Below are 56,610 nucleotides of genomic sequence, written 5' to 3' on the forward strand. Positions count from 1 at the left end.
CGCCCGCCCCGGTCGTGGTCCCCCCTCCACCAGCCGAACCGGAAGTGGTGGATCAAACCTTCAACCTCAGTTCCGATGTGCTGTTCGCCTTTGGCCAAGCAGATCTCAAGCAGGAGGGGATGAGTGCGCTGGAAGATCTCTACCAGCAGATCGTCGACGTACAACCCAAGGATGGCAGTGCGGTCGTGATGGGTTATAGCGACCGTATCGGTTCAGCGGCCAACAATCAGGCACTGTCGGAGGCGCGGGCAACCACGGTGGCCAACTTCCTGATCAGCAAAGGGCTGCCCGCCGACAAGGTGAGCATCCAGGGCAATGGCGCGAGTAATCCGGTCACCGGCAACCAGTGTGATGCCATCAAGGCGAAGGCGGCGCTCATCGACTGCCTTGGGCCGGATCGCCGGGTAGAGGTGCGTGTCACCGGTGTACAGGGCGGCAGCGAGTAGTTGATCTTGAGGCGATAACCATGTCAGACGTGCAGTAAAAAGGGATGCCGAGGCATCCCTTTTGCTTTGCCACTTCCCGCAGAAATCAGAACGAGGTGCGACGATAGCGGCGATATTCCGGATGCCAGAAGTTGGCGTCGATGGCCTGATCGATCACCTCGTCCGGAGTCTGCACCGCCTTGCCCTGCAGCATGGCGGTCTTGGCCACCATCTTGGCGATGTAGCGGGAGACCTCGTGAATATCTGCCAGATCCGGCAGCAGAGAGCCTTCCGCACCTTTTACCAGCGGCGAGCACTCCGCCAGCGCACGGCTGGCCGACATCAGCATGGCATCGGTCACCCGGGTGGCGCCGGAGGCGATAACGCCCAGACCAATCCCCGGGAAGATAAAGGAGTTGTTGCACTGGGCGATGACGTAGCGCTTGCCCTTGTGCTCCACCGGCGCAAACGGGCTACCGGTTGCCACCAGCGCCTGACCGTCGGTCCAGCGGATGAGATCTGCCGGCGTCGCTTCAACCCGGGAGGTGGGGTTGGAGAGCGGGAAGATGATGGGACGGGCACAGTGCTTGTGCATGGTCTTGACCACCTCTTCGGTAAACAGCCCCGGCTGGCCGGATACCCCGATCAAAATGTCCGGATGAGCGTGCTCCATCACCTCCAGCAAAGAGATGTTGTCCCCCACCGGCCAGTCGGCAATGCGCTCCACCGGCTGAGAGAGACGGCGCTGGAAGTCGAGCTGGTTGGGGATCTTGTCGGTGATAAGACCAAAACGGTCCACCATAAAGACCCGGCTCCGGGCCTGTGCATCGGTCAGCCCCTCGGCCTTCATCTGCGCCACTATCTGCTCGGCAATACCGCAGCCCGCGCTGCCCGCACCGAGGAAGGCGACCCGCTTCTCGGAAAGCTTGGCTCCAGAGGCCTTGCAGGCGGCGATCAGGCTGCCCAGGGTCACTGCGGCTGTGCCCTGAATATCGTCGTTGAAGCAGCAGAGCTCGTTCTTGTAGCGGTTGAGCAGCGGCATGGCGTTGTTCTGGGCGAAATCCTCGAACTGCAGCAGGATATCGGGCCAGCGGCGCTTGACCGCCTGAATGAAGGCATCGACAAACTCCGCATACTCTTCACCTGAGATGCGCGGATTGCGCCAGCCCATATAGAAGGGGTCATTGAGCAGTTGCTGGTTGTTGGTGCCCGCATCCAGCACCACCGGCAGGCAGTAGGCTGGCGAGATACCGCCACAGGCGGTGTAGAGCGACAGCTTGCCGATGGGGATGCCCATGCCGCCAATCCCCTGGTCACCCAGACCCAGGATCCGCTCGCCATCGGTGACCACGATCACTTTGACGTTCTGCTTGGTGGCGTTTTGCAGCATGTCATCGATCCGGTCCATATCCGGATAGGAGATAAACAGGCCACGGGCGCGGCGGTAAATGTTGGAGAACTCCTCGCACGCCTTACCGACAGTCGGGGTATAGATGATCGGCAACATCTCGGTCAGGTGGTTGTGCAACAGACGGTAGAACAGCGTCTCGTTGGTGTCCTGAATGTTGCGCAGATAGATGTGCTTGTCCATGTCGTTACCAAACGCCATAAACTGGCGATAGGCGCGCTCGGCCTGCTCTTCGATGGTCTCGATATTTTGCGGCAGTAACCCTTCGAGATTAAAGTGGCCGCGCTCTTCACTGGTGAAGGCGCTGCCCTTGTTGAGCAGTGGGGTCTCCAGCAGGGCGGGACCGGCGTAGGGAATGTAGAGGGGGCGTTTCTTATTATCTTCAAACATGGATCTTGATACCTAAACGATTAGCGGAACGTAGGAGCCCGCCGATCCTAGGGACTTGTGCCATGAATTTCAAAGAGTTTGCACATCTGTTGCAAAAGGTTTGCGACTCAGTCGACGAAAAGCACCCGGCGTCTGCCCTGTCAGGCGGCGAAAGCGGTTGGCAAAGTTGGCCCCATCACTGTAACCAACCCGGAGCGCCAGCTCACCGAGTGACCAGTTGGTATAGAGCAACAACTGGCGCGCCTTGCTCATTCTGAGCTCGGTCACCCTCGCCATCGGCCCCATGCCAAATACTTGCTGACAGAGGCGATGCAGATGGGGCACCGAGCAGGCCATCTGGTCAGCCAGCAGGGCCACACTCCAGGGTTCGTCAAGGCGCGCCTCCACCCGGCGAAACAGCGCCTGTAACCGCAGCTCCGGGGTGCCCCGCACCTCACCTTGCAGGGTGCGCTCCAACAGTGCCAGCAGCAGACTGAGTAGTTGAGGCTGCAACGGTGAGCGCACGCCTTCTACCTGCATCAGGCTGAGCAGATGGTAGAGCTGATCGCCGCCATCCCCTTGCCAGATGCGATGACCAAGCCGGTGCAGGTGCTGCCAGCGCGGCACGTCATCGAGCAAAATCCAGCTGATCTGCCAGCTCTCCCCAACCAGCTTGAGACCACCAGGCTGTGCGGCAGGCAGAAAGATGAGCGACCCGGCCGGAATGGCTTGCTCCCCCTCGGTGGTGAGCAGCACCCCACCCTCATCGTGGCTCACCATCAAGATGTGGAACTCAGGCCGGTTGCGGCGGATCAGGTAGTGATCCCGCACCCGGGAGAGGCCGGTCAGAAGGATGCCCGCCTCACCGAGCAGAGGCAGCCCTTCACGCCCCAGCATCCACTCTTCGCAGGCCGGCGCTATCTCCAGACACTCGCTGATAAATGGCATAACACCTCAACAGGATAGTTTTGCACAAGAAAATCGAGAGGTCTCCACAGTGGGGAAACCTCGACATCCACCTATCATACCCCTGACAAACCTTGCTTTTCTCACCCCAGGTTAACAACTATGAATTATTGGCAAGCGATTTTAAAACAAACCACCGATCGTGAGTTCATGACCCGACTGTGGCGGCTGGCGCTGCCTGTCTCGCTGCAGTCCATGATGTTCTCCCTGCTCGGCCTCATCGATATCATGATGGTGAGTCAGCTTGGCACCACGGCGGTAGCGGCGGTCGGCTTGGGTAACCGGGTCGTGTTTTTCAATATGCTGGTAATAGGGGGCCTCTCGGGCGGGGTCTCGGTATTGTCAGCGCAATACTTCGGGCGCGGCGAGCTGGCGGGAGTGCGCCGCTCCCTGGCGCTGGCGCTGGTGGGGGCCCTGCTGATTACCCTGCCGTTTGCCTTTCTCTATGTGTTATCGCCGGGTAGCGTGCTGGGCTTTGCCAGCCAGGATCCGGCACTGCGCCTGCTGGCGGATCAATTCCTGATGATCACCGGCGCCACCATCCTCTGCACCGCCATCGTGTTGCCGCTGGAGTCAGCGCTGCGCTCGGTGGGCAATGCCGCAGCCCCGACCCGCATCGGCATTATCGCCATCATCGCCAACGTCATCCTCAATTATGCCCTCATCTTCGGTCACTTCGGCTGCGAGGCGATGGGGGTGGCCGGGTCGGCCTGGGGCACCACCATTTCGCGCCTGCTACAAACGGCCTTGCTGCTGATCTATGTGAAGCGTTATGAGTCACGGCTGATCCCGCGCGCACCAGACTGGCTGGCCGCCTTCAAACGCAAGGAGGTGGTGCGCTTCACCCTGATCGCCCTGCCGCTCTTGTTCCACGACGGGCTCTGGGCCTTTGGCATGCTAATTTACGGCTTTCTCTACGCCCATCTCGGCACCGATTCGCTGGCCATCATGACCACCCTCGGCACGCTGGAGAGCATTCTTATCTCCCTCTTCGTCGGGCTGGCAGTGGCCTGCTCTACCCTGCTCGGCCACCGGCTCGGGGCCGAGCAGTACGACATCGCCTGGCAACACTCCCAGCTGTTCCTGCTGCTGGCACCGATTGGTGCGCTATTGGTGGGGATCGCGGTCTGGTTGCTGCAAGCCAATCTGCTGCAGTGGGTCGGCAACCTCCCCCCCGAGCTGATGAGTGAGGCGGGACAAGTACTCGGCATCATGTGTCTGGGGATGCTGCTCAAGGTGTTCAATATGGTGGGGATCATCGGCGTACTGCGCTCTGGCGGCGATGTGAACTACAGCATTTTCATCGATATCGTCGGCATGTGGTGCATCGGCATCCCGCTCGCCTGGGTGGCCGTCAGTGTGCTCGGCTGGCCCCTCTCCTGGGTGGTAGCAGTGGTGTTGCTGGAGGAGCTCTGCAAGGTGCTGCTGGTGCAACGCCGCATTCGCCAGCGGCGCTGGCTCAAAAACCTGGTGATAGGATAAACAGCACGGATCGGGGTCATATCAATGACAGTAAAAACCCGTTTGCAGTATGCTAGTCGCCTCTCAATTCAGAGGCAGGGCGCCGCCATATGCCGCAACGCCGCTGCCTCGTAGTCGTTTAAGGAGCCGAGCATGCAACCCGAAAAAGAGCTGATAACCGAAAGTGCCTTGCTGGAGATGGCCAATACCATCATCAAGAACCACGAGGATTTCATCCACGGCATGCGTGCCGATTCGGTGGAGCAAAAGAGCGACATTCTGGTATTCAAAGGGGAGTTCTTCCTGGCCGAAGATGGCACCCCGACCGGCAAAACCATGGCGGTGTTCAACATGTTCAAGCTGCTGGCCCAGCAGCTCTCCGGCAAGTACCGGCTGAGCTAAGTTCGACACTTCGCCAACAAGATGCCGCCCTCAGGCGGCATCTGTTTTTTCACCCGGCTGATGCTCAACCACCACGCAGTTGCGACCCGCCATCTTGGCCTGATAGAGACACTCGTCGGCACGGTTGATCAGAATATCAATGGTGTCATCGGTGCGGGCCATGGCAATCCCGATACTCACCGTCACCTCCAGCAACTCATCAGCGGTGGGGCTTTTCACCAGCCGCGCCTCGACCGCAATACGCAGCCGCTCGGCCACTTTGCTTGCCTGCGCCGGGTCAGCACAGTTGTGGATCAAAATGGCAAACTCTTCGCCGCCATAGCGCCCCAACACCATCCCTGAGTCCAGTTGTTCATTCAAGGTCGCCGCGACATCTTTGAGCACCGCATCCCCCGCCAGATGACCATAGATGTCATTGATCCGCTTGAAGCGGTCCAGATCCAGCAGCAACACAGCAAACGATCTCTTCTTGGCTAACAGCCTGACACGGGCTTGCTCCAGCTCTTTCATCAACAAGCGGCGATTCATCATGCCGGTCAGCTCGTCGGTGGTCGATTCCCGATAGAGCCGCAGCAACATGTTGAGCTGACCACACTGCACCCAGCAGCTGGCCAGTGTGAACATGCCGAGCACCCACACCTGATTCAGGGTGGCCTGACTCCAGATGCTCTGGCCCACCAGCAGCCAGTGGCCCAGCAGCATGGTCAGCAGCACCACCCCCGCCAGTTGTAACCCGAGGGAAAGAGGAATAGGAAAGATGGCAAACAGGGTGATCAGCAGATAGGGAAAGGCGACATAGCCCGCTTGCAACTGCTGTTCCGTGCCAAAGCTATGGAGGCAAAAGAGCGAGAAAAGCATCATCACCGCCATCAAATAGCCGAGTGCCAGCTTCATCCGCTCACGACGAAAGTGGATGAGATAGGAGAGCGGGATCAGGGGGGAGAGCGCCAGCGTGCAGAAGATCCTGGCCTGAAACAGTTGCTCGAAATGACCCGCAGGCAAGGTAGCCCAATCGATCACCGCCCACACCGGCAAGCCCGCCATCAGCAGGCAGGTGAGCAGGCGCAAACGCACTGTCATAAAGCCCATGCGGGTACGGGTAAAATCTTCGGAGTGAGCCTTGGCACTCCAGAACTCCGCCAATTTCAGCATCTGGATGCTCCACATAACTAAAGAGGGCTCATTCTACACCGAGTCTGGGGGGGGCAAGGGGAAATTAAACCGTGATAAGGGTCACACAAACCGACAGATGATAACCGCAGCGCGCAAACGTTTCAATGCATCGAAAAATAAACCTTTTTCCGCATAATTAGCGCTGGTCAGCACAGTTTCAATCACTACAATAGCGCCCAATTTTCTCCCCCTCCCCACACCATTCGAGGTACTTATGGAACAGGCTGCCGCCGCCCCCATCACCCCTGAGGCACATCCACCCCGACGAGCGCACAGCGAACTGGTCTACGGCATAGATGATGTCCCTCCACTGCCCCAGACCCTGTTCGCCGCCCTGCAGCATATGCTCGCCATGTTTGTCGCCATCATCACTCCCACTCTCATCATCGCCAATGCCCTCGGGCTCCCTGCTGCCGACACCCGTTATATCGTCTCCATGTCACTGGTCATGTCCGGCATCGCCTCCTTCATCCAGACCCGCCGCTTCGGCCCTGTCGGTTCCGGTCTGTTATCGGTACAGGGCACCAGCTTCAACTTCCTCGGCCCTATCATCGCCTCGGGCCTCGCGCTGCAACAAGCCGCCATGCCGACGGAAGATATGCTCGGCACCCTGTTCGGCACCATGATGGTGGCGGCACTCACCATGGTGATCCTGAGTCGCTTTCTGCATCTGGTACAAAAGGTGATCACCCCGCTGGTGACCGGCATAGTGGTGTTGCTGATCGGCCTGACCCTGATCAAGGTGGGTCTGATCAGCATGGGCGGTGGCTACGGTGCCCTTGCGGATGGCAGCTTTGCCAGCCACAGCAACCTGTTGCTTTCCCTGCTGGTGCTCGGTCTTATCGTGCTGCTGCAGCGCAGCCGCAACCCCTGGCTGCGCCTCTCGGCCATCATGATCGCCATGCTGACCGGCTATGCCGTGGCGCTGCTGCTGGGCAAGGTGACACCACCAACCTTTGACGGCCCCATGGTGATGGTGCCGATCCCCTTGCGCTATGGCCTTGGCTTTGACTGGCAGCTGTTTGTGCCACTGGCCATCATCTTTGTGGTCACCGCACTGGAGGCCATTGGTGATATGACCGCCACGTCGGATGTCTCTGGCGAACCGGTGAGCGGCAAGATCTATATGAAACGGATTAAAGGTGGGGTGCTGGCTGATGGTTGCAACTCGATCATGGCGGCGCTCTTCTCCACCTTCCCCATGTCTACCTTCAGCCAGAACAATGGTGTGATCCAGCTGACCGGGGTGGCCAGCCGCTATGTCGGCCTGTTTATCGCCGGCATGCTGGCGCTACTCGGCCTGTTCCCCGCGGTCGCCAGCCTGGTACAACAGATCCCGGAACCCGTACTGGGAGGGGCCACCATAGTGATGTTCGGCACCATTGCTGCCGCAGGTGTCCGCATTATTTCCCGCGAGGAGCTGGATAGACGGGCCCTGATGATCCTGGCAGTCTCGATTGCGATGGGGCTGGGCGTCGCCCAGGTGCCCGAGGTCTTGCAACATATGCCGGAACTCGTCAAGAGCGTGCTCTCCTACGGCGTCGCCACCGGTGGTATCACTGCTATCTTGATGAACCTGTTGCTACCCAAGCGCGAAAAGCCCCACGTCTGAGTCATCACTACCCGATAGCGGATTTCAGTGTGGCGATGCCCGGTTTTTCCGGGGAGGTGACGGGTAGTGACAAGGCTCGCCGGGCGCCAAACAGGATCATCGATTGACTCATCGCCATTTCTGTCAAGATAATAGGTAAATCAACAATATGAAGCGAAGTGGCCCTGATCCAAATCAGGGCCACTTCGCGCTTGGCAGGTTACTATCCCGCTCTCGTCTCGTTCAAAGGTTTCACCTCTCTCATGCTGATGGATCTCTCTGGCCTGCTGCGCGGACTGCTGACCGACAGTCGCATCGATTTCACTTCGCTCAAGGGGGGGATCTAGCATGCCCATGGACTTCTCCAGTCTGTTACGCCGACTGCTCACCGATAGCCACATCTACTTCGCCCTCAAGGTGCTGCTGACCATTCTCGGTCTGCTCGCCTTCACCCTGGCCACCGGCAATATCCAGCTCACCGTGCTGCTCTCTCTCGGGGTAGTGGCAGGCGCCATCGCCGAGACCGACGACAGCCTGTGGGGACGGCTCAAGAACCTCGCCATGACACTCATCTGCTTCATGTTTGCGTCGCTGTGCGTGCAGTATCTCTACCCCACCCCCTGGCTATTCGCCATCGGGCTGGCCAGCTCTACCTTTATCTTCGTGATGGTGGGGGCGCTCGGCGCCCGCTACGCCACCATCAGCTTTGGCTCGCTGCTGATCGCTATCTACACCATGCTGGGGGCCGCCAAGGCGCCGGATCTCTTCTATCAGCCGCTGGCGCTCGGCGCCGGTGCCCTCTGGTACGGGCTGGTCTCTTTCATCTGGCTCTGGCTGCTGCCCTACAAGACCCTGCACGAGCAACTGGCCCAGAGCTACTTCGCCCTTGGCCGTTATCTGCTGGAAAAATCCCGCTTCTTCCCGGCAGATGAGCACGGCGCCCAGGCCATTCGCCACAATCTGGCCCAGCTCAATATCAATCTGGTGAGCGCGCTGACCCTCACCAAGTCGGCCCTCAACGCCCGCCTCAGCCGCCGCCATCCAGCCAGCCCGGAGCTTGCCAGCCTGCTGCGCCTCTACCTGCTGGCGCTGGAAATTCACGAGCGCGCCACCTCCAGCCACTACCCCTACAGCCGACTGGAAGCTGAGCTCAAACAGGGCATAGTACTGGAAGGATTTCAGGAGGTGTTCCTGCAACTCTCCGAGGCGTGTCAGCGGCTCGGTTACGCCATTCTGGTACACAAACCTTACGCCCATAACAAGCGCATTCACTGGACGCTGCAGGCCCTTGGCGATCAGCTGGAGTTCACCCACCTCAAGCAGCACTACCCGAAAACCCTGCTGACGCCGATGAAGTTCCTGCGCCGCAATCTGGCCAACATCAACCAACTGCTGGGCAGCGCCGAGGGGCTGCAAAACCCCGATCAGGCGCCGCAAAACCTGCCCGCGCTGGCGCGCCCGCCCCGCTTGCCGCTGCTGACCCAGCTCAAGCAGCACCTCACCCTGCACTCCATGGTGTTTCGCCATGCATTGCGCTTGTCGCTCGGGCTGGTGATTGGCTACGGCATACTGCAAGCCTTTGATCTGGAAAAGGGTTACTGGATATTGCTCACAGTGCTGTTTGTCTGCCAACCCAGCTACAGCGCCACCCGCCGCCGACTGGTGCAGCGGATGCTCGGCACCTTTGTCGGGATACTGGTGGGTATTCCGGTGCTCTGGCTGTTCCCCGAGCTGCACGTCCAGCTGGTAGTGATGGGGCTGGCCGCCTTCCTCTTCTTCACCCAGGTGCGCAACAACTACAGCGCCGCGGTCTGCTTTATCACCCTCTATGTGCTGATGGCGTTCAACCTGCTCGATGGCATCGGCTTTGCTATTCTGGGGCCGCGCTTGCTCGATACCCTGCTCGGCTGCCTGATCTCCTACGGGCTGGTGGCCTGGCTCTGGCCGGACTGGCAATACAAGCGGCTACCGACCCTGATCGCCAATTCCCTGTCGGCCAACGCCCGCTACCTCTCGGCGGTGCTGGCGAGCCTCACCCAGCAGCGGGATGAGTCCATCGACTATCGGGTGGCGCGCAAGAGCGCCCATCTGGCGGATAGCGAGCTGGCCACCGCCTGGCAGAGCATGCTGGTGGAGCCGCAAAAGCGCCGCCGTTTCCTCGATCTCTGCTTTACCCTCACCTGGCGCAACCACGCCCTGCTCTCCTATATCTCGGCGCTGGGGGCCCATCGCGACAAGCTGGAGGCAGTAAACGGGCTGGAGGAGCTGCGCCACCATATCTGCCACACCCTGGAGCAGGCTGCCGGCCATCTGGCGGGTAACCCCTCCAGCTCCATCGGCAACAAGAACCTGCTGATCACCCCAGATGGCGACCAAGAGTACAGCGAGGAGCAGCTGATGCTGACCCAGCAGCTCAACCTCATCAGCGAGCTGGCGGATCAGTTGCTGCATCTGGCCAACGAGAGCCGGTTGCTCACCGGGGGTCAAGGCGCTACCATGCCCGCCCAATCCTGATAGCCCCATTAGCGAGGAGCCCCATGTCTGCGTCCGAACAACATCAGCTGGAATTGAACGGCCAACTCATAAAGACCGATGCCAAGGGCTACCTGCTCAACAGCAGCGACTGGAGCGAGGAGCTGGCGCTGGTGCTGGCTGCGCAGGAGGGGATCGAGCTGGAGGAGCCGCACTGGGAAGTGGTGCGCTTTGTGCGCGCCTTCTATCTGGAGTTCAACACCTCCCCCGCCATCCGCGCGCTGGTCAAGGCGATGGAGAAGCAGTACGGCCCCGAGAAGGGCAACAGCCGCTACCTCTACAAACTGTTCCCGGAAGGGCCCGCCAAGCAGGCGACCAAGATTGGCGGCCTGCCCAAGCCGGTGAAATGCATCTGATCCCATAAAACGGGGGCCGCAACTGCGGCCCCCGTTGTTTCTGGTGCGCCTTGCTCACGCACCTTCCATTCATATTCCTCGCACTGACTCAGCCAGCCTTATCCCCGCTGTTCAGCCTGTGCCACCAACTGTTCCGCCAACCGATGACCGTGCAGGTAGGAGGCGATCAGCTCGCTATCGGCCTTGCCCGATCCAATTTGCTGATACCAGTGTTCCAGCATGGCGGCAAAGCCGCGCTGGGCCAGCACCGGCTGCCAGTCGTTGGGGGCCAGCGTCTGCGCCTGCTTGTCGCGGGCTATGATGCCGCGAGTGCAATTCTCAAGGTGCAGGGAGAGATTGTCGCCGTAGGCGTCGATGCGCTCCTCGGTGATCCCGGCGCTGCGATTCATGCTGCCGCTGATGGCGCGATCGCCGCTCTGCCAGCTGACACTCACCCCTGCCAGCAAGCGCTGGTCCTGGGCACCTGGCCGCAGCACCGCCTGAAAATCCCCCTGTGGCGCGCCGCCATAAAAACAGAGGCTGTCGAGCACATGGATAAAGTCATCGAACATAAAATCCCGTGCCCGCCCGGGCAGGGCAAAGCGGTGTTTTTGCCAGTTGAGTTCGGTGAGCGGCTGGGCACGGGCGGCATCCATGGCGGGCAGATAACGGCGGTTAAAGCCGACAAACAGCGCACAATCCTGCGCCATGGCGAGGTTGGCAAGCTCCTCGGCCTCGGCCAGATTGTCACACAGCGGCTTGTCGACAAAGGTGGGGATCCCTGCGCGCAGGCACTGCTCGGCAATCTGGCTGTGGACGGCGGTGGCGGCGTGGATCATCACGGCGTCGGGGCGACTGGCCAGCAGCGCATTAACATCGGTGTACGACTCGGGGATCCGGTACTGACGGGCGAGCTTCTCCAGCACCGCTGGATTGCGGGTGCAGAGCAGCGGGGTGACCCGCTCATCGCTCGTCAGCAGCGGCAGATAGGCTTTTTGGGCGATATCCCCCAGACCAATCATGGCAATGCGCATCTCAACTCCTTTTCACTCGATAACGGGGCAAGCGGATAACTGCCCGCACCATCGCAGGATTTCCCCCGCAGATCCAGCCTGCCGTTACCGCGCTGCTGACGCTGGCCTTGCTCGGCAAGTGGCTGCGTTATCTGGGCGTGGCAAGGGCGCTGACCGACTTAATCACCTCGGCCAGCCACTCGATAGCCAGATTGCCCTGACTTTTTCTGTGCCTGCCGACCACCACCTCGAACGGCTGCGGCGCCCCGGCCAGCTCCAGCAAGCGAAAATCCCCGAGGGCGGCGATGGCCGACGGAATGCAAGCTGCCACGTCATTGACCGACATAAAGGCTTGCAACGAGGTGTAACAGGGGAGCGTCGCCACCGCCGAGCGGGTGACCTGCTGCGGGCTCATTTGTCCTTCAAAATTGCCGACGCTGTTGGCGAACTGCACAAAGGGGATGGCCGCCATATCCTGCAGCTGGGTATTATCCGGAAGATATCGGGAGTCCTGGCGCAGCACGCAGCAGTAGTGATCCCGGCGCAAGGTGGCGCGCAGCAACCCCGGGTCGATGTAGGCATCAAAGCCAATCACCAGATCCGTCTCGCCGCTGGCCAGCGCGTCCAGATGCAGTTCAGCCTGAAAGTCCACCACATCGAGCCGGATGGAGGGTGCCTGACGTCGCAGAGCGCTCGCCAGCCTTGGGATAATGGCGAGCTGGGCATACTCGTTGGCCATCACCCTGAAGGTGTGCTGGCTGCTGGCCGGAACGAAGGGGGCAGCCACAAAGACCCCGTCGATGTCGGCCAGGATCTGCTCAAACTTGTCGGCCAGCTCGCAGGCGTAGTCAGTCGGCTGCAATCCGGCGCTCTGGCGGATAAACAGCTCGGCGGGAAAGGCGTCGCGCAGCTTTTTCAGATGACTGCTCACCCCCTGCTGGGAGATCTCCAGCAGCTCGGCCACCCGCGACACACTCTTGTGTCTGACCAGCAACACCAGCACCCGCATCTGCCTGATATCGATCTTCTCCACCGTCACCTCACCATTTTAAGTTGTATCACATACAAATTACCCATGATTTACATTGTATCAGTGACTCTCTAACCTTGCAGCTCTTCCAGCAAAGCGAGGTTAACGATGAAAACTGTCATTCTGATTGGTGCTCAGGGGAAAATGGGGCAAGCCGCCCTCAGTGGTCTGGGCAAGCACAAGGTGATCACCGCCAGCCGCTCCGGCGAGGGGTGTGATTTTCAGGTGGATATCACCAGCAGGGAGTCTATCGAGCGGCTCTACCAGCAGGTCGGCACCTTCGATGCGGTGGTCAATACCGCCGGCTATTGCGAATACGCCCCCTTTGGCGAGATGAGCGACGAGCAGTGGCAAACCACCATCCAGAGCAAGCTGATGGGCCAGATCAATCTGGTCAATGTCGGCCTCAACTACATCAACCAGGGCGGCTCCTTCACCCTGATCTCCGGCATCCTCAATATCAAGCCGATCCCGCTGGCCATTGCCGATGCCACCACCAGTGGCGCCATCGATACCTTTGTCCAGTGCGTGGCCCACGAGCTGCCCCGCGGCATCCGCATCAATGTGGTCAACCCGACCGTACTGGAAGAGGCGTGGGACGTATATGGCGAGATGATGCCCGGCTTCCAGCCGGTGCCGGGCGCCCTGGTCGGCAAGGCGTTTGAGCGCTCCGTCGATGGCTTTATTACCGGCCAGGTGCTCTATGTCGATGCCTGATCCGGTTCAGGTGTGAACCCACTGCCTTTGTAATTCCTTGTCGATGTTTTTCCTCTTCCCCGAAAGCGCCTGCTCTCGGGGCTTTTTGTATTTGGATCGCCAAGCCTGTCACAGAATGGGTTTCGTATTGAACCCTTTTTGGCTAACATGCCGCACTTCACGAAGCGACAAGGGCAAGGAAGCGATGAGCAACAAGACAGTTCAATCCCTCTTTCACTACAAGCGGTGGGCCGATGGCGAGCTGCTGGATGCGATCGCCACACTCGATGCGCAGCAATATGGCGAGGCCCACCACACCTGCCTTAGGATCTTCAACCATATCCATGTGGTCGATGCCATCTTCAAAGCGAATCTACTGGGTAAAACCCACGGCTTTGCCGCCACCAATACCCCGGAGACACCAACGTTGACCGCCCTTCGCAACGCAGTCACCGAGCTGGATAACTGGCTGGTGGATTACGTCGCGGCCATCAGCCCGCAGGAGGGGGCAACCCCGCTCTCATTTCGCTTTGTCGATGGTGACAAGGGGCAGATGAGCCGCGACGAAATGTTGCTCCATCTGGTGACTCACGGCGGCTATCACAGGGGGGCTATCGGGCGGATTCTGGTGCAATGCAGCATCACGCCGCCGCGCGATACCCTGACCACCTTCCTGCATCGCAGCGAGCCAGCACGGCAACGATGACCCTCTCGTGGCCCGGGCCGTGACGAGATGATCCTGCGCTAAGCCGCACGTCTCATCGTCAAACAAAAACCGGCATCACATGGATGCCAGTTTTTTATGGCTGCCGTTTACCCTTGTGCCATAAGACAACCAAAAGGCTCAAATAACGTATCTAATGGCATTATAATGAGCCGTTATGCAACAATATAATGCCCTCCCCTCGCTAAAGTGATCCCGTTACCACACGAGGAGTCACCCCCATGAAATTGCTCAAACCTGCCGCCCTGCTGCCCCTGCTCTGTATGGCGGCCCTGCCCACCTCTGCCATGACCTTGCGCAGTGGCGATATTCACGAAGGCCAGCTGATGGACAAGCAGTTCAGCTTCAACAGCTTTGGCTGCAGCGGCGATAACCGCTCGCCCCAGCTGAGCTGGCAGGATCTGCCCGCTGGCACCCAGCGCGTCGCCATCACCGCCTACGACCCCGATGCCCCCACCGGCAGCGGCTGGTGGCACTGGCTGGTGGTGAACCTGCCTGCCACCCAGAGCGAGCTGGCCAGGAATGCCTCCGGCAAGCTCAAGCAGGGATTAGAGATACGCACCGACTTTGGCAACCAGGGTTACGGCGGCCCCTGCCCGCCCGCTGGCCACGGCATGCACCGCTATCAGTTCACCGCTTGGGCCCTGCCCCATGATCTCGAGGTGAAGACCGATACCCCGCCCGCTATGGTAGGCTACATGCTCAACAGCATAGCGCTCGGCAAGGCCACCCTGACCGCCACATTCGTCACCCCCTAGGAGCCAACCGGATGAGCACTCCCCTGCTGCAACAGAGCCACTATCTCGGGATCCGCCAGCAGCCCCTGCACCGGGTGCTCATCTATGCCCCGACCCTCATCTGGGTCACTCAGGGGAGCAAGCAACTGTGGTGGCGAGAGCGGCGTCTGTCATTTGACAGGGAGCGTTGGCTGCTGATCCCGGCAGGCCACCAGCTCACCTTCGTCAATCAGCCGGAGCAGGGCAAATTTCGCTCCCACGCCATCACATTGCTCACCCCGCCGCCGCAGGAATGGCTGGCCGCGTCAGCCCCTTCCCATACCGATCTGGATGAGCCCAGCGTCAAAATCACGCCCGGGCTCGCCTTCTGCTTTGAGCTGATCAGCACCATGGCCGAACGGGGTCTGAGCGAGACGACCCAAGCCGAGCTGCTGCGCGGATTCTATGCCGAGCTACGGGCCGAAAATGCCCTCGGGTTGCTCTTCCCCGCCAGCACCATGACCCTCGGCGAGCGGCTGGCCCGCTACCTGGCGGTCGAGCCCGGCATAGACCACACCCTGGAGGCGGTAGCCCCCCACTTCGCCATGAGTCGCGCCTCCATGGTGCGCAAGCTGGCCGCCGAAGGTCGCAGCTTTCGCCAGTTGCTGGCTCAGGTGCGCATGAGCCACGCCCTTAACCTGTTGCAACAGGGCCTGCCCCCGCTGGAGGTCGCCCTCGCTTGCGGTTATGACTCCCCCAGCCGTTTTGCAGCCCGCTTCAAACAGGAGTTCGGCCTGACTCCCCACCAATATCTGCACACCTGTCCATCCACCCCGCTCAGTCACGCCAGATAGTCGATAAGTAATGCTCCAAAGAGAGTTACTGCCAGCAGTTGTCTGTCCTTGGGCTGCGCAATGGATGGCAACACCCATGATGCAAAAGGCCTCCGGATGGAGGCCTTTCTGTTTTCACTTAAGTTGCACTCACGCGGTACCCGCCGCGCTGCAGATACGCCCGCCTCTTAGCCGGTCGTGAGCGGCAGCGAGAGTCGTTTGGCCAGCGCCTGAAAGTGCTGGCTCACCTCGGCCCCGAACAGGGGATCGCCAATGGCACGGTTCTGCCAGTTTTGCTCCAGCTGGCGCCAGTCATCCTCGGTCAGGGCGTTACGCAGATGGGGGAAGATCTCCCCCTCTTCGTAGTTCATGTGCGCCTCTTGCAGCGCCACAAATTGCTCCAGTCTGCTGGTGAACTGATCAAGGGGGATCACCGCATCCATCAGGATCATCTCTACCATCTCCTTGAGATCGGTACCCGCCTCCAGCAATTTGAGGTGATCTTCTTGCAAGCGGTGAGCCACCTCACCCTCTACCATCCGATACTTCAGGTAGTAGTCATAGATGAGGTCTTCCTTGGGATGGTGATACTTGTCAGAAACCTCCCGCAGATAGTCGATGACATCCCGCACCAAGAAGTAGCTGATCGGCTGTTCGGCATGGATCGCCGCCAACTTGTGCTTGAGCAGCTCCAAGAGTCGGGCGATGTTGAGATGTTCCTTGTGCAGACTGGATAACATGGGCACTCCTTGGCTCTCAATTAATGTTATGTCCCTGAGTATACGGTCATTTGTCGCCCAAACTTTGCACTCAATCAAGTGAAGTGCAGACAGAATTCCACAGGATCGGCTCCTTGCCCTGCTGTTCCAGCAAGCGATTGGTCTCGGTAAAGTGGCCACAACCGATGAAACCACGGTGGGCAGAGAGAGGGCTCGGATGGGGTGCGGTCAACACATGGTGGCGCTGACGATCGATAAAACGCCCCTTCTTCTGGGCATGTGCCCCCCACAACAGGAAGACTACCCCCTGACAGCTGGCATTGATCTGCTCGATAACCCGATCGGTGAAGGTCTCCCAACCGAGCTGAGCGTGAGAGTGAGCCTGACCGGCCTGCACCGTCAGCACTGTATTGAGCAGCAAGACCCCCTGTTTGGCCCAGGATTCGAGAAAGCCGTGATTGGGGGTGACAAAGTCTGGCAGATCCCGCTGCAACTCTTTATAGATGTTGACCAGGGAAGGCGGGGTACGCACCCCGGGTAGGACGGAGAAACAGAGACCGTGCGCCTGATTGGGGCCGTGGTAGGGGTCCTGTCCCAGGATCACCACCTTGACCTGATCCAGTTCGGTCAGCTTGAAGGCATTAAACACATCGGCTGTTGGCGGGTAGATCACCTTGCCCGCTTCCCGCTCCGCTCTGACGGTCGCCAGCGTAAGTTTGAAATAGTCCTGCTCTTTTTCAGAGCCAATCACATCACTCCAGGTCTGCACCCCTAACTCCTCACTTGAATCGGCGAAGGGCTCAGGATAGGGGGCCAGCCTACAAGACGCAACAGTAGCTCACTGTTGCCAGATCCGAGCAACACGCCCCGAGCGCTCCAACTTGTGCAGGCCTGCGTTGAACAGCAACATCAGACGGCGCGCATCAGGATCGGCCTTGCGCATCAGCAGGTATCCCGGTTGCGACCAGATAGGATCAGCGACGTGGGTCAGCGCCAGCGATGGGGGATGACGGGAGATCGCTTGCTGGAACAGGGTCTGTGCCACCTGCTCATCCATCACCAGATAGTTGATACGCCCGGCGAGCAACTTGCCCATGCTCTGCTCATCGGAATCTGACCACTCGAGGGTAAGCCCGGCTTGGCGGGCGGCAAAACCATCGCCATAAAAATAGCCACGGGTGACCCCGACCGGCTGCTCTTTTAGCTCCCCCAAATTCACCTGCGGCGAACCGGCCAGCATAAAGAGGCGAGTCGTGAAATCGCCGAGCGAGGCAGAAAAATAAAAGTACTGTTCACGTTCACTGGAACGGAACCAGGGCATGGTGACCACATACCTCCCCTCCTGGGTCAGCCGGTAAGCCTCGGCCCAGGGGTAGAAGTGAAAACTGACATCCAGCCCCGACTGGGCGAAGGCCTCGCGTACCAACTGGCAGAGAAAGCCCTGATTGGGCAGCGCCTCACTGATATAGGGCGGCCACTCGCCCACGGCAATGCGCACCGTCTCGGCACGCACTGCGCTGGTACAACAACACAACAGGGCTAGCCATGCCCACTTTCGCCACCCACTCTTCACCCGGCACTCTCCTCAGTGTGTTTGCTGAGTGTAGCCAATCCCCCTGCTCTCATCAGAAAAAAGCCTAAAAGATGTAGTTAAATTACTAAATTGGCGATATAAAAGATGCATTATCTGGATATCTTACAATTTCGGAAAAATGACCTAAATTTGATTCAACTCAATAAATTAATACCGTTGACATGCGGCTTTATTGAATTTTATTGATTTGGATCAATTTTGGTAATATTACCACCATGGTATATATGACCGCATCAAAGTAAAGGTGTAAGGCAAGGGCCCTTTAAGTCATCGCCATCGACGGTAGCTTAAATACATCAGGGTAATTTCCTTACAGTTGGATTCGCGTTCCCATTGAGGAGTCATACCATGATCAAAGGCATTCAAATCACCCAAGCTGCTAACACCGCTCTGCTGAACTCTTTCTGGCTGCTGGACGAAGAGAAGCAACAAGCTCGCTGCATCTGCGTCAAAGGCGATGCTTTCGCTGCCGATCAAGAAGTGCAACTGGCTGACCTGGGTCAGTTCGAATATCGTGAACTGCCAGTGCAAACTGACCCGGTTGTTGAAGGTGGCCAGCACCTGAACGTCAACGTTCTGCGTCGCGAAACCCTGGAAGATGCTATCGCTAACCCGGAGAAGTACCCGCAGCTGACCATCCGTGTATCTGGCTATGCAGTGCGTTTCAACGCACTGACCCCGGAACAGCAGCGTGACGTGGTTACCCGTACTTTCACCGCCAGCCTGTAATCAGCGCTTTGCAGTGAACCGCTGATACTCACGGTATCAACACAAAAAGATACTCGCGGTATCAGCACAATAAAAAACGGCCAAACGGCCGTTTTTTATTGTCTCCGCACCAGCCAACGCGGCCGTGCGGGGGAAAATGCGCTTAGGCCCTGTCCACTTCCAGCTGCCCGGCCTTGCCGCCGAGCACCGCATCCATCTTCTTCTGGTCCAACTGCTTGCAGTATTTGGCGACCACCACAGTAGCAACCCCGTTACCGATCAGGTTGGTCAGCGCCCGCGCTTCGGACATGAAGCGATCGATCCCGAGGATCAGCGCCAAACCGGCCAGTGGCAGATGACCCACCGCCGAAATGGTCGCCGCCAGCACGATAAAGCCGCTACCGGTTACCCCGGCCGCCCCTTTCGAGGAGATCAGCAGCACCACCAGCAGGGTGATCTGCTGGAACAGGTCCAGCGGCGTATTGGTGGCCTGCGCGATGAAAATCGCCGCCATGGTCAGATAGATGGAGGTGCCATCCAGGTTGAAGGAGTAACCGGTCGGAATAACGAGCCCTACTACCGATTTCTGGCAACCCAGCTTCTCCATCTTGTCCAGCATCCGTGGCAATACCGACTCGGAAGAGGAGGTCCCCAGCACGATCAGCAGCTCCTCGCGAATGTAGGAGATAAAACGCAGGATGCTAAAACCGGAGGCTTTGGCGATGCTGCCCAGCACAACGAAGATGAAGAAGAGGCAGGTGATATAGAAGCAGGCGATCAACTGGCCCAGCTGTACCAGCGAACCCACCCCATATTTACCGATGGTAAATGCCATTGCCCCGAATGCACCGATCGGTGCCAGTCTCATTATCATATTGATAATGCCAAATATGACTTTGGAGAAACTGTCGATGACGCCGAAAATAACCTGTCCCTTCTCGCCAATATGATGCAGGGAGAAACCGAACAGCACCGCAAACAGCAATACCTGCAAGATATTGCCGCTGGCAAAGGCACCGATCACGCTGCCCGGAATAATATCCAGTAAAAAGGCGATAATGCCCTGGGACTTGGCCTGTTCCGCATAGGCAGAGATGGCGCTGGCATCCAGCGCGGCCGGATCGACGTTCATGCCGGCCCCCGGCTGCAACAGGTTGACCACGCACAGCCCGATGATCAGGGCGATGGTGCTGACCACCTCGAAGTAGAGCAGAGCAATGGCACCGGTCTTGCCGACTGCTTTCATGCTCTCCATCCCGGCAATACCGGTGACCACGGTACAGAAAATAACGGGGGCGATGATCATCTTGATCAATTTGACGAAGCCATCACCGAGGGGCTTCATATCAGCGCCCAGTTCCGGATAGACATGCCCCAGCAATACCCCGAGGGTGATCGCGAGCAATACCTGAAAATAGAGGCTGCTAAATAGTTTCTTTCGCATTATTAACGTCCTGTTAATTTAATTGCACATTGTTAGGGCAGCAATAAGCATGCAGATAGCCGGGACGAGATATCTGCGTATCTCACCCGATCCATGCCGTTTCTGCATTACTACGGCGACTACTCTACATGTAATAAAAAACAATTAAGAGACATTAATCACACAACAAAATTAACACCTTTAACGCCACAGCAACCAATGGTTGTTTGATCAAAGATTAATTTTAGCCTTTAGCAAAATATGGCAGATATAAAAAATGCCCCGCATTGCGGAGCATTTTTCATCAAGCACGACAGCGTCGGGATCAGACCGAGGTATCGAGAGGTTCGAAGCCCTTGATCAGGTCATCGATGGCCTTCATCTGCTTGAGGAAGCCTTCCAGCTTCTCCAGCGGCAAGGCGCTCGGGCCATCGCAGCGAGCGATCTTCGGATCCGGGTGGGATTCAATAAACAGACCGGCCAGACCGACCGCCATACCAGCGCGAGCCAGCTCGGTCACCTGCTCGCGACGACCACCGGAGGCAGCTCCCAACGGATCACGGCACTGCAGGGAGTGGGTAACGTCAAAAATAACCGGGTAACCGCCGGTGCTCTTCTTCATCACCCCCAGCCCCAGCATGTCTACCACCAGGTTGTCGTAACCAAAGTTGGCGCCGCGCTCGCAGAGGATCAAGCGGTCATTACCGCACTCTTCGAACTTGTCGGTGATGTTCTTCATCTGACCCGGGCTCAGGAACTGGGGCTTTTTGATGTTGATGACATTGCCGGTGCGCGCCATTGCTTCCACCAGATCGGTCTGGCGTGCCAGGAAGGCGGGCAGCTGGATCACATCAACCACCTCGGCAACAGCCTTGGCCTGATGGGGCTCGTGCAGATCAGAGATCACCGGCATGCCGAAGGTGGCTTTCAGCTCCTGGAAAATCTTCATCCCCTCTTCCAGACCCGGGCCGCGATAGGAGTGGATAGAAGAGCGATTAGCCTTATCCCAGCTCGCCTTGAAGACAAACGGAATACCCAGCCTGGTCGTCACTTCCATATACTTTTCGCACACCGCCATCGCCATATCGCGCGATTCCAGTACGTTCATGCCGCCGAACAGCACAAACGGTTTGTCGTTGGCAACGTCGATCTCGTTGATCTTGATATTCTTCTGGTCCATCTAAGACATCCTTAATAAACGGGTTTGGGTCTTGGGGCATGAAGCCAAGTTAGTCGCTGCGACCGGGCACAGCAGCCTTGATATTCTTCTGTTTCAGTTCCAAGACATCTTTAATGAAGAGGCTTGGGGCATGAAGCCAAGTTAGTCGCTGCGACCGGGCGCAGCGGCCTTGATATTCTTCTGTGTCACTGCCAAGCCGTCCTTAATGGAGGGGCTTGGGGCTAAGATCCAGCGCGGCCAGCTGAACTTTGAGCACATCGGCTACCGGATCGTCCGGGCATTGTTCAATAAAATAGCTAAAATCGTCGGCGGCCTGACGGGGGCAGTCGAGCTGCTCGTAGATGAAGCCGCGATCCCGCGTCTCCAGCGGGTCGCCCGGCTTCATGCGCAATAGCAGCTCGCTGCAGCGCAGCGCCTCTGGCATGCGATCTTCCCGCAGCAGAGCACCCTTGCTGACGTTGAGCAGTCGCTCGATGATCTCCCACTGCCCAGACGGTTGCAGATAAGCCGGGGTCAGGGTGGCTAAATCCCCCAACGCACCGCGCAGCAGCAGTTCGATGCGGGCCAGACTCAGCTCATCGCCGGTAAAGGGATCGACATAGACCTCTCCTTCACCACCGGCAAAGCTGACCAGGAAGTGGCCGGGGAAACAGATCCCCTCCACATCGAGCCCGAGCTTGCGCCCCAGCTGAATAATCAAAATACCGAGGCTGACCGGGATCCCCTTGCGCTGCACTAGCACCTGATTGAGGTCACTATTATTCGCAGAGAAGTAATCCTGCCAGTCGCCATGAAAACCGAGCTGCTGGTAAAAGCCCTGCAACAGTTGCTCACGCACCTCGTCACACGTTCCCTCTTCGATCTGTTCGTCCAGCCACTCATCCAGCAGGGTCAACTCACGTCCTCCCTGCTCGGCAGATCCGTAAATCTCATCGCTGATCGACAACGCCAGTTCGGTGATGTCATGAGCTTCAAAATCGGTCCATTCGTCTATGCGTAACATCTTCTTCATGCCTTAACCGAATAAACTCGTCTGTTTGAGCACTGCCAACTTGGCAATGAAAAAGAGCCACCCCAGGGCGCCCAGAAAAGAACACCAGCGGATAAGATTGCTTTTGGCCAGCCGCAGCGCCATGGTCGCCAGAAACACCAGCACCACAATACCCATCAACTTTTCGCTGAGCCAGGGTGTGCCGTTATTGAACGGGTTGAGATCCAGCGCCACACAGAGCAGCACGCCGGAGAGCATCACCAGACCATTGAGCCAGCCACTGAGTTTCACCACAGGCGCGCTGTAGGCACGGCTAGCGGTTGTTTGCACCCAGTAGAAGCGGAGCATAAAGATCAGCACAGCCCCGGCAATCAGGAAGAAGTGCAGCAGTTTGAGCACAAAATACATCGTTAATCCTTGCAAGGAGTGCCACAACGGCACCCAGCGTATAAAACCTGTCGTTCGACCAAACTCAGGCTAAAACGGGACCTTACCGCTACGGACGGCGCCCCAGCGTGACCCTGTCGTTATCGCCGTAATCGCGCACAGTGGCGACCTCGCGATAGCCGTTATCCCCCAGCAACTGCCGCACTGCAGCGCCCTGATCCCAGCCATGTTCCAGCAACAGCCAGCCATCGGTCAGCAGATAAGCGGGGGCATGGGCCACGATGTGGCGGATATCCGCCAGTCCGGCCTCATCGGCAACCAGCGCCGAGCGCGGTTCAAACCGTACGTCCCCCTGCTCGAGATGGGGATCGGCGCCATCAATATAGGGCGGATTGGAGACGATCACCGCAAAACGGGGCGCCTTGCTCAGGCCTGCATCGCCAAGCGGCTCAAACCAGCTGCCGTGCCGCACTTCGATGGGCAATCCCAGCGCGGCGCTGTTTTCACGGGCCAATGCGGCGGCATCGGCCATCCTGTCCACCGCCCATACATCGACCTCGGGGCGCTCGGACTTGAGCGCCAGCGCGATGGCGCCGGTGCCGGTGCCCAGATCCAGCACGGCGCACGGCCCTTGCGGAATTTTGGTCAGCGCCTGCTCGACCAGCACCTCGGTATCGGGGCGCGGGATCAGGGTCGCCGGGCTCACCTTGAGCGGCAGCGACCAGAACTCCCGTTCGCCCACCAGATGGGCGATGGGTTCACCCGCCAGCCGACGGTCAAGCCACCCTTGCAGGGTGGCCTGCTGGGCGGCATCCAGCTCGCGCTCGGGCCAGGTCATCAGATAGCCGCGGCGACAATCGAGCAGATGGCAGAGCAGCACATCGGCATCGGCACGGGGGGATTCCCCGCCAGCCAGTACCGTCATGATATGGGCACGGGCCTGCTGGATCTGCATCAGTGCCACTCCATCCTATGGGCGCAACACTTAATGCGAGCTTGCCGGATCACCAGTTGCATCAGCTGTTCTCGGCCAGCGAGGCGAGCTGATCGGCCTGATACTCCTGCACCAGCGGCGTGATGATGCAGTCCAGATCCCCTTCCAAAATTTCGGAGAGGCGGTACAGGGTGAGGTTGATGCGGTGCTCGGAGAGACGGCCCTGCGGGTAGTTGTAAGTGCGAATACGCTCGGAGCGATCACCGGAGCCCACCAGATTGCGGCGAGTGCTCTGTTCGGCAGCGCGGTGGCGCTCATCCTCGGCCGCCTGCAGGCGGGCAGAGAGCACTGACATCGCCTTGGCGCGGTTCTTGTGCTGGGAGCGCTCGTCCTGACACTCCACCACCAGACCGGTCGGCAGGTGGGTGATACGAATGGCCGAGTCGGTCTTGTTGACGTGCTGACCACCGGCACCGGAGGCACGGAAGGTGTCGATCTTCAGATCAGAGGGGTTGATCTCGATCTGCTCGGCTTCCGGTACTTCCGGCAGCACGGCGACGGTGCAGGCAGAGGTGTGCACCCGACCCTGAGATTCGGTTTCTGGCACCCGCTGCACCCGGTGGCCACCGGATTCAAACTTGAGGCGGCCATAAACCCGCTCGCCGTCGATCTTGGCGATCACCTCCTTGTAGCCACCGTATTCACCGTCGTTGCAACTGACGATGGAAAGGCGCCAGCCCTGACGCTCGGCAAAGCGTGAATACATGCGAAACAGGTCGCCGGCAAAGATCGCCGCTTCGTCGCCACCGGCACCGGCGCGGATCTCCAGATAACAGTTATTGTCATCGCGGGGATCCTTGGGCAGCAGCATCACCTGCATCGCCTGCTCCTGTTGCTCCAGGGCGGCCTTGACCAGTGGCAGCTCCTCCTGCGCCATCTCGCGCAGGTCGGCGTCATCCTCTTCCAGCATCAGCTGGGTGGTCTCCAGATCATCCTGCGCCTGACGATAATGCTGGAAAGCGTGAACGATATCTTCCAGCTGGGCATACTCGCGGGTCAGGGCGCGGTAGCGCTCCTGATCCGAGACCACATCCGGCTCGCCGAGCATGGCCTGAACTTCTTCGTGGCGCTCGATGAGGCCTTCCAGCTTTCTGATCAGTGACGGATTCATAACTCTTGCATTCTCAATGGAGGAAGGGGCCGCCAGCATGGCAACCCCGAACAATTACTCTTGGGACAATCCCAGCGCCTGCCGCAAGCGGGACAGCTCGCTCTGATCGCCCTGGGAAGCCGCCTGGCGCAAGGCCTGGGTCGGCGCGTGGATCAACTTGTTGGTGAGGCGATGGGCCATCGCCTTGAGCGCCTGCTCGGCACTCTCGCCCTGTGCCAATGCCAGCAGGGCGCGCTGCAGCTCTTCGTCCGCCACCTGTTGGGACTGATGGCGATAGTCACGGATCAGATCGACCGAGCGCTGACTCCGGTACCAACCCATAAACTCGTCGCGCTCTTCCTGCACGATCACTTCCGCCTGCGCCGCCGCCCTTTTACGGGTTTCGAGATTCTGCTCGATGATCCCCTGCAGATCATCCACCGTGTAGAGATAAGCATCGGAGAGCTCATCCACTTCGGCTTCGATGTCACGCGGCACCGCGATATCCACCAGAAACATCGGCTTGGAGCGGCGGGCCTTGAGGGCGCGCTCCACCATCCCCTTGCCAATGATGGGCAGGGGGCTGGCGGTCGAACTGATGACGATATCCGCCTCGTGCAGATAGTCGGGGATCTCTTCGAGCGTCATCACCTGGGCGCCGAATTCGGCCGCCAGGGTCTGGGCGCGCTGCAGGGTACGGTTGGCCACCATCATCCGGGTGACGTTCTGCTCGCGCAGATGACGTGCCACCAGCTCGATGGTCTCCCCCGCCCCCACCAACAGCACCTTGGTCTGGGAAAGGTCGGAGAAGATCCGTCGCCCCAAGCTGACGGCGGCAAAGGCCACCGACACCGCGCTGGCGCCGATCTCGGTATCGGTGCGCACCCGTTTCGCCACCGAGAACGACTTCTGGAACAGCCGCTCCAGGGTTCCCTTGAGGGAGTCTGACTGCTGAGCATGGGCATAGGATTGCTTGATTTGGCCGAGGATCTGCGGCTCACCGAGCACCAGCGAATCGAGCCCGCACGCCACCCGCATCAGGTGGCGCACCGCCTCTTCGTCATGGTGCTGATAGATGGCATTGACCAGCTCGGCGGCATCCAGCCCGTGGAACTGCTGCAACCAGCGCAACACCTCGCTCTGCTGCTCGCCATCCAGGTTGCAGTACAGTTCGGTCCGGTTACAGGTGGAGACAATCACCGCCTCGCTGACACCGGATTGGCTCACCAGTTCACGCAAGGCGCGATCGATGCAGTCCGGGCCAAAGGCGACCCGCTCCCGCAAGGCGACACTGGCGGTGTTGTGGTTGATTCCGAGTGCTAGCAAACTCATGAGTGGGCGACGATCATTTCATATGCAGGGTGCAAAGGCGGCAATTGTACGAGAAAGGGTAAGTCTTTAAAAGCAATACGGCAGCCCCGTATACTGTGGCAAATTCCTCTCTCTGGAGCCTTGCCGTGCTGTTGCGTATTTTCACCCTCACCTGTCTGCTGTTGCTGGCCGGTTGTGCCACCACCCAACCCCAACGGGATCAGGTGAACTGGAACCAGGAGCGGACCCGTCTCGAACAGCTGACCCACTGGCAAATAGTCGGCAAGATGGCCATCATCACCCCCCAGCAGAAAGGCAGCGCCCGCCTCAACTGGCAGCAGGATGGCGAGGATTATCGTCTCAACCTCAGCAGCCTGATTGGCACCAATATTCTGGAGCTCTCCCGCAGCAAGGGGGAGATCACCCTGCTCGACAGCGACGGCAAACGCCACCAGAGCCAGGATGCCGAGGCGCTGATCTATCAGCTCACGGGTTGGCATATTCCGGTCACCGGACTGCCGGAGTGGATCAAGGGGCTGCCGGGTCAGGCGGAGTTCGAACTCAACCCCGACCGCAGTCTGGCCAGTGTCCGTGACGGCCAATGGCAGATCGTCTATGGCGACTATCGGGATCAAGATGGCTACCGCCTGCCCCACCAGCTGACCATGACCGGCCAAAACAGCCGCCTCAAGCTGCAGATCAACCAATGGACGCTGGCCCCTGATGGCGACAACTGAAATGACTTCCACTGACAAGAATCCCGCAATGACCGCAACTCGCTGGCCGGCACCGGCCAAACTCAACCTGTTTTTGCACGTCAATGGTCGTCGCGCCGATGGCTATCACGAGCTGCAAACCCTGTTTATCTTCCTCAATCACAACGACTGGCTCGAGTTCGAGGTGATTGCCGGCAGCGACACACTCACCTTGAGCCCTGCCATTCCTGGCGTGCCAGACGAGCAGAACCTGATCATCCGGGCGGCGCGCCTGCTGCAAGCCAAGCTGCCGAGCCCGCAGGGAGCCCATATCCGGTTGGAGAAAGTGCTACCCATGGGGGGCGGGATTGGCGGCGGATCGTCCGATGCCGCCACCACGCTGGTGGCGCTTAACCAGCTCTGGCAAGCCGGTTTGAGCGAAGATGAACTGGCACAGCTTGGTGTGCAGCTGGGAGCCGATGTGCCGGTGTTTGTCCGTGGTCGGGCCGCCTTTGCCGAAGGGGTGGGTGAGCGGCTGCAACCGGTCGAATTACCAAGCGCCTGGTATCTGGTGCTCAAACCCGATTGCCATGTGGCGACGGCGGCGGTATTTCAGGATCCGGACCTGCCCAGAGCCACTCCGAAAATGGCGTTGGACAACTTGCTGGCAGGTGAGTGGAAAAACGATTGCGAATCACTGGTGAAAAAGCGCCACCCCGAGGTTGCCAATGCGCTCGGCTGGTTGCTAGAATACGCGCCGTCGAGAATGACGGGCACAGGAGCCTGCGTCTTTGCTCAATTTGAAGACGAAGTGACTGCTCGGGAAGTGTTTGCCAAGGTGCCGAAGGGGCTAGATGGGTTTGTCGCGAAAGGCGAGAACATATCACCTCTCTTCTGGACATTGCAACAGTTCAAATGATTGGGGTATCGCCAAGCGGTAAGGCAGCGGGTTTTGATCTCGCCATTCCTAGGTTCGAATCCTAGTACCCCAGCCAAATCCAGAGCCATAATATCCTTGCTCGTTATCTTGATAAATCGTTTGCCCCAAAACGATATGGGTCTGGTTTCAGACTCCCCCACATACTGGATGCAACCCCGAGGTTTCAAACCGTGCCTGACATGAAGCTGTTTGCTGGTAACGCAACGCCGGAACTAGCCCAGAAGATCGCAGATCGCCTGTTTATCAAACTCGGCAATGCTGCCGTAGGTCGCTTTAGCGACGGCGAGATCAGCGTACAGATCAATGAGAATGTACGTGGTGGCGATATCTTCATCATTCAATCCACCTGTGCCCCAACCAACGACAATTTGATGGAATTGATCGTTATGGTGGATGCACTGCGTCGTGCTTCAGCTGGCCGTATCACAGCCGTTATCCCCTACTTTGGTTATGCCCGTCAGGACCGCCGCGTCCGTTCCGCCCGTGTACCTATCACCGCCAAGGTTGTCGCTGACTTCCTCTCCAGCGTGGGTGTGGATCGCGTGCTGACCGTTGACCTGCATGCCGAGCAGATCCAGGGCTTCTTTGACGTTCCGGTCGACAACGTGTTCGGTAGTCCGGTACTGCTGGAAGACATGAAGTCCAAGAACCTCGAGTCTCCAGTCGTCGTCTCGCCAGACATCGGCGGCGTAGTGCGTGCCCGCGCCATCGCCAAGCTGCTGGACGATACCGACATCGCCATCATCGACAAGCGTCGTCCCCGCCCGAACGTCTCTCAGGTCATGCACCTGATCGGTGATGTTGCTGGCCGCGACTGCGTCATCGTTGATGACATGATCGACACTGGCGGCACCCTGTGCAAAGCCGCAGAAGCCCTGAAAGAGCGTGGCGCCAAGCGTGTATTCGCTTATGCGACTCACCCGGTCTTCTCCGGCACTGCCGTCGAGAACATCAAAAACTCGGTGATCGATGAACTGATCATCACCGACTCCATCCCGCTCACCGCGGAGATGAAAGCGATTGGTAAAGTCAAACAGCTGACTCTCTCAACCGTGCTGGCCGAAGCCATTCGCCGCATCAGCAACGAAGAGTCCATCTCTGCCATGTTTGAGCATTGATAGATTCAGCAATAACGAAAACCGCCTGCTGGCGGTTTTCGTCTTTCTGAACCCTCTCTTTCCACCCCTCTGCTATCTGGTACGACCCTGCCCCCGGCAGGCTTAAGGATTTACCCATGAATTGCTTGCGTCCCCTCCTGCTCGCGACCCTCACCAGCGCCCTGTTTGCCTGTCAGCCGGCGAAAGAGAGTCAACCCTTCGTGCTGACCCTGGCCCACATGAACGATACCCACTCCCAGTTTGATCCGGTCAATGCCGATCTCACCGGGCAGATCTTTGGCCAGCAGGAGGAGACGGACACCCTCTACACCCGTTTTGGCGGTTACCCCCGGCTGCTGACCATGGCAAAGGTGTATCAAGCCGAGGCATTGGCCAAGAACCAGCCCATGCTGCTGCTGCACGGTGGCGACGCCTGGCAGGGCAGCGGCTACTTCAAGCTCAACGAAGGGATGGCCAATGCCGATCTGCTGAGTCAGTTCGGCCTGGATGCCATGGCACTGGGCAACCACGAGTTCGATCTGGACAACCAGAAGCTGGCTCGCTTCATCGAGGGGGTCAACTTCCCGGTGCTGGCTGCCAACCTCGACACCAAGGCCGATCCGGCCCTCAGCAAAGCCGACAACCTCAAGCCCTTCGTGGTCTATGCCTTTGACGGCAACCAGAAGAGCCCGGTCACCGATCTCGACAAGCTGCCGCAAGGCAAACAGCTGGTCGCCATCATCGGTCTGGTGCTGGAAGACATGGGTAATATCGCCCCCAACGTCGGCAAGCTGCGCTTTGGCAAAGAGGTCACCTCGGCTCAGGCCACGGTCGACATGCTGCAGGCCAAGGGGATCAACCAGATCGTGGCCCTGACCCACATCGGCAACGAGCGGGATCTGGCGCTGGCGGCCAAGGTGAATGGCATCGATGCCATCGTCGGTGGCCACTCCCACAGCCTGCTCGGCGATTTTCGCAATATTGGCTGGGGCAAGACCGGCGACTACGCCAAGCTGGTGACCAACCCGGACGGCATTGGCAAGACCTGCGTGGTGCAGGCCGGCTCTTACGCCCAAGCCATCGGTCTGGCGCAGGTGACCTTTGACAGCCAAGGCCAGCTGACCGACTGCCAGGGCCACAACAGCCTGCTGGCCAGCCGCGACTTCTTCGCCGATCCGGCCCGCAAGCAAGCGCTCGACCAAACCCGCAGCAAAAAAGCCAGTCAGTTTATCGACAACCAGCCCAATCTGGTGACCGTGGATGAGGATCCGCGCCTGCGCGGCATCATCGACAGCCACTACAAACCGGCGCTGGAGAAAGCCTACGGCCCGGTGATCGGCACCATACCCGCACAGCTACAAAATGCCCGTCGCCCCGGCGATAACGGCAGCGACAACCACGGCTCCGATGTGGCACCGCTGGTCGCCGAAGGGGAGTTTTACTGGGCCAATACCCCGCAAGTTCAGGCCCTGACTGGCGGGGCGGTGGACTTCGCCCTGCTGGCAGTCGGCGGCGTACGTGCCGAACTGCCCGCGGGCGAATGGCGTGAAGGGGACAGTGCCCTCACCCTGCTGCCGTTCAAGAACCAGCTCTCGGTGCTGACCCTGACCGGCGCCGAGGTACGCGCCCTGCTGAGCGAAACCATCAGCGCCACCCTGCCCGCCAGCGCCCATGCCGGCAAGTTCCCCTATGGTGGCCACCTGCGCTACACCTTCCAGGAGACCGACCCAGGCAAAGCGGGCACCCTGACCCGGTTGCAGCGCAAGACGGCAAGCGGCGAGTGGCAGGATCTGCTGGATAGCCAGCGCTATCGGGTGGTGATGAACGCCTACAGCGCCAACGGCAACGATGGCTGGCAGGCACTGGCCAATGCCCAGCGCCACCAGAGCGAGCGGGTCGATATCGCCAGCGTCAATGGCCAGCTGACCGCCTTCCCGGTGCTGAAAGTGGCACAAAACGGCGAGCTGCTCAGCGCCGTCTATGCCCCGGGCCAGGCCCTCGATTGCAAGGCCAGCGGCGTGGATTGCGGCACCGATGCGGCCTCCTTCGTCCAATATGTGCGCGAGGCTCGCCCCACCCTGACCGCGCTGAATGAAGAGACCGTCACCCTGCTGCGAGCCAAGTAAATCGGCCTATTCGTTACCTGCAACAGGCCTCTCGCATGAGGCCTGTTTATTGATTGATAGCCGACCGTTAGCTGCCAGAGTGACTCAAATCCCGCCAGAACATGAGCATTGGTTGAGTGATCGTCACTCGGCGGCTAGAATATTGCGTCCTATTGCCCTGGGTAGTGTACCCATGGCAGCTGCGAGTGAAGACATCAAGCGTGACAAGCGAAATCAAACTGATCGTCGGACTGGGTAACCCCGGCCCGGAATATGCCAAGACCCGCCACAATGCGGGCGCCTGGTATGTGGAGCAACTGGCCCGCTGGCACAATGTCAGCCTGCGTGAAGAACCCAAGTTCTTTGGCCATACTGCCCGCATTCAGGTCGAGGGGCAGGATGTGCGTCTGCTCATCCCGAACACCTATATGAACCTCTCTGGCAAAGCGGTCGCTGCTCTGGCGCGCTTTTATCAGATTGAGCCAGAAGCAATGCTGGTTGCCCACGATGAACTTGACCTGCCGCCGGGCATCGCCAAGTTCAAGCAGGGCGGTGGTCACGGCGGCCATAACGGCCTCAAAGACATCATCGCCAAAATGGGCAACAACAATAACTTCTTCCGGCTGCGCCTCGGGATCGGCCATCCCGGCAGCAAAGAGCTGGTGGCAGGCTTTGTGCTGACCAAGGCCCCCGGCAGTGAACAGAACCTGATCGACGCCGCGCTGGATGAATCCCTGCGCGCCACCGATATCCTGTTCAAACAAGATATGACCAAGGCCATGAATCGGCTGCACAGCTTCAAAGCCGAAAAGGTGTAGGTCGATTTGACCCTGTACGGGCATTGTGCCGGTGCATGAGCAACGACCAGAACAAACATGACATGGGCCGCCTGCCGGCGCCCCTCAACAGCATCCATCAAGTAAGGTAACAATCCATGGGTTTTAAATGCGGTATCGTGGGCCTGCCCAATGTAGGCAAATCCACCCTGTTCAACGCGCTGACCAAGGCCGGTATCGAAGCCGCCAACTTCCCGTTCTGCACCATCGAGCCGAACACCGGCGTCGTACCGATGCCAGATAGCCGCCTCGATCAACTGGCTGCCATCATCAATCCGCAGCGCGTTGTGCCGACCACCATGGAATTTGTCGACATCGCAGGTCTGGTCGCCGGCGCCTCCAAGGGTGAGGGTCTGGGCAACCAGTTCCTGGCCAACATCCGTGAAACCGAAGCGATTGGCCACGTGGTGCGCTGCTTCGACAACGAGAACATCATTCACGTTGCTGGCAAGGTCTCCCCTGCTGACGATATCGAAGTGATCAACACCGAGCTGGCCCTGTCGGATCTGGACGCCTGCGAGCGCGCCATTCACCGCCAGTCCAAGCGCGCCAAAGGTGGCGACAAGGATGCCAAGCTGGAAGTGGAAGTGCTGGAGAAGATCCGCGTTGCACTGGAAGATGGCCAGATGATCCGTGGCTTGAAGCTGGACAAGGAAGAGCTGGGCGCTATCAGCCAGTTCAACTTCCTGACCCTCAAGCCAACCATGTACATCGCCAACGTGGCGGAAGATGGCTTCGACAACAACCCCTACCTCGACAAGGTGCGTGAAATCGCCGCCGCCGAAAATGCCGTGGTGGTCGTGGTCTGCTGCGCCATCGAATCAGACATCGCTGAGCTCGACGACGAAGACCGTGCCGAATTTATGGCCGATCTGGGCATCGAAGAGCCGGGCCTGAACCGGGTGATCCGCTCCGGTTACGAGCTGCTCAACCTGCAAACCTACTTCACTGCCGGTGTTAAAGAGGTTCGCGCCTGGACCATCCCGGTCGGTGCTACCGCCCCGCAAGCGGCAGGCAAGATCCACACTGACTTTGAAAAAGGCTTTATTCGCGCCCAAACCATCGCCTTTGACGACTTCATTACCTACAAGGGTGAGCAAGGCGCCAAAGAAGCGGGCAAGATGCGTGCAGAAGGGAAAGAGTACATCGTCAAAGATGGCGATATCATGAACTTCCTGTTCAACGTATAAGTGCTTTAGCCCTTTTTAAACAATCGGTTAAACAGGGTCAATCCGGCGTTGTGGTCGGTGTGACAAATTGCTGAAAAAGCCCGTCTGGAAACAGATGGGCTTTTACTTTTAGCGCATGCCACAGTCATTATTTGGCAGTGAAGTAAACGGGTAACCTCTTCTCGGCACGGCTCAATGCACTGCGCCACCACAACTCCCCACGGTTCACCATAAAAAGCCGGAGCATCTTGCTCCGGCTCCCGCTATCTGGCTGAAGGTCGCGACTCCCTGTGATAGAGCAGCCTTATCTCATTGAGTAGCCACATCACCTTGGCATCCTGGTTGTGGCGTTTGTGCCACAGCAGGATAAAGGTGACCTCCAGCTGTTTATAGAGCTTCTCCGGCAATGGCAACGGCATGGTCACCAGATTGGGATGATATTTGGCCGCAAAACCGGCGCAGTAGGAGGGGGCGACCGCAATCAACTCATGATTGGATTGGGAAGCAACATTCAGCGCCTGCTCGAAGTTGGATACCATAATAGGCACCTTGCGCTGCAACCCCTGATCCTCCAGCAGCATATCCAGACTCCAGGTTTCCTTGACCTCCAGCACCACGCTGCAGTGGGAGCAAGCCAGAAAGTTCTCCAGTGTCCACTGTTGCAGCAACGGGTGGTCATTGCGCAAGAACACCACTGGCAAGTCATGGAACAGCACTTCGTGATCGATGTAATAGGGCAGGTTGCTGATCTTGGCCAGAGAACGGTCATAACGCTCGCGGACACAGACGCCGAGATCCGCATCGCCATTGACGAGATCAGTGAGGGAGTGGTGATTCCACCCCTGCATCTTGACCACCGAGTTGGGATACTTCTCATGGATGGTGATGGGCAGATCCCCCAACAGGCTGTTGTAGAAGGGGGATTGCATCACCAGATTGAAGCGGGCCCCGTCGGGGATCGCCTCACTATTGAGCGAGGCGATGCTGCCGGTAAGCTGAAACCAGGCCTCCAACTCCTCGGTCAGCGCCAGAGCGAGGTTGGTGGGTAGTAATCCCTTGCGCCCTCGCACAAAGAGCGGATCGGCAAACCAGTCCCGCAACTTGGCCAGCGCCTTGCTCACGGTGGAAGGGGTCACACTAAGCTGCTTGGCGGCGCCCGCCACACTGCGCTCCGCCATCAAGTATTTGAATACCACCAGCAGGTTCAAATCGAGCTCACCCAGTGTTCGCATACGTCCTCTCATCAAGGGCTCTCATCGTGAAGGTGCCTTTCGGACTGCGAACGATGACCTTCGCACGCTGATCGACCGATCTGTGTGCAAAACTATCCACCGAAAACCAGTCCCCAAGCACCATCAGAGTAGCTAGCCTGTTTTCTCTCTGCGACACCGCAACCATGCACTACTGAACCACATACGGCCAAACAACAGATTATCGAATGCTCACCTATCTTTTGTTCATCACCAACACGACACCATCCAGTTCAGGGAAGCCGATAAGCAGCATCTCTGCTCCGCTATCATTTTTAAGAGTCGCACCATATGCCACAGCCCCATTTCTTCCCTTGGCCAATCCTTCGTTGTTAAAAAGATCGGGGGCAGTCCAGTTTACCCCTTTCGCGAGGTCAAACCGACACTTGTCAAAACCGGTAAAAATCAGCTTGTCGAAATTTGTTTTACCCGATGACGTTGCATCCCCCACCAGGGTACATCCGGCAGCCGGAAACGTCATCGTGACCGTCACCTTGTCACCATTGCGGGTTGTCTCCACATCGCCCAGCATATCCGTGCTATACCCCTTATTGTCATGCCAGTTATCCGTATTTATGGCGCGGGTTTTCAACTCCGTTAAGGATATTTTACCAGACCATTTTGGATACATTGAGGTGCCAGCACTAACGAAATCAAGCTCAGTATTAAGTTTCGAGGAAATATTAGGATTGTTCACCTTTATCTGCGGTGTGTTGTGAACAATATCATTATAAGAAACATCTACCCGCTTGATGACAAGTTCTGCAGGGACACGACCATCGGCCATTTGCCGGTTCATTTGACGACTGATACTTGTGAGCTGTACTGAATTAGGATTGTCTTTTAATATTTCATCACGACTCTGATCTACCCACCATGTGGTGGCCATCACACCATTATTGACCCATACACTCCAGCGAGTAACGCCTCTCTCATCAACCTTTTGATATTTCAATGCCAAACCAGTCAGGTCTATCGCCCCGTTGGTTTGTATATAATCAGCTTTATAAAGTGTTGCATTAGGTATAGTCACATGTTCCAGTGCAAGGGGTTTAACCGGGTCACTGGCTTTTACAACAGTTGTTTCATCAGATCCACCACCACAGCCATAAAGCGCCGCCATACCAGCAGCCGCCAATAAAACACTTTTCAATTGAGTCACACGCTATCTCCTTTACTTGTCATGCCGCACAATCAATTTGTGCTGTGCGAGGTGCATAAATACCGAAACTCAGGCTGCCAAACAGGGAGTCCCAAAAACCGACTTTGGTCTCTATCCGTACAACATTCTCGCTACCGTGACAGATCGCGGCCGCATCAATCGTATCGTTGATGCCGAAGTCGATATCGGAAAAGAAAAAGTGGCTGGTAATTTCTTTCGAACTGACAATCGCACCTTTGTTAAGTGCAAATGCCTGGGAACCATCGGAATGCACACTGTTTTTCGCGCAACCACAGAGCAACACGGTCAACCCAATGGCCGTTATAGTTTTGTGATTAATCATTTAAACAACCTTTCCAGTTTCGTTAATCCACCATATCTGGCTTTAACGGCAATATATTAACAGCAAGAATAGACACCCAATGGCATAAAACCATGAGAAAGTTGTAATGAATTATTTCATAAGTGTTCGATGAGCAATAGATATCCCCTGGTGATACATCCAGATGTAAATACAGGGTAATAATGTCAACGCAAGCCGATATTTTTATTATTGATGAGTAGCCACTGACAGATATGGATATATCCCGATAGCACATCGCAGCTTTTATTATAAATGGCAGTATCTAACAGCGGAGAGTGTGACGTCTATAGCAAAACCAGAAGTTGGCACCTTCCATTTCAGAATGTGCGTTAATATTTTGTTGTCACCACTAAATACAATATTGTCAGCAAAACTTATCCCCGCAGCAACCTCTTGTTTCGAGACATAAATCGAGGCATAAATCGGGGCATAAAAAGCCGGAGCAGATGGCTCCGGCTGATCAATGGGCACCGTTTTCGGCAACATTAGCGTGGCGATTCGTCGTTGTAGAGTCGCCGGATCTCGTTGCGCAACCACATCACCTTGGCATCCTGATTGTGCCGCTTGTGCCACAGCAGGATGAAGGCGATCTCCAACTGGGCGTAGAGCTTCTCCGGCAGCGGCAGTGGCATGGCGATCAGATTGCCGTGATGCCGACTGGCATAACCCCCGCAGTAGGAGGGGGCCACCGCAATCAGCTCATGGCTCGACTGGGAGGCGATATGCAGCGCCTGCTCGAAGCTGGAGACCATGATGGGCACCTCCCGCTTCAGCCCCTCATCCTCCAGCAGGCTGTCGAGGGCCCAGGTATCGTTCGCTTCCCACACCATGCTGATCTGGGGGCAGGCCAGAAAGTTCTCCAGCGACCACTTCTGCTCGAGCAAGGGGTGATCCTTGCGCAGAAAGACCACTGGACGATCGGTGAACAGTACCTCGTGATCTATGTAGTAGGGCAACCGGTTGACCTTGGCTTGGGAGCGGCCATGGGTCTCGCGGGCACAAAAGCCGAGATCCGCATCGCCGTTGACGATGTCGTTGAGGGAGTGGTGATCCCACCCCAGCATCCTGACCACCGAGTTGGGGTACTTCTGGTAGATGGTCATCGGCAGATCGCTCAGGAAGCTGATGTAGAAGGGGGACTCCATCACCAGGGTGAAGCGGGCACCGTCGGGGATCGCGTCGCTATTGAGCGAGGTGATGCTGTCGGTGAGCTGGAACCAGACCTTCAGCTCCTCCTCCAGGGTCAGGGAGAGGTTGGTGGGCTGCAATCCCTGGCGCACCCGCACAAACAGCGGATCGTCAAACCACTCCCGCAACTTGGCGAGGGACTTGCTCACCGCCGACGGGGTGACACAGAGCTTTTTGGCCGCCCCAGCCACACTGCGCGCCTGCATCAGGTGCTTGAAGACCACCAACAGGTTCAAATCGAGTTCACCCAGATTGCGCATATCCCCTCTCATCTTTGGTTATCCTCGCGACCGCACTTCGCGAAGCGCGAGCCATGGTACCAGCCCTTTGACGGCCAGGTAACTGAGCAGTGCCAGCAACAGGGCGTAGATCAGCATCTCGGTCGGGGCAAAGCCAAGCTGGCCCAGCAGCCAGATATAGAGGCCGGAGAGACTGATCTGCATGACGCAGAGCACGGCGCTGGCGAACGCCACATTTTGCTGACAACCATCCAGTGCCTCACCCATCGCCACCCCGAAGCCGCAGGAGAACCCGACACAGACCAGCGCAAACCCCGGCAACAGCAAGTGAATGTCTCCCCCCAGCTGCCAGCACCCGAGCAGAAAACATGCAGCCAGCAGATAAGCCAGATGGGACACGGCCAGCACCTTGTGCTTACCAAGCCAGCGCAACAGCAGCGGCGTCAGGAAGGAGGTGGACATGCTCACCCCGGCCATCACCATCATCACGATGGAGTACTGCTCGGTGGTAAAGCCAAACTCCTTCATCAGGATCAGCGGCGAGACGCTGACATAGACCAGAATGGCGGTCACGCTGGTACTGGTCAGCAGGGAGAGCAGCATAAAGCGCGGCGAGCGCAGCAGGGCAAAAGGCTGCGCCGTGCCACTTGCTGGTTGCCGGGCCGGGCGGGTCTCTTTTAGCAACAGCAGGTTAACCAGACCGCTAACGGCCGCCACCAGCGCCATCGCAATGAAGATCCCGCGCCAGTCAAAATGCGACAGGATGAGATAGCCAAGCACCGGCGCCAGCACCGGGATCACGCAGATGACCCCATTGATCATCGAGAGCGCCATCGCCAGCCGCTCCTGACTCAGCACATCCCGCAGCACGGTAAAGGTCATGATATAGAGCGCACCGGCGCCGACCCCTTGCCAGAAACGGCCGAGATAGAACTGCTTGATCCCCTCCGCATTACCCGCCACCAGCGAAGCGATGACAAAAATCAGCGCGCCCCCCAGCACCACCCAGCGCCGGCCGTAGCGATCGGCAATCATCCCCCCCAGCAGCACGGTGGCCGCCATGCCGAACAGATAGATGGAGAAGGCGGTGTGGATCTGCGCCTCGCTCGCCTGCAGGGCATCGGCAATCTGGGGCACCGCCACCAGATAGAGATCGATCCCGACCGGATAGAGAATGATCATCAGAAAAGTGCATAACAGGAAAACAGGCATGGATGCTCCATAACAGATTGGCCCGCCAGCACCGGCCAGATGGCAGCAACAGGCAAAAAGAGTGGGCGGGGCCAAGGTGGTAACAAAGGTAGCAACGCAGCGCGTCGCAATGGGGGCAACTATATGGGCGCCCACCGCCCTCACCTAGTGAAGAGATGGCGATCGGTACATTCCAATCAGGAAATATCATCTTGAACTGCGTGCCTAAGCGGCCATATTGAATCGACCAGACACCACCGCAAACCGGGTCGCTTCCCGCTCATTGCCGTCTCATCGCCGCACATTTACCGCCCACCAGTTATCCGCCTTCGCCCTTGCGGGCGTATAAGCTGTAGGGGCGACGCAATACAGGGAATGTGTATGAAGGGAATGAAGAGAGAAGAGCAGATTGCTGGGCTGCTAGCGGCACTGGAGCGAGTCATTCTGGGCAAGTCGCTGCAACTGAAAATCGCGCTGGTGACCCTGCTGGCGCGCGGCCATCTGCTGATCGAGGATCTGCCCGGCATGGGCAAGACCACCCTGGCCCACGCGCTGGCGCAGGTGCTGGGGCTTGCATGCCGGCGGATGCAGTTCACCGCCGATCTGCTACCCGCCGACCTGCTGGGGTTGCAGATCTTTGACCCCCAGCAGCAAACATTTCGCTTTCACCCCGGCCCCATCTTCACCCAGGTGCTGCTGGCGGACGAGATCAACCGCGCCAGCCCCAAGGTGCAGAGCGCCCTGCTGGAAGCGATGGCCGAGGGACGTGTGAGCATCGAGGGCCACACTCATCCCCTCCCCGATCCGTTTTTCGTCATCGCTACCCAGAATCCGGCGGATCAGGCGGGCACCTATCCGCTGCCGGAGTCCCAACTCGACCGCTTCGCGGTGCGACTCTCGCTGGGCTTTCCACCGCGAGAGGCTGAGCGCCAGCTGCTGCGCGGCCACCAGCAATCAGCCCCGCTCCACCCTATGCTGGATGCCGTCGGGCTGGTGGCCTTGCAAAGCGAAGGGGATGCTATCCATGTTTCCGATGCCACCCTCGACTATCTGCTGGCGCTGGTACACCAGAGCCGCTTTGCGGGAGAATTGCCACAACCCCTCTCTCCTCGGGCGGCCCAGACCTTGCTGGCGGTGAGCCGGGCCTGGGCGCTGGTGGCGGGGCGGCGCTTCGTCACGGTGGAGGATGTGCAGGCGGTCTTCCCCTATGTGGCCGAGCATCGGCTGCGGGGCAGCTTCGGCGTGCAGCACGGCGACGCCTGCCCCCTGAGCCAGCGGCTGCTGGCCAGGGTCGATCCGGACCATCCCTGATGAGCGCCTTGCTGGCACGCTGGCGGCAAAGGAGAGAAAACTGGCAGCGGCGCTGGCTCGATCGCCGCATTCCCCCGGCCCGCCAAATCACGCTGGGGACCCACAGCCTCTTTATCCTGCCCACCCGCATGGGGCTGATCTATCTGCTGGTGCTGCTCGCCATCTATCTGCTCGGCACCAACTACCAGAACAATCTGGTGCTGCTGGTGGCCTACTGCCTCGGCAGCCTGTTTATGGCCGCCATGTGGCTCACCCATCGCAATCTGTTGGGGTTGGAGCTGCTGGGTGGCCCGCTGGTGCTGGGGGAGGCGGGCAGCCAATTGCCCATCCGGTTTACGGTACAGAGCCCGCGCCCGGTGCTGGCACTCCGCTTTAGCCTCAACGAAGGGACCCTCTGGCTGGCCCGGGCCGATGCTGTGCCCCGCACCTTGCTCCTGCCGGTATTGGGCACGCGCCGTGGGCCACTGCCCCTTGGTCGATTGCGGGTCGAGAGCCGCTACCCCCTCGGCCTGTTTCGCTGCTGGTCCCTGCTGGATCTGCAGTTGGAGGGCTGGCTCGCCCCCAAACCGGAGTACGGGGCGCTGAGGGGGGAAGCGTCGGGTGACAACAAGGGTCATCAGGGCCAGCCCGCTCCGGCCCCCCTTGGCGACTTTGATACCCTGCGGGCACACCAGGCTGGTGAGCCCCTCAGCCGCGTCGCCTGGAAGCAACTTGCCCAGGGGCGCGGCCTGCTGACCAAGCAGTTCAATGAACCACTGCAGGATGACACTCACCTTATGTTGCAACGGGTCGCGGGCGGAGATCTGGAGCAGCGGCTGGCGGTGCTGGCCTGGTGGTGCGCCGATTACGGCAAGCGGGGCATCCCCTTCACCCTGACGCTGGCCAACCAGACGCTGGGGCCCGATAGCGGCGCCGCCTTTGTGCAGCGCTGCCTGCTGGCACTGGCCCAATTCGATGCCAAACCACCGAAGAGCACGCCGGATGCTGCTCGATAACCGCCGCCTGCTGCCACTCATCGCCCTGCAACAGCTGTTGCTGGTGGCGGCGCTTTGGCCCCAGTTGCAGCTCTGGGTGGTGGCGGTGGGCGCCATCACTCTCGGCATCCGGGCCATGATGCTGTGGCGCGGCTGGCCGCCCCTTCCTGCCCGCTGGTTGGCGCTGCTGGCGATGACTACCGTGGCGTTGCTGGGGTTGCAGTGGCGCGGCTTGGGCACCCTGCCCGCCCTGATCAATCTGCTCTGGCTCGGCTATAGCCTGAAGATGATCGAGGTGCGGCGCGAGCGGGATATCGAGCAGGTGCTGCTGCTCGCCTTTTTTCTCATCGCACTGGCGCTGGTGCAGCGACAAAGCATCGGCTGGACGGCCGGGCTGGCAGTGGCGCTCTGGCTGGCGGTGACCGCACTGGTGGCCGCCATCGCCCCCGAGCAGAAACGGCCGTGGCGCAGCGCGGGCGTCGCCCTGCTGCTGGCGCTTCCCCTGCTTATCACTCTATTTTTGCTGCTGCCAAGGCTCCCACCCCTCTGGCAAATGCCCACCACCAGCCGCGCCCTGTCGGGACTGTCGGAAGAGCTGGCCCCCGGCGATATCAGCGAACTGGTCAACTCATCGGAACTGGCCTTTCGGGTCACCTTTGCCGATGGCCCGCCCCCAGCCCGCGAGCGCTACTTTCCGGTGATGCGGCAGGAGGTTTTCGATGGCCAGCGCTGGCTGCTGAGCCCAGAGATCAAGGCGTGGCAGCAGACCGTGCCGGTGCAAACCGGGCTCACCCTTCTGGCGTCCTCTTCACCGGCCAACAATCAACTGGCAGATAGCCCGCTCCCCGCCGGGAGCTACGAGGTGATCGCCGAGCCCCAACGCCACCGCTGGGCCTTTGCCCTCAGTGAGCCAATCATACTGGCGGGTCCGGTGCTGCTTACCCCTCTCGACACCCTCTATCGCCAGGGGAGCGGCGAGGTGGCGATCCGCTACCGCATCGACCAAAGCGAGACGCAGCCCGAGGCCGACAGCCAAGCCGCTCAACGCAACCTGCAACTGCCAGCCGGGGGCAACCCGAGAGCGCTAGCCTATGGCCAAGAACTGGCGGCACGCTATCCGGATCGCAGCGCGCTGGTCGCCACCCTGCTCGAACAGTTTCGCAGCCAATCCTATTACTACACTCTGACCCCGCCACGGCTTGGCAGTGACGGGGTGGATGGGTTCCTGTTCGATACCAAGCGCGGCTTTTGCGGCCACTACGCCATGACGACCGCCTTCGTGCTGCGCGCTGCCGGTATTCCGGCACGGCTGGTCACCGGTTATCTCGGCGGTGAGTGGAATCCCACGGGCAACTATCTGGCGGTACACCAGTTCGATGCTCACGCCTGGGTGGAGTATCTCGATGAAGGGGGAGTGTGGCGGCGAGTCGACCCCACTGCGGCGGTGGCGCCGGAGCGTATTGAGGGCGGAGTGAGGGAGGCCCTGAGCGACGAGTTTACCGCCGCCGATCCGCTCGCTTTGCAGCGTTATCGTAACTGGGCCCTGCTCAATCAATTGCGCTGGTGGGGCAGCAATATCGACTATCAGTGGAGTCGCTGGGTGATCGGCCACGATGCGGGCCAGCTCTGGCAGCAAATCGGCCTGCGCTGGCCGGCACTGGCGGGGCACACCCCCTGGTTGATCCTCGCCAGCCTGATGCTGGTCGCCCTGCTGGTGAGCCTGCCCCTGCTGTTGCCCGCCCGCCTGCCGCCAGAGCGGCGCATCTGGTTACCTCTGCTCAAACGAGGCAAACGCAGCGGCTGCCCCCCGCAACCCGCCGAGAGCATGGGGGCGTGGTGCGAGCGACTGGCGCAACTGCGCCCCGACCTTGCCCGCCCCTTGTTGCAGGCCGCCTGGCTCTATCGCCGCTGGCGTTATGCCCCCCTCAGCGAACGGCAACAACGGCGCAGCGGGCGCCAGTTAAAACGGCGACTGCACCTGATTTGTCACTGCTGGGATCAAGATCAATAAAGAGGCTACGTCCCCATTACGGCGTTGTTGACTAAATCCGAAGTGGGGGAGCCTCTCCCCAAGCGACTTATTTCGCTCAGTTCACCGGCCACCTGACAAGCATGCCAAGCCCCGTCAACCTCCGTTACCAGCTGCGAACAGGACCGGTATCGAGGTGCACAAAGTTGTCATGGGGATAGTAACCGACACCGCCCACCTTGAGATTGAGGGCCGCTTTGCGTAGATGGGCCAGCTGTACGCCGGGGATCCGCACATCTACCGCCTGACCTAGGGTGTGATAGCTGTGCTTGGCCACACCGCGGCTCTTGTGGCGCTTCTGGCGATTGGTGGCAGGAGCACGATAGCCGGAGATAAGCTGGATCTCGCTGCGCCGACCCAGTTTGTGCTGCAACAGAAACAGCTGATCAAACAGCTTCTTGTCGATGTTGAACACTTCATTGCGCCGGTAATCGCGGAAGATGTGGTTGAGTTCGGCCAATCCATCGCTCAGATAGTGGCCATTCTCCCAATAACTGGTGCGCACCCGCTCGCCGGTATTGAGATTGAAGAAACTGAGTTCACGCCCGGAGGTACTGCGGCTTGCCAGCGCAGGGAAGGAGAGCAGCGAGCCGCCCAGCAGGCAACCGGCTCCCAGCAACAGGCGGCGTCGACTTATCTCTTGTTCCAGCATAAGGGGCTCGTCCATCGCAGTTTCAAGCGAAAAAAGTTAAATGAGATCACAGGATAAATTTGATACAGGCGCTTGAAACTACCTTCCAGCAGGGGCCCATGTCAAACCTCCATTGCCCATAGAAAAGCCCGGCACAGGCCGGGCTTCTCACTCTGTGGCTGGGATCACAACAAGCGGCTCTGGAAGCTGACTCGATCAAATCCGTAGATGTCATTACGCAGTTGCTGGCGACCATTTTCGTCGATCCAGCTGCTCCAGTAGACGGTAAACACCGGGATCGGTGTGGTGAGCGGCAACCACTTGGTCTGGCTCTCCTTGAGAATATTGGCCACCTTGTCCGGTTGATAGCGGGAGTCCGCCAGCAGCAGCTCGGCCAGATCGTCCGCATGTTCCACCCGGATGCAGCCCGAGCTGAAGGCGCGCGCCCCCTGCTCGAACAGCGCCTTGCGCGGGGTAGAGTGCAGATAGATGGCATCATTATTGGGCAGGTAGAACTTGTAGCGACCCAGGGCATTGTGGTCACCCGGTTTTTGCCGCAAGCGATAGGGGAAACCAGCAGCCAGCGCCTGATGCCATCCCTCTTCGCTGAACTGCACCGGATTGCCCTCGCTGTCGATCACCTCGAACTGCTCGCGATTGAGGTAGGCAGGATCACGGCCCAGCTTGGGCAGAATGTCCTTGCTCAGGATCGAGCGCGGCACATGCCAGGAGGGGTTGAGCACGATAGAGCGGATCTCACTGGCCAGAATAGGGGTTGCCCGCTGCTCCTTGCCAACGATGACCCGGCTGGTAAATATCTCACTGCCCGCCTGCACCACACTCAGGCGGTAATCGGGAATGTTGACCAGCACATAGCGGCCACCGGCGAGCTTATCCACCAGATCGCGACGCCACAGGTTGCGCAGCAGCAAGCTGGCACGCACTTGCGGGCCGGTATTGAGCCAGGAGCGGGTCTGGCGGCCGATGATGCCGTCCGCAGTCAGGCCATGACGACGCTGGAACTGTTTGATCGCCTGCTCGGTATCGCCATCATAAATCAGATCACCATGGCTCGGCGCGCTATCACCCAGCTCGTTGAGCATGGTGCGGATCTGACCAAGCTCGGCTGAGCTCTCTCCGGCTCGCAGGGTCGGCATCTCCAACGTCGGCCACTTGCTGGCCATCGGCATCGCCAGCAGCTTGTGCACTTTGGCCCGCACCGCCTCATATTCCGCCACCTGAGGACGCAGGGATTTCACCTGGGCCAGCAAGTCATCATCGCTGGGCTTGCTGACCACAGGGCGCTTCAAATCGAATTTGAGGGTCTTCATCTGCTCGCGAGAGACCAGATCCATCCCCCGCCAGGCATGCTGGAAACGGCTCAACTTGGCAAAAATATCGTCATAGATGGCGCCACGCTTGGTGGCAGGGGTCGCCTGCAGCCGTTTCCACAAGGTGAAAAAATCGGGGTGCAGCTGGGCCAACACAGCCTCTTGTAGCTGTTGTTCCAACTCGATACGAACCAGTTCAGCCTGACTACCCTGATACCAGTCATGCTGAGGTTCACTGGCCGCCACCACCATCTGTGATTCTGCCGCATGAACTACCCCGGCAGGCCAACATCCCAGCCACACCAGATTGGCAAGGGCCAGCCAATACTTCATCCCCATGGACACCTCAAAACGGTTTATTCATTCAGTCAGCCCTGATATTCAGGCCTGATGCTCAGGCCGCTCATCATGCGTGAACAGTCATCACTTTGCTAGCGCCCGGGGCCATAACGTTGCCAGATAATGTCGTATGCATCTGTTCCCTTAAACGCGGTTAACGCCTGATTAAATTGTTGCAAGAACTGCGGCGACACACTGCGTTTGCTCAGCATAAAAAAGCTCGGCGATTCATACACCACCATGGGGTGAGAGGCGAATTGGCCACTCCTGCCTTCCTTTTTCAGCCCACTGGGTGTCGCCAACATGTCACCGAGAAAGCCATCAATGCGCCCCCGGGCCAACTTGTCGTAGTTCTGTTTGTCACTCACCTCACTCACCTGTTTGGCATAACGGCCGAGCAGCGCCATCACCCCATCACCATAAAAGTACTCTTTGGTGACGCCGAGGGTATACCCCTTGGCCAACCAGCTCGCCAGATCCGGCTCTGAGTAGTTGCTGTCCTTGCGGACCCATAACAGGGTACGCCCGGGGTTGTAAGCGTCTGAAAACCAGGCGTAACGGGCACGCTCATCATTGATGTTCGCCTCCATCGCCATGTCTATCTCGCCGTACTCCATCTCATGGAGTACCCGCTTCCAGGGCAGCTCGACATAGTTGACCTTGCACTGCATCGAGGAGAGCACGGCCGTCAGCACTTCGGCGGCATAACCGCGCACCTGTTGCGGTGAGTCGGCCTCGTGATAATGGTAAGGAGGCCAGTTATCGTAACCGACCTGAATGGGCTCGGGACAAAGTGCCTTGGCAAAGGCCATTGGCGCCCATAACCCGCATAACAGGCAGTAAGAGATCAACTTCATAGGTCATCCTTGACGAAAAGATGGGCCATCATAAAACGGCCCCAGTAAAATGGCGATAGAGGGTACATAACTATGGCGTGCGCTAAAAAATGGCACAACAAAACGGTGATGCTTGCCAATCTGCTTGTGTGATCACCACGGATTCCGGTCACTGGCGCCTCGCCAACTCTGTATATTGGAAAAAACTGCGCTATTTGGCACAAGGGCAAAGAGGGGTTAATATGTGACCAAATTTTTTTTTGTGATCCACTATGCTTTTTTTGCAATTGGATTAGCATATGCGCGACATCGGCCTACCAATTCTGTCAGGCGTAGAGAGTGATATGACGTACAAAAAGTTCGGTTTTCTGACTGCCATCCTAGCGTTAAGCGGTTTTTATCTTTACACCCTCTATCTGGCTGCTCACCCCAACGTGAGCCTGGCCTACAAACTCTATTATCTGGAAGGCAAAACCCGCTTCTGGGAACACAACTCCAGCATGACCTATCAGCCAGGCAACGAGCTCAATCTGACCAAGCCGAGCCGCTTCCTCTCCAGCGAAGGCTGGGCCAAAAAGCCAAGCGATGCAGGCACCCTGCTCACCGGTCAAGGCGGTCTCTATTTTGTGCTGCCAAAACAGTCAGCCAATCCTGATCAACTGACGGTACACGCCCGCATCAACAGCCCGGAGGCTGGCGCTCTGCTGAAGGTGGCCCTAGGCCACGACTTCACCACCACCATTAAAATGGCCAAAGCGGGTATCAACGAGATCCGTCTCAGCCTGCCCGGTGACTCTCTTACCGCAGACCCCAAACACCCCAACTTTCTGGCACTCTCGGCACCTACTCCCATCAGCGTGGAGTCGGTACGTTTGACTGTTGCCCAGTGATCCTTGCGCCGAATACCATTTTATAAAAACAACTATCTCTAATAAGGACGTTCTTATGTCGCATCCAGATTTTCGACTCTCTCTGGTCGTTCCCGTTTATAACGAGGAAGAGAGTATCGATGCCTTCATCAACGCGATAGACAACGAACTGGCCCCACTGAAAGACCAGCTTGAAATTGTATTCGTCAACGATGGTAGCCGTGACCGCACCCGTGAAGTGGTCGAGCAGGCCATCGCCCGTGACCCGCGCATCACGCTAGTCAACCTGGCCCGCAACTTTGGCAAGGAGGCCGCGATGACCGCTGGCCTGCACCATGCCAAAGGGGACGCCATCGTGCCGATGGACGTGGATCTGCAAGACCCGCCCGCGCTTATTCTGGAATTCGTCAAACTGTGGCAGACCGGTGACTACGACACCGTCTTCGGCATCCGGGTCGATCGCAGTGCCGATACCCCGATGAAGCGCCTGACCGCCGGTGGCTTCTACCGCTTCTTCAACGCCCTCTCCACCAGCACCAAGTTGCCGGAGAACGCCGGTGACTTCCGCCTGATCGACCGCAAAGTGGTCGAAGCCATCAAACAACTGCCCGAGCGCAACCGCTTTATGAAGGGTCTGTTCGCCTGGGCCGGTTTCCGTGCCGTGGGTGTGCCCTACGAGCGCCCCGCCCGCCATGCCGGTGAAACCAAATTCAACTACTGGAAACTGTGGAACTTCGCCCTCGACGGTCTGCTCAGCTTCTCCAGCTGGCCACTGCGAGTGTGGAGCTATGTAGGGGTAAGCGTCTCGCTGGTTGCCTTCCTTTACATCCTGAAAATCATCACTCAGGTGCTCTTCTTCGGCATCGACGTGCCAGGTTATGCTTCCCTGATGTCAGCGGTGCTGTTCATCGGCGGCATTCAGTTGATTTCGCTGGGCATCATCGGCGAGTACATTGGCCGCATTTTTGTGGAAGTGAAACAGCGCCCGGTCTACCTCATCGAAGGGGTTTACGGCCAATATGCCAAGCAAGAGGCCGACCAGCCACAGGCTGAGCAAGAGCAGCAGGAGCAAGCGCCTCAATGATCTCCCGCGAGGAATTCTGGCGGCTGGTACGTTTCGGTTTTGTCGGCGGGGGGGCTACCCTCGTCGACCTTGGCACCTCCATCGCACTGTTTCACACCTGGCCGACCATGTCGGAGCATCTGGTAACGACCCTGGCCTTTGCCATCGCGTTCTGGTTCTCCTTCTTTGGTCACCGCTACATCACCTTCCAGAAGCAGGGAGCCGCCAGCAAGTTTCTGCTGGTCGCTCTCTTCTCGCTGGCGGTACGTAACCTGATCCTGAGCGGCCTGCTGTTTGCCGGGCTCTCCGGTCTGCTGCCGGTGGTCATCGCCACCCTGACCGTTACCGTCCTCACTTACGTTCTCTCTCGCGTCTGGGTTTTTGCCTGATGAATGATATGACCAATACTGCCCCGTTAACCGGGGCTGCACTCCCCTATCGCCCGTCACTGCGCATCAGCGGCCGTGACTGGTTGATGATCATCGCCGCCTTCATGCTGAGCCGGGTGGCGCTTTATGGCATGGGCTACTTCGGTGTCCAGCTCTATGGCTCCCCCGATATCGGCCCGCTGCAGGCCTATTGCCAGTTCGACTGCGTCTGGTTCCAGCGCATCATCGAAAACGGCTACGACCTCTACCCCCGCTGGCTGAGCAAGGGCAATGCGGCCAACTGGGCCTTTATGCCGCTCTATCCGATGGTCTCCGGTGCCATCTCCAACCTGTTCAATGTCGAGAGCCTGATCGGCCTCATCATTGTCGCCAACGCCTCTTTCTTCGCCAGTTTGGCGCTGATGTTACTGGTGCTGCGCCAGCTCAAGCTGGGGGATGACACCGCCCGCTTCGGCGTCTGGCTGCTCGCCTTCTCCCCCTTCTCCGCCTACTTCGTCTCCGGTTATACCGAATCGACCTTTATGGCGCTGATGCTGGGGATGTTCCTGTTCGCCTATCGGGAACAGTGGCTGATGGTTGCCCTGCTGGGGGTCTGTATCTCCAGTACCCGTAACCTGGGCGTGATGATGGTCTTCCCGGTGCTGATCCTGGCGCTGCAGGCTTACGGCTGGCGGGAGTTTTTCCGCTTCACCGAGCGCGCCTTCAAGGTGGTATTCACCCTCTGGATGATCCCCTTTGGCCTGTTTGCCTACATGGTCTACCTCTATCACCTGACCGGCGATGCCTTTGCCTTCAAACATATTCAGGTGGCCTGGGGCCGTTACATGGACAGCCCGCTGGACTGGTGGCTGAGCGGATTCGAGCTGGGCGGCCGCAAGGCTTACCTCTCCATCATGGTGATCTTCGGCTGGTGTCTGAACGGCTACCTGTTCAGCCAGAAGCGCTGGGCTGAAGCGACCCTGATGTTCATCTGCTGCACCATTCCGCTGATGACCGGCCTCAACGCCATGCCACGCTACATGTTCGGGCTCTACCCGACCATGCTGGCCATAATACTGCTGACCCATCGCTGGCCCGCCATCCGCCCTGCGGTGCTCTGCCTCAGCGGCATGGTGGCCTCCTTTATCGCGGTGGCCTTCGTCAACTTCAAGTTCTTCACCGTCTGATTTTACGGCGATGCTTCGAACCTCAAATGCCGGTCACCTGACCGGCATTTTTTATCACCAGATTTATCTCACTCCCGTCCCCATCACACTTTCCTCGGCTTGAAAACGTAACCATTTGAACTGATGTCACAAATCGGCATTTTGCCGATCCAAGGCGCGCTTTGCTGCTCCTAGAATGGGCCCTTGTCCGAACTGCCCTGCTCAAGGAATGGCTTATGCGTCGCGCTCCCAACTTATCCTCTCTCTGGCTTGCCCTGCTGGCCGCCCCGCTGTTTACCCAACAGGCGATGGCCGCCCCCGAGGTTCACCTCTATGTGGATGGTCAGCCGGTGGCGACCCCGATCGCGCTGGGCAAGGGCACGGTGGAGCTGACCCACACGCTCGCCAAGGGGAGCCACCAGATCCGCATCAGCGACGCAGGCAACAGTTGCGGCACCAGCTTTGGCCCGAGCGAGAGCAAGCCGCTCCCCTTCGGCACCGCCCAGCCGATGGACAAATGCAGCAAGGAGCAGAGCTTTACCCTGCGGGTGATGCTGGCGGGGGAGTATCAGTTCACCTTCAACCCTGATACCCCCAGCCTCAAGGTGCTGCGGGCGACCAAGAAGAGCGAGTTCAAGCGCCAACCGCCAGAGGAGCCCTGCATCAGCTGGGATGGCGGCCCGGTCACGGTATCCCTGCAAGGGGTTTGGCCCGACGGCACCCGGTTGCGGGATGCCTACTCAAAACAAGAGGCGGTGGTCAAACAGGGCAAGCTGACCCTGACCCCGAGCAAAGAGAGTGGCGGCCTGCTGCTGCTCGAGCCAGTCAAGGCGGCCAAACCGGCCCCCTTCAGCTGGGATCAGGCGAGCGTCTATTTCCTGCTGACCGATCGTTTCCACAATGGCGACCCGGCCAATGACCACAGCTTCGGCCGCCAGAAGGATGGTCAGGACGAGGTGGCCACCTGGCACGGCGGCGACTTCAAGGGGCTGACCGAGAAGCTCGACTACATCAAGTCGCTGGGCATGAATGCCATCTGGATCACCCCCATGGTGGAGCAGGTGCACGGCTTTATCGGCGGTGGCGAGCAGGGCAACTTCCCCTTCTACGCCTACCACGGCTACTGGGCGCTCGACTTCACCAAGATTGACCCCAACTACGGCGATGAAGAGAGCCTGAAAACCCTGGTGGACGAGGCGCACAAGCGCGGCATGCGGATCATCCTCGATGTGGTGATGAACCACGCCGGTTACGCCACCCTCGCCGATCTGCAGGATCTGGGGCTCACCGAGCTGACCCAAAACAGCGGCAAACTGCCAACCCTCTGGAACCAGTGGCGCCCGAGCGGCGGCCTTAACTGGCATGGCTACAACCAGTTCATCGACTATCAATCACCAGCGTGGAACCAGTGGTGGAGCGGTGACTGGGTGCGCGCCGGTCTGCCCGGCTACCCGCAGCCCGGCACCGACGATGTGACCGGTTCGGTGGCGGGGCTGCCGGACTTCCTCACCGAATCAACCAAACAGGTAGGGCTGCCGCCGCTACTGGCCGCGAAAAAAGACACCCGCGCCAAGGCGCTGCCCGACGCCACCGTGAGTGACTATCTCATTGCCTGGCACACCGACTGGGTGCGCCGCTTTGGCATCGACGGTTTTCGGGCCGACACCGTCAAGCATCTGGAGCCCGAGGTGTGGGCCAAGCTCAAACAGGCGGGCACTACCGCGCTCAAGGAGTGGAAGGCCGCCAACCCGGACAAGGCGCTCGACGCTCTGCCCTTCTACATGGTAGGCGAGGTGTGGGATCACGGGGTCGCCAAGGATTTCTGGTATCAGAACGGTTTCGATTCGCTGATCAACTTCGACTATCAGCGCGAATTCGCCCTGCCCCAGGCCCAGTGTATGGCGGGAGCCGAGCCAACCTATGCCAGCTACGCCAGCCGCATCAATCAGGATCCCGAGTTCAACGTGCTGAGCTATATCAGCTCCCACGACACCAAGCTGTTCTTTGGCGACTATCAGGATGTGCCGCTGCAGCGGCGGGTCGCCAACAGCTTTATGCTGCTGCCGGGCGGCATCCAGCTCTACTACGGCGATGAGTCCGGCCGTGGGCTGGCCAAGGATGGCGGGGTGTTCGATCAAAGCGTGCGCTCGGACATGAACTGGCAGGAGCTGGCCAGCGGCGAGCGGGCCGAACTGGTCAAGCACTGGCAGCAATTGGGTCAGTTCCGCGCCGCCCATCCGGCCATTGCGGCAGGCAGCCATCAGAAACTCTCGGATGCTCCCTACGCCTTCGTGCGGGAGCAGGGGGATGACAAGGTGGTCGTGGTCTTTGCCGGTCGGCAGCAGTAACCCTTAAGCCACCTTCAACAGCAACAGAGAGGGGAGCCACTGGCTCCCCTCTCTCGTTGTTCCGCCCGCACCAGTTTATTGGGACTGACGCGCCGCCACCGGCCACTGCAAGCGCGCCTTGAGCAGGGTCTCCTGCCACAGGGGCCAGGCCAGCAGCGCCTGCTGATAGGCTCCCGCCTGACCGGGTAACAGAATGCCGTAGCTGGCCAGCCGGTAGGCCATCACGGCATAGAAGGCATCGACAGTGCCCGCTTCGCCAAAGTAGAAGGGGCCCCGCCCTTGCGCCCAGATCTCCTGCAAACGGGCCAGCTCGCTGACTGCCTCCACCGGAGGATCGATACGGGTTGGCGCCCCAAGAAAGAAGGGGAGCAGAGAACGGATCTGCCGAAATCCGGCATGCAACTCGGCGCAGAGGCTGCGAGCCAGCGCCCGCTCGGCCAGCGACACCGGATAGAGCTGACGGTCGGGACAGAGCTCGTGAACATATTCGGCGATGGCCAGCGAGTCGTGAACCCGCGCCCCGTCGTGCTCAAGCCAGGGCACCAGACCTGCCGGTGCCAGCCGCTTGAGTCGCGCCAGCGACTTGGCATCCTCCAGATCGAACACCTGCTCCTGCCACGTCAGCCCGCTCATGGCGAGCACCAGTGCCGCCCGCATCGCCCAGGTCGAACCTGTGCCCACCGCCAATACCAAGGATCCCATCTCTTGCCTCCTGCATGAGTTGCCTGCGACCAGCCTGTCTGCCCTGATGGCAGCACATCCGATGGTCGCTTCACATTTGCACACCGGCGGGTTTGACCCCCTTGGTGAGCGATGCTAGTTTGATTTTTCAAAACAATCAGTTAGCAACAATGTGAGCCATTAACCGAAATATGGACAGCCAATTTACCATCGTCATCGCAGATGACCACCCCCTGTTTCGGGGCGCCCTCTACCAAGCGGTGCACATGGCCATCAACGACGCTCAATTGCTGGAGGCGGACTCCATCGACAGCTTGATCAGCCTGCTGGGGGAGCACCCCGAGGTTGACCTGCTGCTGCTCGATCTCAAGATGCCGGGGGCAAATGGCTTCGAGGGGCTGGCCCACCTGCGTGGCCAGTATCCCGACCTGCCCATAGTGGTGGTCTCAGCCTCGGAAGATGCGGCCATCATCCAGCAGGTGTTGCGGCTCGGGGCGCTCGGCTTCATTCCCAAATCAGTACCGATGAAGGAGCTGGTCAACGCCCTCAATACGGTGATCGGGGGGGATAATTGGGTGCCGGAAGGCATCTCGCTCCATCCCGAATCGGAAGATGGCCCCGATTTCGCCACCAAGCTGGCCAGCCTCACCCCCCAGCAGTACAAGGTACTGATCATGCTGCGCGATGGCAGCCTCAACAAGCAGATCGCCTGGGAGCTCAATGTCTCCGAGGCCACCATCAAGGCACACATCACCGCCATTTTCCGCAAAATCGGGGTCAAAAACCGCACTCAGGCGGTCATCGCCCTGCAACAGCTCGATATCAAGGAGAGCTGACACCCGCACGCGGCAACACATGCACGATAAGGTAGCCAGCTGTGCTGGCTATTTGTTGCTCGACAATTAGCACGGTCGTACTTTATGCTGCCAGCGCCAACGAGGAGAGAGTGATGAGCAAGGGGCGCCTGACCCGGGAAAACATTTTGCAGACTGCCTTTGAGCAGGCGAGCCAGCAAGGGCTGGAGAGCCTGACTATTGGCTCGCTGGCCAGCGCCTGCGAGATGTCGAAAAGCGGCCTGTTCGCCCACTTTCAATCCCGCGACAATCTGCAGATCGCCGTGCTGGAGTACGCCGCCGAGGTGTTCCGGCTGCGGGTGATCCAGCCGGTACGCCAGCAGGTGCACCAGAGCCAGCATGACAAACTGATCGCCCTGTTGCGTGCCTGGCAGGAGTGGCACCACTGCTTCGCCGGACGCTGCATGTTCCTCGACGCCTGGACCTCGGCGCAGGATGGCGAAGTACAGGATAGCCAAGTGCAGCAGGCCGCCCGTCAACTGGTGCGCTTCTGGCTCGACTATCTGGCCCGTCAGGTGGTACAGGGTCAGGCCGCAGGCGAGTGGCGACAGGAGCTGGATCCCTGGCGCGCGGTTTACCGCCTCTACGGCCTCTATCTGGCGGATCAGGTGTTCAACGCCCTCGAACTGTGTCAGGATCCGGCCCGCCACTTCTGGCCCGAGGTGGAAGATCTGCTGAGCAGCTGGCGCTGATGTTTTAGCATCCGTTCAACACGACTTTTTAAAAAACGATAAAAAAGCACGACCGTTCGAACATAAAAACCACAGGATGACCATGAGCAGCAAGATCTACTTCAACACCCGCCGCTTCAGCCCGAGCAAATGGCTGCTGGGGATCGGCACCCGGTTGCACCACAGATTCGCCCCCAGCCATGCCAAGCGCACCGCCAGCAAGTTGCTGCTCACCCCCCAGCGCAACCAGCGGGATGGTAGCGAACCTGCCGGTCTGGTGAAGCAGGCCGTCCATACCAGCGAAGGGGCAGTGATGAGCTATCGGCTCGGTCAGGGGCCACTGTGGCTGCTGATGCACGGCTGGTCCGGCAGCGCCAGCCAGTTTTATCCGCTGATGAGCCATATCGCCGCGCAGGGTTTCACCGCCATTGCCTACGATCATCCGGCCCACGGCCAGAGCGCAGGCAATACCGGCCACCTGCCCCGCTTCGTGCGCGCCTTCGACGAGCTGGCGACCAGATTGGCCAGCGACGTGGGCCCCCTGCACGGGGTCATCGCCCACAGCATGGGGGGCGCCGTCGCCCTCTCCAGCCGTCAGCCGGGTATCGATACCCTGCCGCTGCTGTTGATTTCGCCGGTGCTCGACTATGTGCCCCAGCTCTACGGCATGGTGGCGCGCTCCGGCTACTCCATCCGCTTGTTCGATGCGGTGGTCAAAGAAATTGAGCAGGAGTACCAGCACCCCTTGAGCACGGTCGATCCGCTGGGGCGGCTCGCCAGCCGCAGCGGCGCTGCGATGATAGTGCACGACGAGGAGGACAGATTTGCCCCCCATGACGACTCCCTGCGGGCCAGCCAGGATGGTCATACCCGGCTGGTGAGCACCCGGGGTCTGGGCCACGGTCGCATCCTCGCCAGCGCCCCGGTCTTCGCCGCCTTCAATCAGCTGGCACGGCCGGAAAATCCTCACCGGGCCCTTTGACAGCGGGCCATGAAAAAAACGGGCGAGCGCCCATTTTTATATTTGATACAGCGCCTTATAGTTAACTTGTCAGTGGGAACGCCCCTCTCGGGCCAACAATAAGGCGCCAGCATATGGCCAGACCCAATACAGCGTTGTTGCTCACCGGTGGCGGTGCTCGCGCCGCCTATCAGGTCGGTGCCCTCAAGGCGATTGCGGAGCTCTACCCGCGCAATCTTGGCATCCCTTTTCCCATCCTGTGTGGCACCTCGGCGGGGGCCATCAATGTCACTGCGCTGGCCTGCTACGCCTCCTGCTTTCATCTGGGAGTGCGCAAGCTGGAGTGGGTCTGGCGCCGCTTCGAGACGCACCACATCTTCGATTTTCACCCCGGTCGGCTGCTGTGGCGGCTGATGTACGAAGGGTCGGCGGGGCTGATCAATCCCCACACCAACCACGCTTTTCAGCTCTTTGATAACGCCCCGCTGCGCCGCCTGCTGGATCAGCTCATCGACTATCACCGCATCGATGACAACATCCTCTACGGCAGTCTGGAGGCGCTGGCAATCACGGCGTCGGATTACGATGACGGTCTATCCACCACCTTCTTTCAGGGGCGGGCCGACCACCATCCGTGGGAGCGAGCCAGACGGCGCGGGGTGCGCACCGTGCTTACATCGGAACATCTGCTCGCCTCCTCGGCGCTGCCCTTTGTCTTTCCGGCCACCCACATCGGCGAGAAGTTCTACGGTGACGGCTCCATCCACCAGCTAAGTCCGCTCAGCCCCGCCATCCATCTGGGGGCGGAGCGGATCCTGCTGATCACCCTCGATCCACCGGCGCACTCGGCGCCGACTCATCATCACGGCCATCTGACCAGCTCCAATATCGCCAGCCATCTGCTCGATACCGTCTTTACCGACACCCTCAATTCCGATCTGGAGCGGCTGTGGCGCATCAACCAGACCCTGGATCTTATCCCGGAGCGGGAACGCAACCGCCTGCAGCTGAAACGGGTGGAGACCTGCGTGCTGAAACCGAGTCAGGATCTTGACACCATAGCGCTGACCTATCTGCACAAGCTGCCGCTGCAGTTGCGCCGCCTGTTGCGGGTGTTGGGCGTGAAAGGGGATGAGACCAGCAGTCTGGCCAGCTTTCTGATGTTCTATCCGGGTTACTGCCAGCAGCTGATCAAGCTGGGCTATCAGGACACCCTCAGGGAGCGGGAGCGGGTCGCCGCCTTCCTCGATATCGAAGGGCAGCCAAACGAGGGGGAGTAAACGGGCGCGCGGTCGATGAGTGCGAGGGGACTCAGTGCCCCTCCAGCAGACGCTGCTCCGCCTGCTCCATCGCCACCACGGTACCAAACAGGATCAGCCGATCACCTGCAGCCAACACCAGCTCGGGTCTGGGCTCCAGACTCTGATCGCCGCGCTGGATCTCCTTGATCCGTATCTCATCAAGGGGCAGCTCTCTCACTTCATGACCTACCGCCCACGCCTGATCGTGCAGCAACAGCGGGTGGAGACGCTCAAGCAGCTGGTCTGCCTCCAGATTGCTGGCGCTCTGATCCCCCCAGTAGAAGCCGTGCAGGAAGCGATACTGGCTGCTGCGCTCCAGCTCCATCCGCCGGATCACCCGACCGATGGGGATATCGCAGTTGAGCAACAGGTGGGAGACCAGCATCAGGGCCCCCTCCTGGGATTCGGGGATCACCTCAAACGCCCCCGCCTGCTTGTACTGCTCCAGAAAACTGTCATCCCGGGTGCGCACCAGCACCTTGAGATCCCCCGCCAGTTCGCGGATCAGCGCCAGCATCGCCTCCACCCGCTTGCGATCATCGAAGGTGATGATCACCAGCCGCGCCCGCA

At 59.2% G+C, this 56,610-nt stretch carries 54 protein-coding genes, 1 tRNA gene and 1 pseudogene (1 of these 56 only partly in view); 31 read left to right on the plus strand and 25 right to left on the minus strand.

Annotated elements, in window-relative coordinates; translation table 11 throughout:
* A partial coding sequence (locus tag CF137_RS04540) for an OmpA family protein (protein ID WP_153227363.1) occupies window positions 1-446 on the plus strand: 446 nt, incomplete at its 5' end.
* Window positions 447-531: 85 nt separating this feature from the next.
* Here the strand turns inward: CF137_RS04540 and CF137_RS04545 are convergent.
* Complete coding sequence (locus CF137_RS04545) at window positions 532-2,223, minus strand: NAD-dependent malic enzyme (RefSeq protein ID WP_139718185.1); 1,692 nt, start codon at window positions 2,221-2,223, stop codon at window positions 532-534.
* A 69-nt stretch (window positions 2,224-2,292) separates the two neighbouring features.
* The gene (locus tag CF137_RS04550) at window positions 2,293-3,150 is read right to left on the minus strand and encodes a helix-turn-helix transcriptional regulator (RefSeq protein WP_162515839.1); all 858 of its coding nucleotides are present in this window, start codon (window positions 3,148-3,150) and stop codon (window positions 2,293-2,295) included.
* A gap of 120 nt (window positions 3,151-3,270) precedes the next feature.
* On the opposite strand from CF137_RS04550, the gene CF137_RS04555 reads away from it, so the two are divergent.
* Together CF137_RS04555 and CF137_RS04560 are read left to right on the plus strand one after the other, a co-directional pair.
* On the plus strand, window positions 3,271-4,650 hold the full coding sequence (locus CF137_RS04555) for an MATE family efflux transporter (protein ID WP_139718186.1): 1,380 nt from the start codon (window positions 3,271-3,273) through the stop codon (window positions 4,648-4,650).
* A 132-nt stretch (window positions 4,651-4,782) separates the two neighbouring features.
* The gene (locus CF137_RS04560; RefSeq protein WP_042020559.1) at window positions 4,783-5,031 is read left to right on the plus strand and encodes a DUF2498 family protein; all 249 of its coding nucleotides are present in this window, start codon (window positions 4,783-4,785) and stop codon (window positions 5,029-5,031) included.
* 30 nt (window positions 5,032-5,061) lie between these two features.
* On the opposite strand, the gene CF137_RS04565 is transcribed toward CF137_RS04560, so the two are convergent.
* A complete protein-coding gene (locus CF137_RS04565; protein ID WP_139718187.1) occupies window positions 5,062-6,183 on the minus strand; it encodes a GGDEF domain-containing protein in 1,122 nt (373 codons plus the stop codon).
* A 235-nt stretch (window positions 6,184-6,418) separates the two neighbouring features.
* On the opposite strand from CF137_RS04565, the gene CF137_RS04570 reads away from it, so the two are divergent.
* From CF137_RS04570 to CF137_RS04580, 4 genes are all read left to right on the plus strand, one after another.
* Window positions 6,419-7,816, plus strand: coding sequence for a nucleobase:cation symporter-2 family protein (locus tag CF137_RS04570; protein WP_139718188.1), 1,398 nt, complete (start codon window positions 6,419-6,421; stop codon window positions 7,814-7,816).
* Window positions 7,817-7,974: 158 nt separating this feature from the next.
* Window positions 7,975-8,142, plus strand: coding sequence for a hypothetical protein (locus CF137_RS21960; protein ID WP_157830565.1), 168 nt, complete (start codon window positions 7,975-7,977; stop codon window positions 8,140-8,142).
* A 1-nt stretch (window position 8,143) separates the two neighbouring features.
* On the plus strand, window positions 8,144-10,309 hold the full coding sequence (yccS, locus tag CF137_RS04575; protein WP_139718189.1) for a YccS family putative transporter: 2,166 nt from the start codon (window positions 8,144-8,146) through the stop codon (window positions 10,307-10,309).
* A 23-nt stretch (window positions 10,310-10,332) separates the two neighbouring features.
* Entirely contained in the window at window positions 10,333-10,683 is a 351-nt protein-coding gene (locus tag CF137_RS04580) for a TusE/DsrC/DsvC family sulfur relay protein (RefSeq protein WP_068978729.1), read from the plus strand.
* Between the two features lie 98 nt (window positions 10,684-10,781).
* Here CF137_RS04580 and CF137_RS04585 read toward each other — a convergent pair whose 3' ends face one another.
* Together CF137_RS04585 and CF137_RS04590 are read right to left on the minus strand one after the other, a co-directional pair.
* Window positions 10,782-11,696 (minus strand): Gfo/Idh/MocA family protein, encoded by a 915-nt coding sequence (locus tag CF137_RS04585; protein ID WP_139718190.1) that lies wholly within the window; start codon window positions 11,694-11,696, stop codon window positions 10,782-10,784.
* Window positions 11,697-11,823: 127 nt separating this feature from the next.
* Window positions 11,824-12,708 carry a LysR family transcriptional regulator gene (locus CF137_RS04590; protein ID WP_139718191.1) on the minus strand — a complete coding sequence of 295 codons (885 nt, stop codon included), beginning with the start codon at window positions 12,706-12,708 and terminating at the stop codon, window positions 11,824-11,826.
* A gap of 105 nt (window positions 12,709-12,813) precedes the next feature.
* On the opposite strand from CF137_RS04590, the gene CF137_RS04595 reads away from it, so the two are divergent.
* The 4 genes from CF137_RS04595 to CF137_RS04610 all read left to right on the plus strand — a co-directional run bounded on the left by CF137_RS04595 (window position 12,814) and on the right by CF137_RS04610 (window position 15,695).
* The gene (locus CF137_RS04595; protein WP_139718192.1) at window positions 12,814-13,422 is read left to right on the plus strand and encodes a short chain dehydrogenase; all 609 of its coding nucleotides are present in this window, start codon (window positions 12,814-12,816) and stop codon (window positions 13,420-13,422) included.
* Between the two features lie 184 nt (window positions 13,423-13,606).
* Window positions 13,607-14,107 carry a DinB family protein gene (locus CF137_RS04600; protein WP_139718193.1) on the plus strand — a complete coding sequence of 167 codons (501 nt, stop codon included), beginning with the start codon at window positions 13,607-13,609 and terminating at the stop codon, window positions 14,105-14,107.
* A gap of 239 nt (window positions 14,108-14,346) precedes the next feature.
* Window positions 14,347-14,883, plus strand: a complete 537-nt coding sequence (locus CF137_RS04605; RefSeq protein ID WP_139718194.1) for a YbhB/YbcL family Raf kinase inhibitor-like protein — start codon at window positions 14,347-14,349, stop codon at window positions 14,881-14,883.
* 11 nt (window positions 14,884-14,894) lie between these two features.
* Window positions 14,895-15,695, plus strand: coding sequence for a helix-turn-helix transcriptional regulator (locus CF137_RS04610; protein ID WP_139718195.1), 801 nt, complete (start codon window positions 14,895-14,897; stop codon window positions 15,693-15,695).
* A 167-nt stretch (window positions 15,696-15,862) separates the two neighbouring features.
* On the opposite strand, the gene CF137_RS04615 is transcribed toward CF137_RS04610, so the two are convergent.
* The 3 genes from CF137_RS04615 to CF137_RS04625 all read right to left on the minus strand — a co-directional run bounded on the left by CF137_RS04615 (window position 15,863) and on the right by CF137_RS04625 (window position 17,966).
* Window positions 15,863-16,414, minus strand: coding sequence for a hemerythrin domain-containing protein (locus CF137_RS04615; protein ID WP_101325394.1), 552 nt, complete (start codon window positions 16,412-16,414; stop codon window positions 15,863-15,865).
* A 70-nt stretch (window positions 16,415-16,484) separates the two neighbouring features.
* Window positions 16,485-17,162 (minus strand): uracil-DNA glycosylase, encoded by a 678-nt coding sequence (gene ung, locus CF137_RS04620; RefSeq protein ID WP_139718196.1) that lies wholly within the window; start codon window positions 17,160-17,162, stop codon window positions 16,485-16,487.
* 69 nt (window positions 17,163-17,231) lie between these two features.
* Window positions 17,232-17,966, minus strand: a complete 735-nt coding sequence (locus CF137_RS04625; protein ID WP_139718197.1) for a substrate-binding periplasmic protein — start codon at window positions 17,964-17,966, stop codon at window positions 17,232-17,234.
* 369 nt (window positions 17,967-18,335) lie between these two features.
* Between CF137_RS04625 and grcA the strand changes: the two genes are divergently transcribed.
* The gene (gene grcA, locus CF137_RS04630) at window positions 18,336-18,716 is read left to right on the plus strand and encodes an autonomous glycyl radical cofactor GrcA (protein WP_042020546.1); all 381 of its coding nucleotides are present in this window, start codon (window positions 18,336-18,338) and stop codon (window positions 18,714-18,716) included.
* 142 nt (window positions 18,717-18,858) lie between these two features.
* On the opposite strand, the gene CF137_RS04635 is transcribed toward grcA, so the two are convergent.
* The 7 genes from CF137_RS04635 to hemA all read right to left on the minus strand — a co-directional run bounded on the left by CF137_RS04635 (window position 18,859) and on the right by hemA (window position 26,092).
* On the minus strand, window positions 18,859-20,139 hold the full coding sequence (locus tag CF137_RS04635; RefSeq protein WP_139718198.1) for a dicarboxylate/amino acid:cation symporter: 1,281 nt from the start codon (window positions 20,137-20,139) through the stop codon (window positions 18,859-18,861).
* 304 nt (window positions 20,140-20,443) lie between these two features.
* On the minus strand, window positions 20,444-21,298 hold the full coding sequence (kdsA, locus tag CF137_RS04640; protein ID WP_139718199.1) for a 3-deoxy-8-phosphooctulonate synthase: 855 nt from the start codon (window positions 21,296-21,298) through the stop codon (window positions 20,444-20,446).
* A 202-nt stretch (window positions 21,299-21,500) separates the two neighbouring features.
* Window positions 21,501-22,301 (minus strand): SirB1 family protein, encoded by an 801-nt coding sequence (locus CF137_RS04645; protein ID WP_042020543.1) that lies wholly within the window; start codon window positions 22,299-22,301, stop codon window positions 21,501-21,503.
* A gap of 12 nt (window positions 22,302-22,313) precedes the next feature.
* Window positions 22,314-22,697, minus strand: a complete 384-nt coding sequence (locus tag CF137_RS04650; protein WP_139718200.1) for a SirB2 family protein — start codon at window positions 22,695-22,697, stop codon at window positions 22,314-22,316.
* Window positions 22,698-22,785: 88 nt separating this feature from the next.
* Entirely contained in the window at window positions 22,786-23,631 is an 846-nt protein-coding gene (gene prmC, locus CF137_RS04655; protein ID WP_139718201.1) for a peptide chain release factor N(5)-glutamine methyltransferase, read from the minus strand.
* Window positions 23,632-23,692: 61 nt separating this feature from the next.
* Window positions 23,693-24,781 (minus strand): peptide chain release factor 1, encoded by a 1,089-nt coding sequence (prfA, locus tag CF137_RS04660; RefSeq protein WP_042020540.1) that lies wholly within the window; start codon window positions 24,779-24,781, stop codon window positions 23,693-23,695.
* 54 nt (window positions 24,782-24,835) lie between these two features.
* Window positions 24,836-26,092 carry a glutamyl-tRNA reductase gene (gene hemA, locus CF137_RS04665; RefSeq protein WP_101318372.1) on the minus strand — a complete coding sequence of 419 codons (1,257 nt, stop codon included), beginning with the start codon at window positions 26,090-26,092 and terminating at the stop codon, window positions 24,836-24,838.
* Between the two features lie 125 nt (window positions 26,093-26,217).
* On the opposite strand from hemA, the gene lolB reads away from it, so the two are divergent.
* The 7 genes and pseudogenes from lolB to ychF all read left to right on the plus strand — a co-directional run bounded on the left by lolB (window position 26,218) and on the right by ychF (window position 32,934).
* Window positions 26,218-26,808, plus strand: a complete 591-nt coding sequence (gene lolB / locus CF137_RS04670; RefSeq protein ID WP_162515840.1) for a lipoprotein insertase outer membrane protein LolB — start codon at window positions 26,218-26,220, stop codon at window positions 26,806-26,808.
* A 28-nt stretch (window positions 26,809-26,836) separates the two neighbouring features.
* Window positions 26,837-27,707: pseudogene (gene ispE / locus CF137_RS04675) on the plus strand (4-(cytidine 5'-diphospho)-2-C-methyl-D-erythritol kinase).
* Window positions 27,687-27,761: transfer RNA gene (locus tag CF137_RS04680), tRNA-Gln, on the plus strand. The pseudogene ispE and the gene CF137_RS04680 overlap by 21 nt, the downstream one beginning before the upstream one ends.
* Before the next feature lie 115 nt (window positions 27,762-27,876).
* Window positions 27,877-28,824: a ribose-phosphate pyrophosphokinase gene (locus CF137_RS04685; protein ID WP_042020535.1), complete on the plus strand. Its 948-nt coding sequence runs from the start codon at window positions 27,877-27,879 to the stop codon at window positions 28,822-28,824.
* 116 nt (window positions 28,825-28,940) lie between these two features.
* Window positions 28,941-30,929, plus strand: a complete 1,989-nt coding sequence (locus CF137_RS04690) for a bifunctional metallophosphatase/5'-nucleotidase (protein WP_139718204.1) — start codon at window positions 28,941-28,943, stop codon at window positions 30,927-30,929.
* A 200-nt stretch (window positions 30,930-31,129) separates the two neighbouring features.
* Complete coding sequence (gene pth / locus CF137_RS04695; protein ID WP_098970084.1) at window positions 31,130-31,726, plus strand: aminoacyl-tRNA hydrolase; 597 nt, start codon at window positions 31,130-31,132, stop codon at window positions 31,724-31,726.
* Window positions 31,727-31,842: 116 nt separating this feature from the next.
* Window positions 31,843-32,934, plus strand: coding sequence for a redox-regulated ATPase YchF (ychF, locus tag CF137_RS04700; protein ID WP_101347712.1), 1,092 nt, complete (start codon window positions 31,843-31,845; stop codon window positions 32,932-32,934).
* Between the two features lie 242 nt (window positions 32,935-33,176).
* On the opposite strand, the gene yidZ (CF137_RS04705) is transcribed toward ychF, so the two are convergent.
* The 5 genes from yidZ (CF137_RS04705) to CF137_RS04725 all read right to left on the minus strand — a co-directional run bounded on the left by yidZ (CF137_RS04705) (window position 33,177) and on the right by CF137_RS04725 (window position 38,328).
* Window positions 33,177-34,145 carry an HTH-type transcriptional regulator YidZ gene (yidZ, locus tag CF137_RS04705; protein ID WP_139718226.1) on the minus strand — a complete coding sequence of 323 codons (969 nt, stop codon included), beginning with the start codon at window positions 34,143-34,145 and terminating at the stop codon, window positions 33,177-33,179.
* A gap of 214 nt (window positions 34,146-34,359) precedes the next feature.
* The gene (locus CF137_RS04710) at window positions 34,360-35,325 is read right to left on the minus strand and encodes a hypothetical protein (RefSeq protein ID WP_139718205.1); all 966 of its coding nucleotides are present in this window, start codon (window positions 35,323-35,325) and stop codon (window positions 34,360-34,362) included.
* A gap of 19 nt (window positions 35,326-35,344) precedes the next feature.
* A complete protein-coding gene (locus tag CF137_RS04715) occupies window positions 35,345-35,668 on the minus strand; it encodes a Bor/Iss family lipoprotein (RefSeq protein ID WP_139718206.1) in 324 nt (107 codons plus the stop codon).
* A 506-nt stretch (window positions 35,669-36,174) separates the two neighbouring features.
* The gene (gene yidZ, locus CF137_RS04720) at window positions 36,175-37,137 is read right to left on the minus strand and encodes an HTH-type transcriptional regulator YidZ (RefSeq protein WP_139718227.1); all 963 of its coding nucleotides are present in this window, start codon (window positions 37,135-37,137) and stop codon (window positions 36,175-36,177) included.
* A gap of 18 nt (window positions 37,138-37,155) precedes the next feature.
* Window positions 37,156-38,328: an MFS transporter gene (locus CF137_RS04725; RefSeq protein WP_139718207.1), complete on the minus strand. Its 1,173-nt coding sequence runs from the start codon at window positions 38,326-38,328 to the stop codon at window positions 37,156-37,158.
* A 360-nt stretch (window positions 38,329-38,688) separates the two neighbouring features.
* On the opposite strand from CF137_RS04725, the gene CF137_RS04730 reads away from it, so the two are divergent.
* The 3 genes from CF137_RS04730 to CF137_RS04740 are packed head-to-tail and all read left to right on the plus strand — an operon-like array spanning window position 38,689 to window position 42,603.
* A complete protein-coding gene (locus CF137_RS04730; protein ID WP_414731093.1) occupies window positions 38,689-39,618 on the plus strand; it encodes an AAA family ATPase in 930 nt (309 codons plus the stop codon).
* Entirely contained in the window at window positions 39,618-40,613 is a 996-nt protein-coding gene (locus CF137_RS04735; RefSeq protein WP_139718208.1) for a DUF58 domain-containing protein, read from the plus strand. The genes CF137_RS04730 and CF137_RS04735 overlap by 1 nt, the downstream gene beginning before the upstream one ends.
* The gene (locus CF137_RS04740; protein WP_139718209.1) at window positions 40,600-42,603 is read left to right on the plus strand and encodes a transglutaminase TgpA family protein; all 2,004 of its coding nucleotides are present in this window, start codon (window positions 40,600-40,602) and stop codon (window positions 42,601-42,603) included. The genes CF137_RS04735 and CF137_RS04740 overlap by 14 nt, the downstream gene beginning before the upstream one ends.
* Window positions 42,604-42,727: 124 nt before the next feature.
* On the opposite strand, the gene CF137_RS04745 is transcribed toward CF137_RS04740, so the two are convergent.
* The 3 genes from CF137_RS04745 to CF137_RS04755 all read right to left on the minus strand — a co-directional run bounded on the left by CF137_RS04745 (window position 42,728) and on the right by CF137_RS04755 (window position 45,779).
* Window positions 42,728-43,273, minus strand: coding sequence for a peptidoglycan L,D-endopeptidase MepK (locus tag CF137_RS04745; RefSeq protein ID WP_139691272.1), 546 nt, complete (start codon window positions 43,271-43,273; stop codon window positions 42,728-42,730).
* A 164-nt stretch (window positions 43,274-43,437) separates the two neighbouring features.
* A complete protein-coding gene (locus CF137_RS04750; RefSeq protein WP_139718210.1) occupies window positions 43,438-44,922 on the minus strand; it encodes a L,D-transpeptidase family protein in 1,485 nt (494 codons plus the stop codon).
* Between the two features lie 92 nt (window positions 44,923-45,014).
* The gene (locus CF137_RS04755; RefSeq protein ID WP_139718211.1) at window positions 45,015-45,779 is read right to left on the minus strand and encodes a substrate-binding periplasmic protein; all 765 of its coding nucleotides are present in this window, start codon (window positions 45,777-45,779) and stop codon (window positions 45,015-45,017) included.
* 323 nt (window positions 45,780-46,102) lie between these two features.
* Here CF137_RS04755 and CF137_RS04760 point away from each other — a divergent pair, with 323 nt between their 5' ends.
* From CF137_RS04760 to CF137_RS04780, 5 genes are all read left to right on the plus strand, one after another.
* Window positions 46,103-46,648, plus strand: a complete 546-nt coding sequence (locus CF137_RS04760; RefSeq protein ID WP_139691248.1) for a hypothetical protein — start codon at window positions 46,103-46,105, stop codon at window positions 46,646-46,648.
* Between the two features lie 55 nt (window positions 46,649-46,703).
* Window positions 46,704-47,711 carry a glycosyltransferase family 2 protein gene (locus tag CF137_RS04765; protein ID WP_139718212.1) on the plus strand — a complete coding sequence of 336 codons (1,008 nt, stop codon included), beginning with the start codon at window positions 46,704-46,706 and terminating at the stop codon, window positions 47,709-47,711.
* A complete protein-coding gene (locus CF137_RS04770; RefSeq protein ID WP_042020504.1) occupies window positions 47,708-48,079 on the plus strand; it encodes a GtrA family protein in 372 nt (123 codons plus the stop codon). The genes CF137_RS04765 and CF137_RS04770 overlap by 4 nt, the downstream gene beginning before the upstream one ends.
* Entirely contained in the window at window positions 48,079-49,245 is a 1,167-nt protein-coding gene (locus CF137_RS04775; RefSeq protein ID WP_139691246.1) for a hypothetical protein, read from the plus strand. The genes CF137_RS04770 and CF137_RS04775 overlap by 1 nt, the downstream gene beginning before the upstream one ends.
* 215 nt (window positions 49,246-49,460) lie before the next feature.
* Window positions 49,461-51,572 (plus strand): alpha-amylase, encoded by a 2,112-nt coding sequence (locus CF137_RS04780; RefSeq protein ID WP_139718213.1) that lies wholly within the window; start codon window positions 49,461-49,463, stop codon window positions 51,570-51,572.
* A 75-nt stretch (window positions 51,573-51,647) separates the two neighbouring features.
* On the opposite strand, the gene CF137_RS04785 is transcribed toward CF137_RS04780, so the two are convergent.
* Complete coding sequence (locus CF137_RS04785) at window positions 51,648-52,274, minus strand: glutathione S-transferase (RefSeq protein ID WP_139718214.1); 627 nt, start codon at window positions 52,272-52,274, stop codon at window positions 51,648-51,650.
* A gap of 170 nt (window positions 52,275-52,444) precedes the next feature.
* Between CF137_RS04785 and CF137_RS04790 the strand changes: the two genes are divergently transcribed.
* The 4 genes from CF137_RS04790 to CF137_RS04805 all read left to right on the plus strand — a co-directional run bounded on the left by CF137_RS04790 (window position 52,445) and on the right by CF137_RS04805 (window position 56,019).
* Entirely contained in the window at window positions 52,445-53,089 is a 645-nt protein-coding gene (locus CF137_RS04790; RefSeq protein ID WP_139718215.1) for a response regulator, read from the plus strand.
* Window positions 53,090-53,202: 113 nt separating this feature from the next.
* Window positions 53,203-53,799 carry a TetR/AcrR family transcriptional regulator gene (locus CF137_RS04795; RefSeq protein ID WP_139718216.1) on the plus strand — a complete coding sequence of 199 codons (597 nt, stop codon included), beginning with the start codon at window positions 53,203-53,205 and terminating at the stop codon, window positions 53,797-53,799.
* 82 nt (window positions 53,800-53,881) lie between these two features.
* Window positions 53,882-54,760 carry an alpha/beta hydrolase gene (locus CF137_RS04800; protein WP_139718217.1) on the plus strand — a complete coding sequence of 293 codons (879 nt, stop codon included), beginning with the start codon at window positions 53,882-53,884 and terminating at the stop codon, window positions 54,758-54,760.
* Between the two features lie 113 nt (window positions 54,761-54,873).
* A complete protein-coding gene (locus CF137_RS04805) occupies window positions 54,874-56,019 on the plus strand; it encodes a patatin-like phospholipase family protein (protein WP_101318215.1) in 1,146 nt (381 codons plus the stop codon).
* A gap of 31 nt (window positions 56,020-56,050) precedes the next feature.
* Here the strand turns inward: CF137_RS04805 and CF137_RS04810 are convergent, their stop codons facing one another.
* Window positions 56,051-56,610, minus strand: the end of a protein-coding gene (locus tag CF137_RS04810) for a monovalent cation:proton antiporter family protein (protein ID WP_162515842.1). It continues 1,393 nt past the right edge of the window; 560 of the gene's 1,953 nt are visible here — the last part of the coding sequence; its start codon lies off the right edge, out of view; it ends in the stop codon at window positions 56,051-56,053.

This window comes from Aeromonas sobria (assembly GCF_006243315.1).
GTDB classification, from domain to species: Bacteria; Pseudomonadota; Gammaproteobacteria; order Enterobacterales; family Aeromonadaceae; genus Aeromonas; species Aeromonas sobria_A.

Excerpts from the sequence above, each read along its gene's own strand:
- CF137_RS04610 (WP_139718195.1), top strand. The coding sequence starts at position 14,895 with ATGAGCACTCCCCTGCTGCAACAGAGCCACTATCTCGGGATCCGCCAG.
- CF137_RS04765 (WP_139718212.1), top strand. The coding sequence starts at position 46,704 with ATGTCGCATCCAGATTTTCGACTCTCTCTGGTCGTTCCCGTTTATAAC.
- CF137_RS04690 (WP_139718204.1), top strand. The coding sequence starts at position 28,941 with ATGAATTGCTTGCGTCCCCTCCTGCTCGCGACCCTCACCAGCGCCCTG.
- CF137_RS04595 (WP_139718192.1), top strand. The coding sequence starts at position 12,814 with ATGAAAACTGTCATTCTGATTGGTGCTCAGGGGAAAATGGGGCAAGCC.
- CF137_RS04585 (WP_139718190.1), bottom strand. The coding sequence starts at position 11,696 with ATGCGCATTGCCATGATTGGTCTGGGGGATATCGCCCAAAAAGCCTAT.
- CF137_RS04745 (WP_139691272.1), bottom strand. The coding sequence starts at position 43,273 with ATGCTGGAACAAGAGATAAGTCGACGCCGCCTGTTGCTGGGAGCCGGT.
- kdsA (WP_139718199.1), bottom strand. The coding sequence starts at position 21,298 with ATGGACCAGAAGAATATCAAGATCAACGAGATCGACGTTGCCAACGAC.
- CF137_RS04715 (WP_139718206.1), bottom strand. The coding sequence starts at position 35,668 with ATGATTAATCACAAAACTATAACGGCCATTGGGTTGACCGTGTTGCTC.
- CF137_RS04750 (WP_139718210.1), bottom strand. The coding sequence starts at position 44,922 with ATGGGGATGAAGTATTGGCTGGCCCTTGCCAATCTGGTGTGGCTGGGA.
- CF137_RS04740 (WP_139718209.1), top strand. The coding sequence starts at position 40,600 with ATGCTGCTCGATAACCGCCGCCTGCTGCCACTCATCGCCCTGCAACAG.
- prmC (WP_139718201.1), bottom strand. The coding sequence starts at position 23,631 with ATGCAGATCCAGCAGGCCCGTGCCCATATCATGACGGTACTGGCTGGC.
- CF137_RS04780 (WP_139718213.1), top strand. The coding sequence starts at position 49,461 with ATGCGTCGCGCTCCCAACTTATCCTCTCTCTGGCTTGCCCTGCTGGCC.
- CF137_RS04580 (WP_068978729.1), top strand. The coding sequence starts at position 10,333 with ATGTCTGCGTCCGAACAACATCAGCTGGAATTGAACGGCCAACTCATA.
- CF137_RS04615 (WP_101325394.1), bottom strand. The coding sequence starts at position 16,414 with ATGTTATCCAGTCTGCACAAGGAACATCTCAACATCGCCCGACTCTTG.
- CF137_RS04550 (WP_162515839.1), bottom strand. The coding sequence starts at position 3,150 with ATGCCATTTATCAGCGAGTGTCTGGAGATAGCGCCGGCCTGCGAAGAG.
- CF137_RS04790 (WP_139718215.1), top strand. The coding sequence starts at position 52,445 with ATGGACAGCCAATTTACCATCGTCATCGCAGATGACCACCCCCTGTTT.
- CF137_RS04775 (WP_139691246.1), top strand. The coding sequence starts at position 48,079 with ATGAATGATATGACCAATACTGCCCCGTTAACCGGGGCTGCACTCCCC.
- CF137_RS04635 (WP_139718198.1), bottom strand. The coding sequence starts at position 20,139 with ATGCGAAAGAAACTATTTAGCAGCCTCTATTTTCAGGTATTGCTCGCG.
- CF137_RS04650 (WP_139718200.1), bottom strand. The coding sequence starts at position 22,697 with ATGTATTTTGTGCTCAAACTGCTGCACTTCTTCCTGATTGCCGGGGCT.
- CF137_RS04760 (WP_139691248.1), top strand. The coding sequence starts at position 46,103 with ATGACGTACAAAAAGTTCGGTTTTCTGACTGCCATCCTAGCGTTAAGC.
- yidZ (WP_139718226.1), bottom strand. The coding sequence starts at position 34,145 with ATGCGAACACTGGGTGAGCTCGATTTGAACCTGCTGGTGGTATTCAAA.
- CF137_RS04770 (WP_042020504.1), top strand. The coding sequence starts at position 47,708 with ATGATCTCCCGCGAGGAATTCTGGCGGCTGGTACGTTTCGGTTTTGTC.
- CF137_RS04795 (WP_139718216.1), top strand. The coding sequence starts at position 53,203 with ATGAGCAAGGGGCGCCTGACCCGGGAAAACATTTTGCAGACTGCCTTT.
- CF137_RS04645 (WP_042020543.1), bottom strand. The coding sequence starts at position 22,301 with ATGTTACGCATAGACGAATGGACCGATTTTGAAGCTCATGACATCACC.
- CF137_RS04565 (WP_139718187.1), bottom strand. The coding sequence starts at position 6,183 with ATGCTGAAATTGGCGGAGTTCTGGAGTGCCAAGGCTCACTCCGAAGAT.
- CF137_RS04555 (WP_139718186.1), top strand. The coding sequence starts at position 3,271 with ATGAATTATTGGCAAGCGATTTTAAAACAAACCACCGATCGTGAGTTC.
- hemA (WP_101318372.1), bottom strand. The coding sequence starts at position 26,092 with ATGAGTTTGCTAGCACTCGGAATCAACCACAACACCGCCAGTGTCGCC.
- CF137_RS04600 (WP_139718193.1), top strand. The coding sequence starts at position 13,607 with ATGAGCAACAAGACAGTTCAATCCCTCTTTCACTACAAGCGGTGGGCC.
- CF137_RS04545 (WP_139718185.1), bottom strand. The coding sequence starts at position 2,223 with ATGTTTGAAGATAATAAGAAACGCCCCCTCTACATTCCCTACGCCGGT.
- CF137_RS04735 (WP_139718208.1), top strand. The coding sequence starts at position 39,618 with ATGAGCGCCTTGCTGGCACGCTGGCGGCAAAGGAGAGAAAACTGGCAG.
- yccS (WP_139718189.1), top strand. The coding sequence starts at position 8,144 with ATGCCCATGGACTTCTCCAGTCTGTTACGCCGACTGCTCACCGATAGC.
- CF137_RS04805 (WP_101318215.1), top strand. The coding sequence starts at position 54,874 with ATGGCCAGACCCAATACAGCGTTGTTGCTCACCGGTGGCGGTGCTCGC.
- prfA (WP_042020540.1), bottom strand. The coding sequence starts at position 24,781 with ATGAATCCGTCACTGATCAGAAAGCTGGAAGGCCTCATCGAGCGCCAC.
- CF137_RS04560 (WP_042020559.1), top strand. The coding sequence starts at position 4,783 with ATGCAACCCGAAAAAGAGCTGATAACCGAAAGTGCCTTGCTGGAGATG.
- CF137_RS04605 (WP_139718194.1), top strand. The coding sequence starts at position 14,347 with ATGAAATTGCTCAAACCTGCCGCCCTGCTGCCCCTGCTCTGTATGGCG.
- grcA (WP_042020546.1), top strand. The coding sequence starts at position 18,336 with ATGATCAAAGGCATTCAAATCACCCAAGCTGCTAACACCGCTCTGCTG.
- ychF (WP_101347712.1), top strand. The coding sequence starts at position 31,843 with ATGGGTTTTAAATGCGGTATCGTGGGCCTGCCCAATGTAGGCAAATCC.
- CF137_RS04730 (WP_414731093.1), top strand. The coding sequence starts at position 38,689 with ATGAAGGGAATGAAGAGAGAAGAGCAGATTGCTGGGCTGCTAGCGGCA.
- CF137_RS04800 (WP_139718217.1), top strand. The coding sequence starts at position 53,882 with ATGAGCAGCAAGATCTACTTCAACACCCGCCGCTTCAGCCCGAGCAAA.
- CF137_RS04725 (WP_139718207.1), bottom strand. The coding sequence starts at position 38,328 with ATGCCTGTTTTCCTGTTATGCACTTTTCTGATGATCATTCTCTATCCG.
- CF137_RS04785 (WP_139718214.1), bottom strand. The coding sequence starts at position 52,274 with ATGGGATCCTTGGTATTGGCGGTGGGCACAGGTTCGACCTGGGCGATG.
- yidZ (WP_139718227.1), bottom strand. The coding sequence starts at position 37,137 with ATGCGCAATCTGGGTGAACTCGATTTGAACCTGTTGGTGGTCTTCAAG.
- CF137_RS04570 (WP_139718188.1), top strand. The coding sequence starts at position 6,419 with ATGGAACAGGCTGCCGCCGCCCCCATCACCCCTGAGGCACATCCACCC.
- CF137_RS04755 (WP_139718211.1), bottom strand. The coding sequence starts at position 45,779 with ATGAAGTTGATCTCTTACTGCCTGTTATGCGGGTTATGGGCGCCAATG.